57 protein-coding genes (2 of these 57 cut by a window edge) are annotated in these 53,788 nt (G+C 70.2%); 21 read left to right on the forward strand and 36 right to left on the reverse strand.

Annotated elements, in window-relative coordinates:
- The 6 genes from paaC to ACE37J_RS10540 form a co-directional block, all read left to right on the forward strand.
- A protein-coding gene (gene paaC / locus ACE37J_RS10515; RefSeq protein WP_409711078.1) for a 1,2-phenylacetyl-CoA epoxidase subunit PaaC crosses the window boundary here: on the forward strand, positions 1–482 show its 3' portion. 277 nt of this gene lie to the left of the window's left edge; the window shows 482 of its 759 coding nt (coding positions 278–759); the start codon falls outside the window, past its left edge; its stop codon occupies positions 480–482.
- Positions 476–967 carry a 1,2-phenylacetyl-CoA epoxidase subunit PaaD gene (paaD, locus tag ACE37J_RS10520; RefSeq protein WP_409711080.1) on the forward strand — a complete coding sequence of 164 codons (492 nt, stop codon included), beginning with the start codon at positions 476–478 and terminating at the stop codon, positions 965–967. The genes paaC and paaD overlap by 7 nt, the downstream gene beginning before the upstream one ends.
- A gap of 7 nt (positions 968–974) precedes the next feature.
- Positions 975–2,045: a 2Fe-2S iron-sulfur cluster-binding protein gene (locus ACE37J_RS10525; protein WP_409711082.1), complete on the forward strand. Its 1,071-nt coding sequence runs from the start codon at positions 975–977 to the stop codon at positions 2,043–2,045.
- Positions 2,046–2,272: 227 nt separating this feature from the next.
- Positions 2,273–3,313, forward strand: coding sequence for a TRAP transporter substrate-binding protein (locus ACE37J_RS10530; protein WP_409711084.1), 1,041 nt, complete (start codon positions 2,273–2,275; stop codon positions 3,311–3,313).
- A 93-nt stretch (positions 3,314–3,406) separates the two neighbouring features.
- Positions 3,407–4,084, forward strand: a complete 678-nt coding sequence (locus ACE37J_RS10535; RefSeq protein WP_409711086.1) for a TRAP transporter small permease subunit — start codon at positions 3,407–3,409, stop codon at positions 4,082–4,084.
- Positions 4,085–4,087: 3 nt separating this feature from the next.
- Positions 4,088–5,707, forward strand: coding sequence for a TRAP transporter large permease subunit (locus ACE37J_RS10540; RefSeq protein ID WP_409711088.1), 1,620 nt, complete (start codon positions 4,088–4,090; stop codon positions 5,705–5,707).
- A gap of 4 nt (positions 5,708–5,711) precedes the next feature.
- Here the strand turns inward: ACE37J_RS10540 and ACE37J_RS10545 are convergent, their stop codons facing one another.
- From ACE37J_RS10545 to cysQ, 25 genes are all read right to left on the reverse strand, one after another.
- Positions 5,712–6,086 carry a RidA family protein gene (locus ACE37J_RS10545; RefSeq protein ID WP_409711090.1) on the reverse strand — a complete coding sequence of 125 codons (375 nt, stop codon included), beginning with the start codon at positions 6,084–6,086 and terminating at the stop codon, positions 5,712–5,714.
- Positions 6,087–6,092: 6 nt separating this feature from the next.
- Positions 6,093–6,692, reverse strand: a complete 600-nt coding sequence (locus ACE37J_RS10550) for a pentapeptide repeat-containing protein (protein ID WP_409711092.1) — start codon at positions 6,690–6,692, stop codon at positions 6,093–6,095.
- Positions 6,689–7,156: a flavodoxin domain-containing protein gene (locus ACE37J_RS10555; RefSeq protein ID WP_409711094.1), complete on the reverse strand. Its 468-nt coding sequence runs from the start codon at positions 7,154–7,156 to the stop codon at positions 6,689–6,691. The genes ACE37J_RS10550 and ACE37J_RS10555 overlap by 4 nt, the downstream gene beginning before the upstream one ends.
- Positions 7,153–8,355 (reverse strand): FAD-dependent oxidoreductase, encoded by a 1,203-nt coding sequence (locus ACE37J_RS10560; protein WP_409711096.1) that lies wholly within the window; start codon positions 8,353–8,355, stop codon positions 7,153–7,155. Before ACE37J_RS10560 ends, ACE37J_RS10555 begins: the two co-directional genes overlap by 4 nt.
- Positions 8,340–9,833, reverse strand: a complete 1,494-nt coding sequence (locus ACE37J_RS10565) for an aldehyde dehydrogenase (protein ID WP_409711098.1) — start codon at positions 9,831–9,833, stop codon at positions 8,340–8,342. Before ACE37J_RS10565 ends, ACE37J_RS10560 begins: the two co-directional genes overlap by 16 nt.
- Complete coding sequence (locus ACE37J_RS10570; protein WP_409711100.1) at positions 9,830–10,603, reverse strand: aspartate dehydrogenase; 774 nt, start codon at positions 10,601–10,603, stop codon at positions 9,830–9,832. The genes ACE37J_RS10565 and ACE37J_RS10570 overlap by 4 nt, the downstream gene beginning before the upstream one ends.
- Positions 10,604–10,608: 5 nt before the next feature.
- On the reverse strand, positions 10,609–12,294 hold the full coding sequence (locus ACE37J_RS10575) for a thiamine pyrophosphate-binding protein (protein WP_409711102.1): 1,686 nt from the start codon (positions 12,292–12,294) through the stop codon (positions 10,609–10,611).
- Positions 12,295–12,304: 10 nt separating this feature from the next.
- The gene (locus ACE37J_RS10580) at positions 12,305–13,093 is read right to left on the reverse strand and encodes an SDR family oxidoreductase (RefSeq protein ID WP_409711104.1); all 789 of its coding nucleotides are present in this window, start codon (positions 13,091–13,093) and stop codon (positions 12,305–12,307) included.
- Positions 13,093–14,028: a VOC family protein gene (locus ACE37J_RS10585; RefSeq protein WP_409711106.1), complete on the reverse strand. Its 936-nt coding sequence runs from the start codon at positions 14,026–14,028 to the stop codon at positions 13,093–13,095. Before ACE37J_RS10585 ends, ACE37J_RS10580 begins: the two co-directional genes overlap by 1 nt.
- A complete protein-coding gene (locus ACE37J_RS10590) occupies positions 14,025–14,819 on the reverse strand; it encodes an alpha/beta fold hydrolase (protein WP_409711108.1) in 795 nt (264 codons plus the stop codon). The genes ACE37J_RS10585 and ACE37J_RS10590 overlap by 4 nt, the downstream gene beginning before the upstream one ends.
- A 2-nt stretch (positions 14,820–14,821) precedes the next feature.
- Complete coding sequence (locus ACE37J_RS10595) at positions 14,822–15,574, reverse strand: SDR family oxidoreductase (protein WP_409711110.1); 753 nt, start codon at positions 15,572–15,574, stop codon at positions 14,822–14,824.
- Positions 15,574–16,617, reverse strand: coding sequence for a Rieske 2Fe-2S domain-containing protein (locus ACE37J_RS10600; RefSeq protein ID WP_409711112.1), 1,044 nt, complete (start codon positions 16,615–16,617; stop codon positions 15,574–15,576). The genes ACE37J_RS10595 and ACE37J_RS10600 overlap by 1 nt, the downstream gene beginning before the upstream one ends.
- 55 nt (positions 16,618–16,672) lie before the next feature.
- Positions 16,673–17,227, reverse strand: a complete 555-nt coding sequence (locus ACE37J_RS10605; RefSeq protein WP_409711114.1) for a cupin domain-containing protein — start codon at positions 17,225–17,227, stop codon at positions 16,673–16,675.
- 21 nt (positions 17,228–17,248) lie between these two features.
- Positions 17,249–18,016 (reverse strand): ABC transporter permease, encoded by a 768-nt coding sequence (locus ACE37J_RS10610; protein ID WP_409711117.1) that lies wholly within the window; start codon positions 18,014–18,016, stop codon positions 17,249–17,251.
- A 68-nt stretch (positions 18,017–18,084) separates the two neighbouring features.
- The gene (locus ACE37J_RS10615; protein ID WP_409711119.1) at positions 18,085–19,059 is read right to left on the reverse strand and encodes an ABC transporter substrate-binding protein; all 975 of its coding nucleotides are present in this window, start codon (positions 19,057–19,059) and stop codon (positions 18,085–18,087) included.
- 23 nt (positions 19,060–19,082) lie between these two features.
- Positions 19,083–19,838 carry an ABC transporter ATP-binding protein gene (locus ACE37J_RS10620; protein WP_409711121.1) on the reverse strand — a complete coding sequence of 252 codons (756 nt, stop codon included), beginning with the start codon at positions 19,836–19,838 and terminating at the stop codon, positions 19,083–19,085.
- Complete coding sequence (locus ACE37J_RS10625) at positions 19,828–20,130, reverse strand: recombinase-like helix-turn-helix domain-containing protein (protein WP_409711123.1); 303 nt, start codon at positions 20,128–20,130, stop codon at positions 19,828–19,830. Before ACE37J_RS10625 ends, ACE37J_RS10620 begins: the two co-directional genes overlap by 11 nt.
- A 114-nt stretch (positions 20,131–20,244) precedes the next feature.
- Positions 20,245–21,585: a hypothetical protein gene (locus tag ACE37J_RS10630; protein WP_409711125.1), complete on the reverse strand. Its 1,341-nt coding sequence runs from the start codon at positions 21,583–21,585 to the stop codon at positions 20,245–20,247.
- Entirely contained in the window at positions 21,582–23,171 is a 1,590-nt protein-coding gene (locus tag ACE37J_RS10635; protein WP_409711248.1) for a beta-1,6-N-acetylglucosaminyltransferase, read from the reverse strand. Before ACE37J_RS10635 ends, ACE37J_RS10630 begins: the two co-directional genes overlap by 4 nt.
- Complete coding sequence (locus tag ACE37J_RS10640; protein ID WP_409711127.1) at positions 23,054–24,058, reverse strand: glycosyltransferase family 2 protein; 1,005 nt, start codon at positions 24,056–24,058, stop codon at positions 23,054–23,056. Before ACE37J_RS10640 ends, ACE37J_RS10635 begins: the two co-directional genes overlap by 118 nt.
- A 292-nt stretch (positions 24,059–24,350) precedes the next feature.
- On the reverse strand, positions 24,351–25,445 hold the full coding sequence (locus tag ACE37J_RS10645) for a glycosyltransferase (RefSeq protein ID WP_409711129.1): 1,095 nt from the start codon (positions 25,443–25,445) through the stop codon (positions 24,351–24,353).
- On the reverse strand, positions 25,442–26,419 hold the full coding sequence (gene galE / locus ACE37J_RS10650) for a UDP-glucose 4-epimerase GalE (protein ID WP_409711131.1): 978 nt from the start codon (positions 26,417–26,419) through the stop codon (positions 25,442–25,444). Before galE ends, ACE37J_RS10645 begins: the two co-directional genes overlap by 4 nt.
- 22 nt (positions 26,420–26,441) lie before the next feature.
- The gene (locus ACE37J_RS10655; RefSeq protein WP_409711133.1) at positions 26,442–27,863 is read right to left on the reverse strand and encodes a glycosyltransferase family 2 protein; all 1,422 of its coding nucleotides are present in this window, start codon (positions 27,861–27,863) and stop codon (positions 26,442–26,444) included.
- On the reverse strand, positions 27,860–28,657 hold the full coding sequence (locus ACE37J_RS10660) for a 3-deoxy-manno-octulosonate cytidylyltransferase (RefSeq protein ID WP_409711135.1): 798 nt from the start codon (positions 28,655–28,657) through the stop codon (positions 27,860–27,862). Before ACE37J_RS10660 ends, ACE37J_RS10655 begins: the two co-directional genes overlap by 4 nt.
- Positions 28,657–29,448: a 3'(2'),5'-bisphosphate nucleotidase CysQ gene (cysQ, locus tag ACE37J_RS10665; RefSeq protein WP_409711137.1), complete on the reverse strand. Its 792-nt coding sequence runs from the start codon at positions 29,446–29,448 to the stop codon at positions 28,657–28,659. Before cysQ ends, ACE37J_RS10660 begins: the two co-directional genes overlap by 1 nt.
- An 86-nt stretch (positions 29,449–29,534) precedes the next feature.
- Here cysQ and ACE37J_RS10670 point away from each other — a divergent pair, with 86 nt between their 5' ends.
- Complete coding sequence (locus ACE37J_RS10670; RefSeq protein WP_409711139.1) at positions 29,535–30,353, forward strand: ABC transporter permease; 819 nt, start codon at positions 29,535–29,537, stop codon at positions 30,351–30,353.
- A gap of 59 nt (positions 30,354–30,412) precedes the next feature.
- Here ACE37J_RS10670 and ACE37J_RS10675 read toward each other — a convergent pair whose 3' ends face one another.
- Both ACE37J_RS10675 and ACE37J_RS10680 read right to left on the reverse strand, forming a co-directional pair.
- Positions 30,413–31,042, reverse strand: a complete 630-nt coding sequence (locus ACE37J_RS10675; RefSeq protein WP_409711141.1) for a glutathione S-transferase family protein — start codon at positions 31,040–31,042, stop codon at positions 30,413–30,415.
- Positions 31,042–31,665 carry a LysE family translocator gene (locus ACE37J_RS10680; RefSeq protein WP_409711143.1) on the reverse strand — a complete coding sequence of 208 codons (624 nt, stop codon included), beginning with the start codon at positions 31,663–31,665 and terminating at the stop codon, positions 31,042–31,044. Before ACE37J_RS10680 ends, ACE37J_RS10675 begins: the two co-directional genes overlap by 1 nt.
- A 359-nt stretch (positions 31,666–32,024) precedes the next feature.
- Here ACE37J_RS10680 and ACE37J_RS10685 point away from each other — a divergent pair, with 359 nt between their 5' ends.
- From ACE37J_RS10685 to kynA, 7 genes are all read left to right on the forward strand, one after another.
- The gene (locus tag ACE37J_RS10685) at positions 32,025–32,396 is read left to right on the forward strand and encodes a hypothetical protein (RefSeq protein WP_409711145.1); all 372 of its coding nucleotides are present in this window, start codon (positions 32,025–32,027) and stop codon (positions 32,394–32,396) included.
- Positions 32,389–33,663 (forward strand): hypothetical protein, encoded by a 1,275-nt coding sequence (locus ACE37J_RS10690; RefSeq protein WP_409711147.1) that lies wholly within the window; start codon positions 32,389–32,391, stop codon positions 33,661–33,663. Before ACE37J_RS10685 ends, ACE37J_RS10690 begins: the two co-directional genes overlap by 8 nt.
- 377 nt (positions 33,664–34,040) lie before the next feature.
- Positions 34,041–35,036, forward strand: coding sequence for an SMP-30/gluconolactonase/LRE family protein (locus ACE37J_RS10695; protein ID WP_409711149.1), 996 nt, complete (start codon positions 34,041–34,043; stop codon positions 35,034–35,036).
- Entirely contained in the window at positions 35,033–36,124 is a 1,092-nt protein-coding gene (locus tag ACE37J_RS10700; RefSeq protein ID WP_409711151.1) for an isocitrate/isopropylmalate dehydrogenase family protein, read from the forward strand. Before ACE37J_RS10695 ends, ACE37J_RS10700 begins: the two co-directional genes overlap by 4 nt.
- Complete coding sequence (locus ACE37J_RS10705; protein ID WP_409711153.1) at positions 36,121–37,122, forward strand: Gfo/Idh/MocA family protein; 1,002 nt, start codon at positions 36,121–36,123, stop codon at positions 37,120–37,122. Before ACE37J_RS10700 ends, ACE37J_RS10705 begins: the two co-directional genes overlap by 4 nt.
- The gene (gene kynU / locus ACE37J_RS10710) at positions 37,119–38,354 is read left to right on the forward strand and encodes a kynureninase (RefSeq protein ID WP_409711155.1); all 1,236 of its coding nucleotides are present in this window, start codon (positions 37,119–37,121) and stop codon (positions 38,352–38,354) included. Before ACE37J_RS10705 ends, kynU begins: the two co-directional genes overlap by 4 nt.
- Positions 38,312–39,181, forward strand: a complete 870-nt coding sequence (gene kynA, locus ACE37J_RS10715) for a tryptophan 2,3-dioxygenase (protein WP_409711157.1) — start codon at positions 38,312–38,314, stop codon at positions 39,179–39,181. Before kynU ends, kynA begins: the two co-directional genes overlap by 43 nt.
- 130 nt (positions 39,182–39,311) lie before the next feature.
- Here kynA and ACE37J_RS10720 read toward each other — a convergent pair whose 3' ends face one another.
- Together ACE37J_RS10720 and ACE37J_RS10725 are read right to left on the reverse strand one after the other, a co-directional pair.
- Positions 39,312–40,820, reverse strand: coding sequence for a phosphomannomutase/phosphoglucomutase (locus ACE37J_RS10720; RefSeq protein ID WP_409711159.1), 1,509 nt, complete (start codon positions 40,818–40,820; stop codon positions 39,312–39,314).
- Positions 40,807–42,222, reverse strand: coding sequence for a mannose-1-phosphate guanylyltransferase/mannose-6-phosphate isomerase (locus ACE37J_RS10725; RefSeq protein ID WP_409711161.1), 1,416 nt, complete (start codon positions 42,220–42,222; stop codon positions 40,807–40,809). The genes ACE37J_RS10720 and ACE37J_RS10725 overlap by 14 nt, the downstream gene beginning before the upstream one ends.
- Positions 42,223–42,344: 122 nt before the next feature.
- Here ACE37J_RS10725 and ACE37J_RS10730 point away from each other — a divergent pair, with 122 nt between their 5' ends.
- The 4 genes from ACE37J_RS10730 to ACE37J_RS10745 all read left to right on the forward strand — a co-directional run bounded on the left by ACE37J_RS10730 (position 42,345) and on the right by ACE37J_RS10745 (position 43,852).
- A complete protein-coding gene (locus ACE37J_RS10730) occupies positions 42,345–42,797 on the forward strand; it encodes a UDP-N-acetylglucosamine--LPS N-acetylglucosamine transferase (protein ID WP_409711163.1) in 453 nt (150 codons plus the stop codon).
- A 7-nt stretch (positions 42,798–42,804) separates the two neighbouring features.
- Complete coding sequence (locus ACE37J_RS10735; protein ID WP_409711164.1) at positions 42,805–43,272, forward strand: glycosyltransferase; 468 nt, start codon at positions 42,805–42,807, stop codon at positions 43,270–43,272.
- Between the two features lie 61 nt (positions 43,273–43,333).
- On the forward strand, positions 43,334–43,513 hold the full coding sequence (locus ACE37J_RS10740) for a zinc-finger domain-containing protein (RefSeq protein ID WP_409711166.1): 180 nt from the start codon (positions 43,334–43,336) through the stop codon (positions 43,511–43,513).
- 168 nt (positions 43,514–43,681) lie between these two features.
- Positions 43,682–43,852 (forward strand): hypothetical protein, encoded by a 171-nt coding sequence (locus ACE37J_RS10745; protein ID WP_409711168.1) that lies wholly within the window; start codon positions 43,682–43,684, stop codon positions 43,850–43,852.
- A gap of 59 nt (positions 43,853–43,911) precedes the next feature.
- On the opposite strand, the gene ACE37J_RS10750 is transcribed toward ACE37J_RS10745, so the two are convergent.
- Both ACE37J_RS10750 and ACE37J_RS10755 read right to left on the reverse strand, forming a co-directional pair.
- Positions 43,912–45,447, reverse strand: a complete 1,536-nt coding sequence (locus ACE37J_RS10750) for an alanine/glycine:cation symporter family protein (protein WP_409711170.1) — start codon at positions 45,445–45,447, stop codon at positions 43,912–43,914.
- A gap of 10 nt (positions 45,448–45,457) precedes the next feature.
- Positions 45,458–45,895, reverse strand: a complete 438-nt coding sequence (locus ACE37J_RS10755) for a universal stress protein (RefSeq protein ID WP_409711172.1) — start codon at positions 45,893–45,895, stop codon at positions 45,458–45,460.
- Between the two features lie 181 nt (positions 45,896–46,076).
- Here ACE37J_RS10755 and ACE37J_RS10760 point away from each other — a divergent pair, with 181 nt between their 5' ends.
- Positions 46,077–46,685, forward strand: a complete 609-nt coding sequence (locus ACE37J_RS10760) for a CDP-alcohol phosphatidyltransferase family protein (protein ID WP_409711174.1) — start codon at positions 46,077–46,079, stop codon at positions 46,683–46,685.
- A gap of 49 nt (positions 46,686–46,734) precedes the next feature.
- On the forward strand, positions 46,735–49,560 hold the full coding sequence (gene polA, locus ACE37J_RS10765; protein ID WP_409711176.1) for a DNA polymerase I: 2,826 nt from the start codon (positions 46,735–46,737) through the stop codon (positions 49,558–49,560).
- Positions 49,561–49,585: 25 nt separating this feature from the next.
- Here polA and ACE37J_RS10770 read toward each other — a convergent pair whose 3' ends face one another.
- Positions 49,586–49,993 carry a cupin domain-containing protein gene (locus ACE37J_RS10770; RefSeq protein WP_409711178.1) on the reverse strand — a complete coding sequence of 136 codons (408 nt, stop codon included), beginning with the start codon at positions 49,991–49,993 and terminating at the stop codon, positions 49,586–49,588.
- A 74-nt stretch (positions 49,994–50,067) separates the two neighbouring features.
- Here ACE37J_RS10770 and ACE37J_RS10775 point away from each other — a divergent pair, with 74 nt between their 5' ends.
- The gene (locus ACE37J_RS10775) at positions 50,068–50,952 is read left to right on the forward strand and encodes a dihydrodipicolinate synthase family protein (RefSeq protein WP_409711180.1); all 885 of its coding nucleotides are present in this window, start codon (positions 50,068–50,070) and stop codon (positions 50,950–50,952) included.
- Position 50,953: 1 nt separating this feature from the next.
- Here ACE37J_RS10775 and ACE37J_RS10780 read toward each other — a convergent pair whose 3' ends face one another.
- The 4 genes in view from ACE37J_RS10780 to ACE37J_RS10795 are tightly spaced (each overlapping or abutting the next) and all read right to left on the reverse strand, a layout consistent with a single transcriptional unit that may run on beyond the window.
- Positions 50,954–52,024, reverse strand: coding sequence for an enolase C-terminal domain-like protein (locus ACE37J_RS10780; protein ID WP_409711182.1), 1,071 nt, complete (start codon positions 52,022–52,024; stop codon positions 50,954–50,956).
- Positions 52,021–52,725: an alpha/beta fold hydrolase gene (locus ACE37J_RS10785; protein ID WP_409711184.1), complete on the reverse strand. Its 705-nt coding sequence runs from the start codon at positions 52,723–52,725 to the stop codon at positions 52,021–52,023. The genes ACE37J_RS10780 and ACE37J_RS10785 overlap by 4 nt, the downstream gene beginning before the upstream one ends.
- Positions 52,722–53,759, reverse strand: coding sequence for an RluA family pseudouridine synthase (locus ACE37J_RS10790; RefSeq protein WP_409711186.1), 1,038 nt, complete (start codon positions 53,757–53,759; stop codon positions 52,722–52,724). The genes ACE37J_RS10785 and ACE37J_RS10790 overlap by 4 nt, the downstream gene beginning before the upstream one ends.
- Positions 53,756–53,788, reverse strand: the 3' portion of a protein-coding gene (locus ACE37J_RS10795) for a fluoride efflux transporter FluC (protein WP_409711188.1). 351 nt of this gene lie beyond the right edge of the window; the window shows 33 of its 384 coding nt (coding positions 352–384); its start codon lies beyond the right edge, outside the window; its stop codon occupies positions 53,756–53,758. The genes ACE37J_RS10790 and ACE37J_RS10795 overlap by 4 nt, the downstream gene beginning before the upstream one ends.

Here is a 53,788-nt window from a genome sequence, read left to right on the forward strand (position 1 = left end):
ACTTCGCGCAGACCATGCTGCGGCAGCTCTACTTCGCCGCCTTCATGAAGCCCTGGTGGGCCGCAGCCGCGCAGTCGGCGGACGCCGACCTCGCCGCCATCGCCGCGCGGGCGGAGAAGGAGGCGGCCTATCACCTCCGCCACGCCGCCGACTGGACGATCCGCCTCGGCGACGGCACGGAGGAGAGCGCGCGCCGGATGCGCGACGCCGTGGAGGAACTCCACCCCTACACCCCCGAACTCTTCGAGAGTGACGAGACGACCGAGGCGCTCGCCGCCGCCGGCCTCGCCCCCGATCCGGCCGCGCTCCGCCCCGAATGGGAGGCGACCATCGCCCGCGTCTTCGCGGAAGCGGGGCTCGCGGCGCCGGAAGTCCGCTATCCGCTCACTGGCGGGCGGCGCGGCCTCCATACCGAGGCGCTCGGCCATCTCCTCGCGCCGATGCAATATCTCCGCCGCGCGCATCCGGGCGCGACATGGTGAAAACGGCGGACCTCGCCGAAGCGAAGGCGTGGCAAGCCGCCGCCGCCACGCCGGATCCGGAGATTCCGCCCCTCACGGTCGCCGATCTCGGCATCCTCCGCAGCGTGACGGTGGAGGGCCGGCGGGCGACCGCCCGCGTCTCGCCAACCTATACCGGCTGTCCCGCCGTCCTCGCCATCGAGTTCGACATCGCGCGGCGGCTCCGCGAGGCGGGGTTCGAGCCGGTGATAGAACGCGCCCTAGCCCCCGCCTGGACGACGGACTGGATCACGCCCGAGGGCCGCGAAAAGCTCCGCGCCGCCGGCATCGCGCCCCCCACGGCCGCGGCCGGCAAGGCCGCGCTCCTCGGCGCCCCGCCGCCGGACTGCCCGCGCTGCGGCTCGGCGGAGACGGAACGGCTCTCCGAATTCGGCTCGACCGCCTGCAAGAGCCTCTGGCGCTGCATGTCGTGCCGCGAGCCCTTCGACCATTTCAAATGCCATTGAGGAGAGCATGGCCGCGCCCCGCTTCCACCGCCTGACGCTCGAAGCCGTCCGTCCCGAAACGGCGGAGGCGGTCGCGCTCCGCTTCGCGGTGCCCGATGCGCTGCGGGAGGCCTACGCCTTCACGCCGGGCCAGTATCTGACCCTCCGGGCCGATATCGGCGGGCGGGACGTGCGGCGCTCCTATTCCATCTCCTCCCCGCTCGGCGCGGCCTTCCTCGAGGTCGGCGTGAAGCGGATCGAGGGCGGCGCCTTCTCCGGCTTCGCGCAGGGCCTGAAGGCGGGCGACGCGCTCGACGTGATGACGCCGCAGGGCCGCTTCGTCGCCCCGGTCGGCGGGCGGCATGACTACCTTCTCCTCGCCGCCGGCTCCGGCGTGACGCCCATGGTCTCCATCGCCCGCTCCGTGCTGGAGGGCGAGCCGGAGAGCCGCGTGGCCCTCCTCTACGCCAACCGGGCGACCGACACGGTGATGTTCCGCGAAGCCTTCGAGGACCTGAAGGACCGGTTCCTCACCCGCTTCCGCATCACCCATGTGATGGACGAGGAGGCGCAGGATTTCGAGCTCTTCAACGGCAGGCTGGACGGGGAGAAGCTGGCGACGATGGCGACGCGCGGCCTGATCGACCCCGCCGCCTTCGACGCCGTCTTCGTCTGCGGCCCGCAGCCCATGATCCGCGCCGCGACGGAGGCGCTGCTCGCGCTCGGCGTCGAGGAGGCGCGCATCCGGCATGAGCTCTTCACCCCGGAAGGCGCGCCCCCCGTCGCCTCCGCCGCGGCGAAGCCCCGCGCCGCCGCCGCCGCGCGCATCGAGGTCGTGCTGGACGGGGCGCGCCGCGGCTTCGGCATCGATCCGGCGGCGGAGACGGTGCTGGAGGCCGCGCATCGGGCCGGGCTCGAACTGCCCTATTCCTGCGCAGGAGGCATGTGCTGCACCTGCCGCTGCAAGGTGGTGGAGGGGGACGCGGCGATGGACGTCAACTATTCCCTGGAGCCCTGGGAGATCGAGGCGGGCTACACGCTCGCCTGCCAGACCCGGCCCAAGGGCGCGCGTCTGGTGCTGGATTTCGACGCGGCCTGATTCGAAGACGTCGCCGCAAGCCTTTGCTGCATCGCAACATTCTGCCGTCCGGTCGGCGCGGCGCTTTCGAAATTCCGCCAAATTTCGCGATTTCTCGTCAAGCGCGGCGATCTTGATTGACAGGCCGCCGCCAAGGCCCCTTAACCTGACGTCACAAAATCAAGAGGGTGCGACGAAGCGCCCGGATCGATCAACACGGGAGCTGACGCATGACATTTTCTCTGTCCATGAAACTCGGGGCTGCGGCCGCCTTCACGGCGCTCGCCGTGTCCTTCGCGCCGGTCGAGGTCGACGCGCAGGAGCGCGTCCGCTGGCGCATGCACTCGGGCTACGGCACCAACCTCGCCGTGCTCGGCCGCGTGCCGGGCTACATCGCCGAACAGGTCGGCAGGATGTCCGGCGGCAAGTTCGACATCAAGGTGTTCGAGCCCGGCGCCCTCGTCGGCGCCAACGCGTATTATGACCCGGTCGGGCAGGGCGCGTTCGAAATGGCCTACGGGACGCCCGGCTATCACCAGGGCCGGAACTCCGTCTACAACCTCTTCTCGTCCTGGCCCTTCGGCCCCGGCGTCGGCCCCTATCTGGCCTGGTACAAGTATGGCGGCGGGCTCGAGCTGGCCCGTGAGCTCTACGCGAAGGACAACATCATGTTCTTCATGTGCGGGATGATCCCGCCGGAGACCTCGGGCTGGTTCCGCGAGCCGATCGAGAGCCTCGACCAGCTGAGGGGCCTGAAGATGCGCTTCTTCGGCATGGGCGCCCTCGTGATGCAGAAGTTCGGCGTCTCGACGCAGCTTCTCGCCGCCGGCGACATCTACCCGGCGCTCGAGCTCGGCACGATCGACGCGACGGAATTCTCCATGCCGGCCATCGACCGCTCGCTCGGCTTCTACCAGATCGCGAAGTACAACTACTTCCCCGGCTGGCACCAGCAGGCGACCACGAACGAAATCCTGATCAACATGGATGCGTGGAACTCCCTGCCGGACGAGTACAAGGCGATGTTCGAGACGGCCTGCCACGCCAACATCGCCATCGAGTTCGCCGACGGCGAGAACCTCCAGTATCAGGCGATGCTCGACAACGAGAAAGACGGCGTCACGAACATGACGTGGTCGCCGGAAGTCCTCGAAGCGCTGGAAGCGGCGTGGAACGAGGTCAACGCCGAGGAGATCGCCAAGAACCCGGAATACGCCCGGGTCTGGGAAAGCTGGTCCAAGTTCTACGAGGGCTACAAGGTCTGGGGCGAGCGCGGCTACCTGAAGTAACACCGCCGTCTTGTCATCAAGCGAGCGCCGGCGCGACCTGTCGCGCCGGCGTCTTGGCCTACCAGCACGGCCCTTGGCCGATAGGAACCTGAAATGAACGGTATGCTGAAGATCGCCGATGGGCTCGATTCTGTCGTCCGGCGGGTCGGGATGGGCTTCGCATGGCTCGTCGTGCCGCTGATCCTCATCATCGTCTTCGACGTGGTCACGCGAAAGATTGACTACACGAGGCTGATGTTCTCGGATTTCACGCAGCAATCGGGATATTCCGTCTCCACCATCCTTCAGGACATGCAATGGCACCTGCACGGGGCCATCCTCCTGATGAGCTTCGGTCTCGGCTACCTCGCCAATGCGCATGTGCGCGTCGACGTCTTCCGCGAGCTTACGCCGCGCAGGACCCAGGCGCGGATGGAGTTCTGGGGCCTTCTGCTGTTCGCGCTGCCGTCGCTGCTCATCCTGATCTGGTATTCCTTCGTGCTCTGGAGCATTTCCTACGCCGCCAACGAAGGGTCGGAGTCGATGACCGGCGTCAGCTACCGCTGGGTCATCAAGTTCTTTCTCCCGATCGGTTTCATCGTGCTTCTCTCGGCCGTCGCCGTCACCATGATACGCCTCTACGCCTATCTCCGAGGCAGCGATCAGGAGGCGCAGGACGCGCTGGACCGGCTCGAGATCTTTGCGGACGACAATGCGGCGCTGGAGGCGGCGCGCCTCGAGGCTGAACGGGCGCTTCAGGCCGAGGCCGAAGCGGCAAAGAAGGGGCGCTGAGACATGGAATTCCTCGCAGGGCTCTGGGAGCCGATCTACGACCATCTCTACGTCTATATCGGCGCCTACATGTTCGTCGCCCTGGCGCTGATGCTGTTCACCGGCTTCCCGGTGGCCTTCGCGCTCTGCGGCGTGGCGACAGGCTTCGCGCTCTGGTCGATCTATCTCGACATTCTTGACTGGCCGGTCTTCTACCAGGTCGTCCAGAAGGTCTGGGGGGACAGCGGGTCCGGCGCCGTACACAACTCCATCCTCGTCGCGATCCCGTGCTTCGTGTTCATGGGCACGATGCTGGAGAAGTCGCGCGTCGCGGAGGACCTTCTGCACATCCTCCAGGTGATGCTGCGCCGGATTCCGGGCGGGCTCGCCCTCTCCGTCACCCTCATGGGCACGATCATGGCGGCGACGACCGGCATCATCGGCGCCTCCGTCGTGATGATCACCCTGCTGGCCCTGCCGACGATGCTCGCGCGCGGCTATTCCCCGGCGCTCGCGACCGGCACCATCGCCGCATCCTCGACGCTCGGCATCCTCATCCCGCCCTCGATCATGCTCGTGCTGATGGCGAACCTGCTGGCCGTGTCGGTCGGCAACCTCTTCATCGGGGCGATCCTGCCCGGCCTGATGCTCTCCGGCCTCTACTTCGCCTACATCATGACCGTCGCGGCGCTGAAGCCGTCCATCGCGCCCGCGATCAAGCAGTCGGAAATCGACATGGCGCCGACGGGGCGGGGCAACCTCCTGCTCTTTCTCGGCATCTCGGCTCTCGCGATCTTCATCGCCTTCGAGGCGGAATTCCTGCACATCTACGATGCGTTCAACTGGCCGCTTCTCGCCTTCCTCGCCGTCTTCGTCGCGGCGATGCTGATCGGGAAGCGGGAGGGCAACACCCTCCTCGGCGGCATCCTGAAAGGGTTCGTGCCGCCGATCTTCCTGATCGTGATGGTTCTCGGCTCCATCTTCGCCGGCTGGGCGACGCCGACCGAGGCGGCGGGCGTCGGCGCCTTCGGCGCGATGATCCTCGCCTTCTTCAACGGGTCGCTGACCATGGAGGTCATGCGCGCGGTCGTCCACCGCACCGCGCTCACGACGGCGCTCATCTTCTTCATCTTCGTCGGCGCGACCGCCTTCGCCACCGTCTTCCGCAACGTCTATGGCGAGGATCTGATCATCGAGCTCATCGAGTGGCTGGACCTTGCGCCCTGGCCGCTCCTCTTCGTCCTGATGGGCGCGATCTTCCTCATGGGCTTCTTCTTCGACTTCCTGGAGATCACGCTGATCATTCTCCCGGTCTTCGCGCCGGTGATCAAACTGCTGGCGCCCGCCTTCGCCGGCCATCTCGGCTATGCGGACCCGACGAACGCGGCGCAACTGGCGGAAGTGCAAGCGCAAGTGATATACTGGTTTGCGATCCTCGTGGCCGTGAACCTGCAAACGAGCTTCCTCACACCGCCCTTCGGCTTCGCGCTCTTCTACATGAAGGGGGTGGCGCCAAAGACGGTGAAGATGCAGGAAATCTATGCGGGCATCATCCCGTTCGTGTTCCTGCAGCTGATCGGCCTCGCGCTGGTGCTCGAATTCCCGGCCCTTGCGCTCTGGCTGCCATCGCTCGTCTTCGAGTGACGGCTCAGCCGAGCGCGGCGGTCGCCTGCACCTCGATCCGCATGCCGGGCGCCACCAGCCCGGCGACGATCAGGGTCGCGCGGTTCGGCCAAGGCGGCGCGAAGACGCGCCGCCACGCCTCGTCCACCGGGGCCATGTCCGCAATGTCGAGGATATAGACCGTCGCCTGCACGACGCTCTCCGCCGTCCCGCCCGCCGCCTCGACCGCCCGGACGAGATTGGCGAGCGTAAGCGCCGCCTGCTCCCCGATCCCGGCCTGAAGGATCTTCCCCTCAGGCGTCACCGGCCCGTGCGTCGTGTAGAGCACCCCGCCCGCGCGGATCGCCCAGGAGAAGGGCTGGCCGAAATCCGGCAGCCCGCACGCGATCTCTTCCTTCATCGCCTTTCACCTCCAGACATGGCCGAAGACGAGCCCGAAGGCTCCCGGCGCGATGCGCGCGTTCCCCCGCCGCGCCCCGCGGAGCCAGAGCCGCCCGTGCACCTCCGCGCCCGCGAAATTCGCCTCCGCCGCGAGCGCCGCATCCTGAAGCCAGAGCCCGCCGAGCCATTCCGCGCCGGAGAAATCCGCCGCGCCCGCAAAAACCGCCGCCTCGAAGGAGACGTTGCCATAGGCGACGGAGCCCGCGAAGGACGAGGCCCCGCCGAACCGCGCCCGGTCGAACCGCCCGATGCCGCGGAACTCCGCCCCCGAAAAGTCCGCCCCGGCGGCGAACTCCGCATCCTCGAAGCGGGCGTCCACCATGAAGGCCGCGCCGGAAAAATCCGCCCCCGCCGCGAACCGCGCCCCGGCGAAGACCGAAACGCCGTCGAACCGCGCGCCCCGCGCCTTCACCGGCCCCGCGAAGACCGCGCCCGAAATGTCGAACCCCGTCAGCGCCAGCCCCGAAAGGTCCAGCGCCCCCTCGATCCGCGCGCCGCGAAGCTCCGCGCAGTCGCCATGCCGCCAGGGCCGGGCGAGCGCCTCGCGGAGCGCCTCCGGCGTCACGCCGCCGCCCCGAGCCTGCCTTCCGCGAGCGTGATCGCCTCCTCCGCCCAGGGGAAGGCGAGGTCCTCGGCGAGGTCGGGGCCGGAGGCGTCATGCGCCACCCGCTCGCCGATCTGCGCCGCGCCATGCGCGATCATCAGCGCGGCGAGCGTCTTGCCGCCGCCGTTGAACGTCTCGTGATACTCGCTGTCGCCAAGGCCGAAGATCGCGAAATGGATGCCCTTGAGGTCCGGCTTCTCCGCAGCCATCCGCGCCGCGAAGGGCTGCGCCGAGGCGGGAAGCTCGCCGTCGCCATAGGTCGAAGTGATGAGGAGATAGAGCGCGCCGGGCTCGAACTCCCCCGGCGCATGGTCCGAGAGGTTGCGGCAGGAGACGTCATGCGCCCCGCCGATCTCCGCCGCCACATCCTCGGCCAGCATCTCCGCGTTGCCCGTCTCCGTCCCGTAGAGAACGACGATCTTCATGGCGAAACCTCCTCTCCGGCCGCGAGCGCGCGCATCGCCCCCCGGTCCCCGATCTTCGCGCGGCAGCGCCCCAAAGGGGCCCCCGCGCGCTCCGCGGCGTCGATTCGCCGCCAGCCTTCATAGTCCACCGCGCCCGGCGGCGGCGGCGGCGCGGCGCGGCCCGGGCCGAGATCGGCGAGGATCAGCGCCGCGACCTCCTGCGCCTCCGCCCGGTTCTCCGGAATCGTGCCGCGCGGCCCCCGCCGAAACCAGCCCGCGGCGTAGAGCCCGGGCGCGATCCGCCCCCGCCCCGCATCCTCGGCCCCCGCGAGCAGCGCGTCGCGGCCGAGGTTATCCCCCGCCTCGAAGCCGATGGCCGTCACCACCGCATCGCAGCCGATGGCCTCGCCCGAAGCGAGCCTGAGGGCGGAGACGCGCCCCTCCCCCTCGATCGCGGCGGGAACGGCGCCGAACCGGAAAACGAGCCGCTTCGGCCCCGCCCCCCGCCCTGCTACCGCGCGAAGCGCCTCGGCCGCCGGCCCCTCGCCCTCCGCCTCCGCCTCGATCCGGAGGGCGGAAAGCCGCCCCAGCTCCTTCACCATCACCGCGTCGAACTTCGCCGCGGAGGCCTGGCCGCGGGCGAGGAGCGTGATCTCCTCCACGCCCCCCACCGCGATCCAGCCGGCGGCGCGGGCCGAAAGGTCCGAGCCCTCCAGCTCCTCCGGCCCCTTGGCCAGCAGCCGCACGATGTCGATGGCCACATTCCCCGCGCCGACCACCACAACCCGCCTCCCCAGCGGGCCCGGCTCCGAAGCGTCTGGATGATCGTTCAGGAACCGCGTCACCGCGCCCGACCCCATCACGCCCGGAAGGTCCTCCCCCGGAACGCCCAGCCGCCTGTCCTCCGAAAGCCCGGCGGTCAGCGCCACCACGTCATAGCGCGCCCGCAGCGCGTCCAGCCCGATATCCCGCCCGATCTCGACATCGCCGAAGAACCGCGCGCCCTGCCGCTCGAACAGCCGCTCGAACTGCCGGATGATCGCCTTCGTCCCCTGATGGTCCGCCGCCACGCCATAGCGGACGAGGCCATAGGGAACCGGCAGCCGGTCATAGAGATCGACGCAGAGATCGGGCCGCGCCTTCAGCAATGCCTGCGCGAGGAAACAGCCCGAAGGCCCCGCGCCGACGATGGCGACCGCGCCGCTCACAGCCGCGCCCATGGCAGGGGCGCGCCGGAAAGGTCGGCGTAGATCGCCTTCTGCGCCATATAGGCGAGCATCCCCGCCCGCCCCTTCTCCCGCCCCATGCCGCTCTCCTTCTCCCCGCCGAACGGGGTGGAGATGGAGAACTGCTTGTAGGTGTTGATCCAGACCGTCCCGGTCCGCAGCGCCCGCGCCACGCGCCAGGCCTTCGGGAAATCCCGCGTCCATATCCCGGCCGCGAGCCCGTATTCGTTGTCGTTCCCGAGGGAGACAACCTCCGCCTCGTCCTCGAAGGGCATCACGACGAGAACGGGGCCGAACACCTCCTCCCGGCAGATGCGCGCCTCGTTCGTCACGCCCGAAAGGATCGTTGGGAGGTAATAGGCCCCCGCCTCGAAATCCGACCCTTCCGGCGCCGCCCCGCCGCAAAGCAGCGTCGCGCCCTCCGCCAAGGCGGCGGAGACCATCGCGGCCACCCCGTCCCGATGCTCACGCCGCACCATCGGCGCGACCTGCGTCTCCGGGTCGAACGGATGGCCGACCTTCAGCCGCTTCGTCGCCTCCACCAGCCGCCCGACGAACTCGTCGAAGACCGAGCGCTGAACGAAGAGCCGCGCCCCCGCGATGCAGCTCTGCCCGGTGGAGGAAAAGACGCCGAACATCACTCCCGCCAGCGCCTGCTCCATGTCCGCATCCGCGAACACGATGGTGGGGGACTTGCCGCCAAGCTCGAGGCTCACCGGCATCAGCTTTTCCGCCGCCTTCCGCGCCAGCGCCCGCCCCGTCTCCGTGCCGCCGGTGAAGGAGACGCGGGCGATGTCCGGATGGGTCACCAGCAGGCCGCCGATCTCCCGCCCCGCGCCCGGGAGGACGGAGAAGAGCCCCTTCGGCAACCCCGCCGCCTCCACGATCCGCGCCAGCTCCAGGCTCACGAGCGGAGACCATGAGGCCGGCTTCAGCAGCACCGCATTCCCCGCCGCAAGCGCGGGCGCGACCTTCTGCGCGTCCGAGGCGATGGGCGAATTCCAGGGCGTGATCGCGGCGACGAGGCCGAGCGGCTCATGCACCGACATGGTCAGCGCCTCGCCCCGCTGCGCCGTCAGCGCCTCGTCCCATGTCTCCGCCACCGCCGCGAAATAGCGGAACGTGCCGGCGGCGGAGGCGGCGAGCGCCCGCGTCTCGGCCAGCGTCTTGCCCGTGTCCCGGCTCTGGATGAAGGCGATGCGCGCCGCGTTCGCCTCGATCCCGTCCGCGATGGCGTGGAGATGGCGCGCCCGCTGATGCGGCTTCAGCCCGCGCCAGGAAGGGTCCGCCTGCGCCGCCTTCGCCCGCGCAATCGCGCGGAGCCCGTCCTCGCGCGAGGCGCCGCGGAGCGCGCGGTTGAGGCTCCCGTCCGCCGGAAAGACGGAGCGGATCTCCGCCCCATTCCCCGCCTCCCATTCGCCGCCGACGAAGATCCGCCCGTCAGGCAGGTCGATGTCCTGATCGCGCTTCATAGCGAGACCGGCCCCATCTCGTTGCGGACGGCGCGGAATAGGCTCCCCACCGTCGCCGCGGAGGTCTTCGCATTCCCCGGCAGCGCCGCGTTCTCGATGGTGACGGAAAGCGTGGAGCCGCCGGAGCGCGCCGTGAAGGCGTGGCCGTTCCCCTTCGCCGCCGGGTCCGCGACGAGCCGCACCCGCGTCGCCTCGAACCCCGCGCCGGCCAGCGCCAGCGTCGCCGCCACGTTCGCGTTCTTCGGATAGGCGCGCGCCGCCTCCCGCGCCGTCCCCTTGAAGATCACCGTCGCCGCCTTCAGCGCCGGAAGGTCGAACGCCGCCTCCGCCGGCGTCCCGGCCCAGGCGAGCGGCGGCTTCGTCCCCGTATATTCGACCTCGACAGGCCCCGAAGCCGCCATCGCCGAAAGCGCGTCGAGCCCGCCCGCCGCGCCCGAAGGGAGAATGAGCCGCGCACCGCCCGCCTCCGCCGCCGCCCGAAGGTCCCGCTCCACGCCCGGGTCCGCCAGCGCGCCGACGGAGGCGAGGACGAGTGGAATCCCCGCGCCGAGGATCGTCGGCCCGTATTCCCGCGCCGCCCCCTGCCCCGCCGCCTCGACCACCAGCGTCGGCCGCGCCATCAGGAGGGCGGCGAGGGTGGTGACGCCCGCCGGCGCTTCCCGCACCCGCTCGATCCGCACCAGCGTCGCCACAGGCGCGGCGCCGATCCGCTCCAGCATCGGCAGGAGCGCGGAGCCGATGGCGCCGAAGCCGATGAGGCCGAGCCGCATCGCGCTCACCCCTTGCCCGCCGCGCCCGCCGGCGGGCCGGCGAAGCTCTCCGCGAAGGGGCCGATCGCCACCATGTCCACCTCGATCAGCTGCGGCCCCTCCGCCGCCAGCGCCTCGTCCAGCATCGCGCCGAAGGCCTCCACATCGGCGCAGCGCCGGTGCGGCATGCCGACGGAGGCGCAGAACCCCGCGAAATCCGGCACGGCGAGCTTCGACCAATGCCGCCGCCCGCCATATTGCGCGTCCTGGATGTTCTCGATCACGCCATAGGCCCGGTCGTTCATCAGCACATAGACGAGCGGCGCGGCCTCATCGACCGCCGTGATCATCTCCGCAAGGCCGAGCATCGCCCCGCCGTCGCCCACAAGCGTCACCGCCTTCGGCCCCGGCATCGCCAGCGCCGCGCCGATCCCCATGGCGAGCCCCTGCCCGATCCCGCCGCCAAGCGCATGGACGCCGAGCCGCGGGCCGGCGATCCGCACATGGCGGTTGCCGAAGGTGGAGTTGGAGATCGTCACGTCCCGCACCCACGGGTGCCCCCCCTTCGAGACGCGCTCCGCCAGCGCGTCCGCGATCACGGCGTAGGGGCCGAGAAGGGAGCGCATCCGCCCCTCGGAGCCGGCGCGGGCGCGGGCGATGTCGAAGGGCAGGTTCGGGTCTGTTTCCAGCCTTTCAGGAAGTTTCGAAAGCAGGCGCGAAAGCGCATCCGCCGCGTCGCCATGCGCGAAAATCTCCACCGGATAGTTCCGCCCGCCCTGCTCCGCCGCCGCGTCGATCTGCAGGAGCGGGCGCGGCAGCGGCATCTGGTTGTTGCGCGTCTCGTTGCCCCGGAGCCGGGAGCCGACGACGAGCATGAGGTCAGAGGTGCGGTAGAGCTCCGCCGCCTCCGGCGTCATGTTGAAGGCGCCGAGCGTCGCCGCCGCATCCTCGGGAACGACCGCGCGCCCATTGGTGGAGGTGACCACGCCGAAGCCCCGGCGCATCAGCTCGGTCGCCTCCGCCGCCGCGCCCCGCGCGCCGCCGCCGAGCCAGAGCAGCGGGCGCCGCGCGCCGCGTATCGCCTCCGCCATCGCGTCGAGCGCCGCCTCCGCCGCGAACGGCCGCATGGGCACGGGCGCGAAGACCCGCGGCTGCGGCGCCGCCGCCGCGCGCTGCACGTCCACCGGAATCTCGAGGCTCACGGGCCCCGTCGGCGCCGAGAGCGCGGCCGAGACGGCGGCGGTGAGCGCGCCCACCGCCCCATTCGCGTCCCACATCCGGATCACGGCCTTGGAGACGCCGCGCAGCATTTCCGGCTGCCGCGGCACGTCATGGATGGGCGCGCGGTCCCGGTCCGCGAAGGCGAGGTCCACCTGGCTCGTGATGTGGAGCACGGGCGAGCCCGCCGTCAGCGCCTCCGCCTGCGCCCCCGCGGCGTTGCCCGCCGCCGTGCCCGTCGAGGTCATGCAGACGCCAAGGCCGCCGGTCACCCGCGCATAGGCGTCCGCCATGTTCATCGCCCCCGCCTCGCCCCGCGCAGGCACGAAGCGGATGCGCCCCTGCCGCGCCACGGCGTCGAGGATCGGCATGTTGTGGATGGAGATGACGCCGAAGATCGTCGTCACGCCCACATCCGCCAGCCAGCGGGCGATGAAGTCGCCGACCGTTTCCGCCTGCTGCGCCGCCTCGGGCTCGATCGTCGCGGGTTTCATCGCAAGGTCCTCAGATATGGCGGGAAAGCCCGCCCGAAACTTCGAGCTGGGCGCCGGTGATGTAGCTGGCGGCGGGGGAGCCGAGGAAGGCGATGGCCGCCGCCGCCTCCTCCGGGTCGCCGAGGCGGCCAAGCGGAATGCCCTTCCGCGCCGCCAGCGCCGCATACCAGTCCTCCCGGCTCTGGCTCTTGTCCTCGCGCTCCGCGAAGCGGCGGGTCCACTGGCCGGAACCGACGAGCCCGAGCAGCACGGAATTCACCCGCACCGCCGGCGCTAGCTCGACAGACAGGGATTTCAGAAGATTCTGAACGCCCGCCCGCGCCGCCGAGGTGCAGACCATATGCGGCTCCGGCTGATAGGCGAGCAGCGAGTTGACCGCGATGATCGCGCCCCGCGCCTCCCTCAGCATCGGCAGGAACGCGCGAACCGGGCGGATCTGGCTGAAGAGCTTCAGCTCCAGCTCCGCCCGCCAGTCCGCATCCCCGGTATCCGCGAAGGTGGAGATGCGGCCCTGCCCGGCATTGTTCACGAGGAGGTCGCAGCCGCCGAAGGCCGCCGCGACCTCCACCGCGAAAGCCTCCACCGCCGCCTCGTCCAGCACGTCGAGCGCCGTCGCCAGCACCCGCTCCGCCCCGAAATCCCGCTTCAGCACGGCCGCCACATCCGCCAGCCGCCCCTCGTTCCGCGCGCAGAGCGCGACGCGGGCGCCGGAGCCGAGCAGCGTCCTCACCGTCGCGAGGCCGATGCCGGAGGAGCCGCCGGTGACGACAGCGACGCGGCCCTGATAGCCGTAATCCATCACCGCGCCCCCTGCGCCCTGAGCTCGGGGAAGCCCGGGTCGGGACGCCCCTGCATGATCGCGCGCTGCGCCGGGGTCGGCGGGCCCGCCGTCATCCAGCGGTCCATCGATTCCGGGTCGTCGCGAGACCAGACCTTGGCCCGGTGCGTCGCCTCGTCGATCTGCTGCAATTCCGAGGTGAACTCGATCACGAAGCCGGAGGGCGAGCAGAAATAGGCGAAGGGATTGTTCCCCGGCCCGTGCCGCCCCGGCCCCCAGGTCGGGTGATGCCCCTTCTGCTTCATCCGCCCGATCCCGCGCATGAACTCGTCCAGCGTCGGCATCTCGAAGGCGACATGGTTGACGCTGGCGTAGGCGCCCCGCACCAGCGCGATGGAGTGGTGGTCCGTCGCGCAGCGGAGGAACACCATCTGGTCCGCCGAATAGTCGGAGACCCGAAAGCCCAGAACTTCCTCGAAGAATCTCTGCCGCGCCTCCATGTCCGGCGTGTTGAGCACGACATGGGAGACCTTGCGCGGCTTCGCCCATTCCGGCTCTTCGTTCAGCCTCAAACCATCATGCCGGAAACGGATGCGGCGATTGTCCGGATCCAGAATTTCGAAGCCGGTTCCGCCGATATGGTCCGCCATCGGCGCAGGGACGGAAAGCACGGCGCCGCCATGCGCCGGCGCGCGGGCGGAGACCTGCGCATGAAGCGCCGCCAGCGCCTCCGCGCTTTCCACCCGGAACTCGATATGGTCGATCCCGAAGACCGGCGCATCGCGAAGGCCATAGAGGAACGGCTCCTCCCCCGTGCCCCGCAGCCAGGCCGCGCCCGGCTCCGCATGGGCGAGCCGCAGCCCCCACATGTCCTCATAAAAGGGCAAGGTCGCCGTCAGGCCCGGCCCTCGCATCACAATGCCGGAAAGGGAGCCGACGCGCACCGTGTCGCTCATGCCGTTTCTCCTTGAACCATCAGCGCGCGGAGCGCGGCGGCGAAGGCCTCGGGCGCCTCCGTGGCAAGCGCATGCCCCGTCTCGGGAACAAGCGTCAGCGCGCCCGCGCGCGGCAGCGCCGCGAAGAGCCGCCGCGCGCCCTCGGGCGGCGTCACCATATCCTCCGCCCCACAGATCACATCCGCCGGCGCCCCGATCCGCGCGGCGTCCGCCAGAAGGTCGCCGGAGGCGAGCATCCGCGCCGCCTGCGCATAGCCGGGGAGCTTCACCGCCGCCATCATCGCCCGCACCGCCTCCAGCGCCGCCGGCTCGCCCCGGTGCAGGAGCCGCGCCGCCCGCGCCGCGGCGAAGGCCTCCGCCCCCTCCGCCTCCAGCGCCGCGATCCGCGAAGCCGCCTCCGGCGAGAGGTCCCCCGCCGCCCGCCCATGCCCGAGCGCCGGAGAGGCGAGGAGAAGCCCGGAGACGCGCGCAGGCCGCGACGCCGCGAAGGCCCCGGCGATCAGCGCGCCGAGCGAATGCCCGGCGAGCGCCGCCCGCGCGATCCCGAGCCGGTCAATCAACCCCGCCAGCGCATCGGCATAGTCTTCCGCCAGCGGCCAATCCGCCTTCAGCGGCTTCGAGCCGGCATAGCCCGGCGCCTCCCAGGCGATCACGCGCCAGTCCCGCGGCAGCCGTTCGACCACGGGCTCGAAGCTCCGCGCCGCCGAGCCGATCCCGTGCAGGAGGATCAGCACAGGCCCCGCCCCGTCCCGCTCCCGGAACTCGACCGCGCCGGACCTGTGCCGCCGCATGCTCATGCGAAGACGAAGCCGTTGTTGACGGGCAGCACCTGCCCCGTCACCGGCAGCGCCCCTTCCGACAACAGGAAGGCGACCGTCGGCGCGATCTCCTCCGGCCCCATCGCGCCGCCCGGCCGCCCGCCGGGCGCGGCGCGCCCCTCGGCATAGAGCCGGTGCCGCGCCTCGGGCACATACTCCGTGCTCTCGGTCGCGAGGATGCCCGGCGCCACCGCCGCCACCCCGACGCCCCGCGGCCCCAGCTCCCGCGCGAGGCTCCGCGTCATCGAGATCACCGCGCCCTTGGAGGCGACATAGGAAAGAAGCCGCGGCGCGCCCCAGAGCGCGGTGTCCGAGGCGAGGTTGACGATCCGCCCCGAGCCCGAGGCGGCGAGCAGCGGCGCGCAGGCCCGCGTCATCAGCCATGTCCCGCGCACGTTCACGCGCATCACCCGGTCCCAGGTCTCTAGGTCGATCTCTTCGAACCCGATCCCGCCGATCCCCGTCGCGATGGCGCCATTATTGAGCAGCCCGTGGAGCCGCCCCCCCGTCTCCGCCGCCGCCCAGGCCCCGAGCGCGGCGATGGAGGCGGGCTCGCCGAGATCGACCGGGTGGAAGGCCGCGCCGAGCGAAGCGGCCGTCTCCCGCCCCTCATCCTCCAGGATGTCGGCGAGCAACAGGCGCGCCCCCCGCCCCGCGAGGTCGCGGGCGAGAACGGCGCCGAGGCCGCGCGCGGCCCCGGTCACGAGTATGGCGCGCCCCTCCAGCATCACTCGGCGGCCTCGCGCGCCGCCAGTTCCGCCTCGATCTGGCTCTTCGCCGCCCGCGTCAGGATCTGCCGGATGCGGGAGACGCCGAGATCATGCTGATAGAGCATCTCGCGCCGCCGCGCGTCGTCGGGCATGCCTTCGAGCATCACCCGGTCCTGCTCCAGCACGCGCCAGTGGTTCTCCTCCAGCTTCGCGCGATAGAGGAAGCGGAAGCTTTCGCGCGCAAGGCCCGTCACCTGCCGCATCCGCCAGAAGAAGACCTTGCAGGTCCGCTCGTCCACCGGCGTCGTGAAGCCGATGATGCGGAACACGCCCCCCGGCCCCGCCGCGGGCGGATAGGGAATGTCGAGGAAGCAGAACATCGCGCCCGGATGAACCTCGAATTCCGTCCAGTCGAAATTCGCGCCGACCTGCCCGACCCGCTCGATGCGGAAGCCGCGGTCGGTCCTGTCGAGCTTCATCAGGTCCTGCTTGGAGCCGAAGGCGAGCGTGAAGCTCTCCGAATGGAGATAGCAGCCGTGCATCGGGTCCGCGAGATTGTCGAGCGCGTAGCGGTAGTTCGTCTCCCAGAGCGAGGTGCAGAGGAACCCGGTCCAGTCCGGGTCCGTCAGCTCCTTCGGCAGCATCAGCTCCGGCGGCTCCGGCCGCTCGACCGAGGGGAAATAGACGAAGACGGCGTCATGCGCCTCCCTTACATGGAAGCTCTCCAGGGCCTTCCGCCCCTCCAGCGCGCATTCCGGCATGGCGGGCACGCGCTGCACCACGCCCTCGCCGTCCACGATCACCCCGTGATAGCGGCAGCCGATATTCCCCTCGTGAATCTCGCCATAGGAGAGCGGCGCCCCGCGATGCGGGCAGAAATCCTCGAGGCAGCGGATTTTCCCCGCCCCGTCGCGCCAGAGCACCAGCTTCCGGCCGAGCGCCTTCACGCCGTGCGGCCGCGTCCCCTTGATCTCGACCGATTTCGCGACCGGATGCCAACAGCCGAGGAGGCCCGTATTCACCCGCTCCTCGATCAGGCTCTTCATGTCATGCGCGCTCATCTCGCTCTCCGCTGGCTTTGGTCCGGGCGGCCGGAAAGCCGCCCGGCGCGCTCGGTCACTTCTTCGGGCGCTTGATCTGCGCGACCGGGTGATCCTCCGGATAGGTCGGGGTCACCGGCTTCGGGTTGCCGATCATGACGCACATCAGCGCCTCCTCGATTCCCTCGTTGCGGAGCCCGCGATAGACGCCCGGCGGCACGGAGATGAGGTCCCGCTCCGTCAGCACCGTCTCCGTCATCTCGCCCTTGTGCTCGATGAAGAGCCGGATCCTGTGGCCCTTGAGGATGAAGAACACCTCTTCCGCGTCGCGGTGGATATGGAGCGGCCCCTCGCAGCCCGCCGGCAGCACCATGGTGGAGAAGGTGAAATGCTCCGCCGGCACGACGTTCTCGTCGTCCGAGACGCCGGTCGCCCCGGTGCCGACATAGCGCATCTGCGCGCGGCGGTATTTCGGGTCGAAATCCGCCTGGAACTTCAGCGCGTCCCAGTCGAGCGTCCGCGTCTCGTAGCGGGCGACGCGGCTCTCCATCCAGCTCGCGAGGGTCATGCCCTCGGGGATCGTCACGTCATCGGGTTCGATCGAGGGGAATTTCATCGGGGCGACGTTCATCGGAAGTCTCCGTTGTTTATGTCAGTGTTGGGCCTTGGGAAGGTAGTGGAGCACCCGCGCCTCGACCCTGGCGAGCGCGCTGTAGAGCAAGAAGCCGATCACGGTGAGGAGCACGATGGCGTTGAACACCATCGCCGCGTTCGCCTGCCCCCCGCCATAGGAGATGAGGAAGCCGAGCCCGGTATTCCCCCCCACCAGCTCCCCCACCGTCACGCCGATCACCGCGAGCGTGGAGGCGATGCGCAGCCCCGCCATCAGGTTCGGCACGGTCGAGGGCGCCTCCACCTTGAGGAAGATCTGCCAGCGGGAGAGGTTGTAGGCGCGGGCGAGGTTCACGAGGTCCCGGTCCACCGTCCGCATCGCCTGCAGCACGTTCACGAGGACGGGGAAGAAGACGATCAGCACCGTCACCAGCAGCTTCGGCATCGCGTTGTAGCCGAACCACATGATGAAGAGCGGCGCGAAGGCGACCTTCGGCGCGATCTGCAGCGCGAGGATATAGGGGGAGAGCACCTTCTCCCAGAAGGCCGACATGCCGAGCGCATAGCCGAGCGCGGCGCCGAGCGCGGAGCCGATGGCGAAGCCGAGCACGGTGTAGAGCGCGGTCGAAAGCGTATGGCCGACGAGCCCCTCCACCCGCCACATCCGCGCGAATTCCGCGAGGCAGTCCGAGAAGGTCGGGATGATGAAGACCGGCACGCCGAAGGCCGGCGGCAGGAACTCCCAGGCGAGGAGCACGAGGCCAAGGAGGCCGAGGCTGGCGAAGAGCGCCTTCCGTTCGGAGGTCATGCCGGCGCTCCTCTTGGCCGCAGCGGCCGCCGAAACGGCCTTGTCGGTCGGTTCGGCGGCCGCGACGCTCATTGCACGAATTCGTTCGTGAAGGTGTCGGAGACGGGAACGGCGCGGGCCACGATGTTGTTCTTCACGTAGAATTCCTGCACCGCGGCGACCCGCGCCTCGTCGAAGGCGCCGCGCGGCAGCCCCTCGGCGGCCGGATAGACCTTCGCCACATAGTCCCGCATGATCGCCTCGATCATCGCCTCCTTGCCCTCGTGCTGCTTGACGAAGGAGACGTATTCGGCGGCGGCCTTCGCCGGGTCCGCCTCGATCTCGTCGATGGCCTTCAGCACCGCCTGCACGAAGCCGCGCACCACTTCGGGCCGCTCCGCGATGGTCTCTTCGGAGGCGATGATCGCCTGCGCCATGGCGGGGAACACGCTGTCCACCGGCATCTCGCCCATCGCGATCCCGGCGCCGCGGACGGCGGCGATCCATTCCGGCACGCCGGACATGGCGTGGAGGTTCCCGGCGATGGAAAGCTGGATGATCCCGCCCGGGCCGACCGCCTGAATGTCCGCATCCGCCTTCGTCAGGCCCGCGGAGGCCAGCACGCCGAGGAGGTTGTAATAGGTCGTGTCCTGGAAGGAGAGGACGCCGATGGACTTGCCCTTGAGGTCCGCCGCGCTCTTGATCCCGCTGTCCTCGCGCCAGGCGATCTGCGTCAGCCCCCGCCCGCCGAGGAGGGCGACGCCCTTCACCCCGAGCCCGTTGGCGCGAACGATGATCGGCGTGTCGCCGATCCCGCCGCCCATGTCCGCGTTGCCGACCGCGACCTGCGTCGCGACGTCCGCGCCGCCCTTGCCGACGCGGAACTCCACTTCAAGGCCCGCATCCGCGAAATAGCCCTTGTGGAGCGCGAGCTGGAACGGCGCGAAGGCCGGCAGGAAGTCCGGCGCGGGGAAGAGATAGGTGACCTTCTCCGCCGCGGCGGCGAGCCCGGCGGAAAGGCTGATCGCCGCTGCGGCGACGAGGCTGAGGACGCGATGCTTCATGGATTTCCCTGTCAGTTGCTTGTTCAGGCGGCTTTTTCTTCGAGCTTCAGGTGCCGGAAGAGCTCGGCGGCGTAGCCGGAAACCTCCGGCATCATCCGCCGCTTCAGCGGCTCGTCCCGGTGCGGCAGGTCCACCGCGATCTCCGCGACGATGGTCCCCGGCCGCTCGGAAAGGACGAGGATGCGGTCCGACATCAGCACCGCCTCCGCGAGGTCATGCGTGATGAGCAGCGTCGTCTTCCGCTCCGCCGCGATGGTCCTGGCGAAGCTGTTCTGGAGGATCAGCTTCGTCTGCGCGTCGAGCGCGGAGAAGGGCTCGTCCAGCAGGATGATCTCGGGGTCGATGGCCAGCGTCCGCGCCAGCGCCGCGCGCTGCCGCATGCCGCCCGAAAGCTGATAGGGATAATGATCCTCGAACCCGGCGAGCTTGCACCGCCGCAGCTCCGCCTCCGCCCGCGCCCGCCTGTCTGCCCGGCCCGCGCCCCGCGCCTCCAGCCCGAACTCGACATTGGCGCGGATCGTCCGCCAGGGCAGCAGCAGGTCCTTCTGCAGCATGAAGCCGACATGCGCGTTCGGCCCCCGCACCGCCTCGCCGGAGACGAGCACCTCGCCCCGCGTCGGCTGATAGAGCCCCGCCGTCATGGAAAGAATGGTGGACTTGCCGCAGCCCGATGGCCCGACGACGGAGACGAACTCGCCCTCCCGCACCTCGAAGGAGATGTCGCGCACCGCAATCAGCGCGCCGAACTCCTTCGCGACGTTGCGGAATTCAAGCGCCATAGCCGCGCTCCGCATAGGCCGCGTCGAAATCGGCGTTGAGCGCGGAAAGCTCCTCCGCGAGCAGCGCCTCGGACCAGTCGGTCCGGCCCGAGACGGGCGCAGCGACGCCGCGCGCTTCGAGCGCGGCGGCGACCTTGCCGAAATCGTGCTCGCCCGTCCCGTAGATCTGCATCAGCGCCGTCGCCAGCGCGTCCTCCGCCTCGGTCAGCGGCCGGCCCCGGCTCTGATGGGCGAGGTCCGCCCGCCCGGTATCGGCGGCGCGCTGCGAGAGGCGGTCCTTGAAGGCGTCCATGCGCGGCTCCCGTCGGCTTCTCGTTCGTCAAGTCTTGTGTTCATATTTGAACTATATGTTCAAATAAAGATGCGGCGATTCTGCGCGCCTGTCAACGGATTTGTCATGAAGCCGTCAGCGCCTTGGCGGCGGATAGCCGAGCCGCAGGAAGTCCCGGCGATAGAGGGCGAAGATGCGCGCCGCCTGCGCCGGGCCGGGCCGCTTCGTGCGGCCGAGGCGGCGGCGGAACCGTCCCTCCGCCCCCGGCAGGTCGCGCCCGAGCCGGGCGAGAAGCGCGCCCGGTCCCTCCTCCGCCCGCCCGAAATGGGAAAGGGGCGCAGCCTCCGCCGCCGCGGCGAGGAGCGCGGTTTGCGGCGCGAAGGCGGGCGCCGGCGCGGCGGCGGAGAGCGCCTCCTCCGCGAGGTCGAGGAAGGCGTCGAACGCCGCATCCTCCTCCGGACCATCCTCGCCGAACCGCCGCGCCAGCGCCGCCTGCGCCTCCGGCAGCGCGCGCCCCGCCCGCATCTCCGCGAACAGGGCGGAGAGCCGGGCGGCGGGATGCCGCGCGAAGGCGAAGAGGAGCCCGCCCCGCCGCAGCCGTCGCTCCACCATCGCCGCGCTCGCCGGCGCCGCCGGCGGCGCCGGCGCATGGCCCTCCGCCGCCTCGATCTCCGCTGCGAGCCCGCGCACGGAGGCCTCCCCCGCGCCCGGCATGACGCACCAGACGAGGTCGAGCGCCCGGCTCGCCTCCATCAGCGCGAAGCCGCCCTCCGCCGGCGCCGGCGGGCGCGAAGGGGCCGCGCCCTCCGGCAGGTCCTCCGGATTCTCCACCTTGTCCGAGACGGGCCCCGGATTCTGCCGCAGGATCGCCGGCGCCCGCGTCACCGCCGCGCCCGTCGCCCCGGCATGCCGCGCCGCGCCGTCAAGCGCGGCCGGGTCCGTCAGGTCGGCATAGTCGAGTTCGAGCCACGGCGCCCCCGCCGCCCGCATCGCCGCGCGGAGCCCGTCGTAATGCGCCGCCCGCCGCGCGGCGAAGGCGGCGTAGGCCGCCGGGTCAAACCGCACCTTGGCGCGTTTCCGGTCCTCCTCCCGCCCGAGCATCCATTGCCCCGTCTCCTCCGCGATGAGGAGGGAGAGATGCGCCTCCAGCGGGTCGCGGGTCAGGAGGATTCGCGCCGCCGCCGGGTCCGCCGCCGCGCGGGCGATCATCCTCGCATCGTGCCCGTCGAAAAGCCGGAAGCCCGGTGTGCGCCCCGGATGCGCCGCGATCACCGCGTCGAGAAAGGCCTCCGGCGCCCGGCTCCGCGCCGCGATGTCGAAGCCCCAGCCGAAGCGATGGCCGGGCGCCCCGATGAAGCCGGGGTTGAACAGCTCCCCGAGCCCGACGAGCCCCGGATAGCGCGAGAGCGAAGTCTCCAGCAGGTTCGAGCCCGTCCGCATCGCGCCGAAGATCACGAAATAGCGCGGCCGGCTCATGCCCTGAGCCCCTCCGCCGCCCGGAGGATCAGCGCCGCCGCCGCCGCCTCGTCATCGGCCAGAAGCGCGCGCGGCGCGATCTCCAGCGCCGCGCCGCCGCGCCGGATCTCCGCGAGGAAGGCCCGCTCGCCCGCCGCCGCCTCTTCGCGCCGCCCGCCCCGGAACCAGAGCACATGCGCGCCGGGGTCCGCGGCGACCATCGCGCCGATCGCCGCCCGGTCCTCCAGCGGCAGGCAGAAGGCCATGACCGCGCCCGAAGCCGCCGCGCCGCGCGCGAGATTGATGAGGAACTGCTCCGGCCAGAGGTCCCGCGCCGCGCGGGAGGCGGGAACGCCCCCCGCCGCCACCGGAGCCCCGCTTGCGAATTCGGGCCCCTCCGGCCCGAAGAGCCGCGCGTGGCAGATCAGCCCCGCCCCCGTAAGCCGCGCCGAAAGCCGCGCCGCCATGTCAGCCTCCACCCCGCCGATGGCGAGATAGGGCGCGGGCGAGCCGGGCGTCTCCCACCAGGCCCGCGCCTTCAGCCGGGCCGGGGAGATCAGCGCCTCCCGCCCCCTTGTCCGGCTCTCCCGCGCCGCGCGGAACGCCGCCTCCGGCGCCCGCCCCTCGAACCCGGCGCGCGCCGCCGCCCCGCCCGCGCGGGCGAGGAGCCGGGCGCGCAATCCCTCCGCCGCGCCATGAACCTTCCGCACGAAGAAATGGTCCGCCCCGTCCAGCAGCGCCGCATGATCGTCATGGAAGACGTAAGGAACCCCCGCCTCATCGAACCGCGCCAGCGTCAGCGAAAGCGGCGAGACGCGCCGCGCATGCCGCAGCGCGAGGCTCTGGAAGAAGCTCTCGTCCGGTATCCACGCGCTCCGGAAGAACCGCTCCAGCGCCGGCAGAGCAGGGTCCGCCATGATCCGCTCCAGCGTCCCGCGCGAGAGCGTCCACCATTGCGAACCGATGGCCAATTCGAGCGCGGTGGGAACGCGCCGCTTCACGCCGAGCCGGCGCTGAACCTCCACCGAAGCGTCGAAGAGCCGCTTCCGCCGCCGCCAGGGAAACGGATGGAAGAGCGTGAACCGCTCCCGCTCCAGCCCCTCCGCCGCCCGCTCCGCCCCGCCGACTTGCCGCGCCTCCAGATGGTCCGTCTCCGGCGCGGCGGCGAGGAAGGCGTCCAGCTCCGCCAGCGGCCGGAGCGGCAGGCATGCGCCGCTCACGAGCTGCACATGGCTGAACGGGGCCCCCGAGGCGAGGAGCGCCCGCGCGCCTTCGAGCACGGGCGCGACAAGCCCGAACGTCCCCCATTCCGCCCGGCGCCGCTCCAGCAGCCGGACCCCCGCCCCCGCCGCCTCGACGAACCCCTCCGCGCCCCCCGCCCGCACGTCGAGATGCGCCAGCACCGGCCGCCCCCCCGCCGAAAGCGCCCGCGCCAGCCGCCCGGCGAGCGGCAGCGCCTCATGCGCCAGGAGGATGAACGCCGCCCCGCTCAGAGCCAGCCCCCCCGCGCCATGAGCCCGAGCCGCTCCAGTTGCCGCCAGTCCTCGTAGGCGACCGAATCCGCCGTCATCAGGCTCTCGTCCGCCGCCGCCGCATAGGCGCGATATTCCCGGCTCCCGCCGAAATGCTGCCGCCGCGCCAGCTCCTCCTCCGCCTTCGCCTTTAGCCCCGCGATGAACTTCGCATGAAGCAGAACCCCGGTCAGCCGCTCCCCCTCCCCCTCGTCATAGGTGAGGTTCAGCCCCCGCGGCAGCAGCGCATGGGTGGAGGAGACATAGGCGAAGCCCCGCTCCCACCGCACCAGCGGGATCTTGTTGAGCGCGGGCGCCCGCCCCGGATCGTCGGCGAAGAAGGCGCGGAGCCGCGGCCCGCCCTGGATCCACAGGTTCCGATAGCGCTCGTCCCGCCGGAAGAAATAGCTCGCCGCGTCGAAATAGGGCGCCGCCGCCACCGGGTCCGCCCCCGACGCGCATTGCGTCTCCAGCCCCGGACCGGCCCCGTAGAGATCGAGCAAGAGCGCGCCGAAGGCCCGGCGCCGGTGCGCGGAAAGATGATCGGTCAGCGCCCGGAGCCCCCGCGCGTCGCAATGCGGATAGACGAGGAACTCGTCCGGGTCGAGCGTCAGCAGCCAGTGCCCTACGGCATGCAAGCGCGCGAGCCGGTTCACCCAGTGCATCCCGAAATTCGCCCGCCGGTAGCTCGCCTCCGTCCGCCAGAGCGAAACGTCCTCCGCCCCTTCTAGGAGCGCGGGGCCCCCGTCCGTCGAGCCGTTGTCCACAATCAGGAAATGATCGACCCCGAGCCGCCGGTGATGGTCGAGCCAGAAGGCGAGCCGCGGTCCCTCGTTCCGGATCACCGCGGCGCAGAGGATCGCTCCCGGCCGGATCGCCCGCGTCCGGTCCCGCACCGCCCGAAGGTCGCACCCGCGCAGCGCGGCGGAAAGGAGCCGCCGCTTCCGCTCATAGCGTCTTGAATACGCAGACAGAAGCCTCATCCGCCCTCCGCAGCGCGAGCATCGCAGAGCGGGCGCGGCTTTACCAGAGCGGGAACAGGTCGAGAGGCGAGGCCGGCCCCGGCCGGAGCGACGCGCGAAGGGCCGCGGCCTTCCTCGGGAGGACGCCTCGCAACAGATTGTCCCCGCGGTTTATGGCGCCACGAACTCTGACGGCTGCACATCTTGGAACGTCGCGATGCGGCCTCCCGGGGGGAGGGAGGCCGCGGCCCGGGCTGGTCGCCCGGGCCGACGCGCATGGGTAAGCGCCGCGCCTCCGCCCGGCCGGGCCACCCTAAAGCGCCGCCTCCGCCGCCCGGAAATGCGCCTCCCATGTCGGCGCCGCGAAGGCCGGGCGCGGCGGCGGGGCGGCGATGGCGGCGCGGATCGCCGCCTCCCAGGCCGCCGCATCCTCCGCCGGCAGATAGACAGCCGCCGCCCCGCCCGTCTCCCGCAGCGCCGGCAGGTCGGAGGCGAAGGCCGGAACGCCCGTCGCCAGCGCCTCCGCCAGCGGCAGGCCATAGCCCTCCGCCAGCGAGGGAAAGAGCAGCGCCCGCGCCCCGGAGAGGAGCCGCCCCGCCGCCTCGTCGTCGAGCGCCCCGTGCTCGATCACGCCCGCTTGCCGCGCGTCGAGCCGGGCGAAGACCGCCTCGTTCATCCAGCCCCGCCGCCCGACGATGTGGAGCGCCGGCGCCCCCGGCCCGAGCCGCGCCCAGATGTCGAGCAGCATCGCATGATTCTTCCGCGGCTCGATCGTGCCGAGAACGACAAAGCCGCCATGACCCGCCCCCTCCCGCCGCCGCGCCGTCACGCCGAGCGGCGCGACCGTGATCGGCGGGGGCGCCGCCAGCCGGCTCCGCAGCCGCGCCGCCGTATCCGCCGAATTGACGAGGATCGCATCCGCCGCCGCCGCCGCCGCGAGCCGCGCCCGCATCCGCTCCGCCCCGCCAGGCCGCGCGAGGTCGGGCCGCTCCAGCGGGATGAGATCGTGGATCATCACGACCGCCCGCGCCGCCCCCGCCGCCCGCGCCGCCGCCACATGCCCCGGCGTGAGGTCCGAATGGCCGAGATTGAGCCAGGTCGACCCCTCCGGAAACCGCGCCGCCCCCCGCCGGAACGCGGCGTAAAGCCGGGCGGGCAACGCCGGCGCCCGGGAAAGGCGTGCGCGAAGGTCGGGCGCAGGCGCCGGGCCGGCGCCGTCGATCGCGGGCAGAAGCGCGCGCATCGCCTCCGCGTCGAGCGCGCGGCCCCGGCGGGAGAAGGCGGCGGGGCCGAACCGCCCGGCGAGCGCCGCCTCGATCCAGGCGCGCTCCACCCGGTCGATCCCCGTCGCCGGCCCGGCGCCGGCGCGGGAAAGCGTGCGCGCCACGTCGATGACGACCCCGCTCACGCCCCGCCGAAGCCCCGCCCCCGCCAGCGCCAGGCGTCCTCGATCATCTCCCGCAATCCCCGTTCCGGCCGCCAGCCCAGCATCGCCTCCGCCAGCGCGGAGCCCGAGACGAGGCGCGGCGGATCCCCCGGCCGCCGCGGGCCGACGCGCCAGGGCGCGGGCCGCCCCGTCGCCGCCTCCGCCGCCCCGATCACCTCCCGCACCGAATAGCCGCGCCCGGTGCCGAGGTTGAGCACCGCGCCCCCGTCCCCCGCCATCAGCCGCCGGAGCCCCGCGACATGCGCCCCGGCGAGGTCCATCACATGGAGATAGTCGCGGATGCAGGAGCCGTCCGGCGTCGGGTAATCGTCCCCGTTCATCACGATCTCGGGCCGGTCGCCCGCAATCGCGTCGAGGATGAGGGGGACGAGATGCGTCTCCGGCACATGCCGCTCCCCGATCTCGGCCTCCGGGTCCGCCCCCGCGACGTTGAAATAGCGGAAAACGAAAGCCTCCAGCCCGTGCCGCGCATAATCCGCGATCATCCGCTCCACGGCGAGCTTCGACTGGCCATAGGGGTTGATCGGCGCCTGGCCGCTCTCCTCCGTCAGCGGCGCGTCGGAGGCGCCATAGGTCGCGCAGGTGGAGGAGAAGACGAGCCTGAGGCAGCCCGCCTCCCGCATCGCGTCGAGCAGGTTGAGCGAGCCCGCGACGTTGTTGCGCCAGTAGAGCTCGGGCCGCTCCACGCTCTCCCCCACATTGGAGAGGGCGGCGAAATGCATCACCGCCGCGGGCCGCGCCTCGGCGAAGGCGGCGGCGAGCGCCGCGCGGTCCAGCAGGTCGCCCTCGATCAGCGGGCCGAAGCGGCAGGCCTCGCGCCAGCCGGTCCTGAGATTGTCGAAGACGACCGGCCGCCAGCCCGCCGCCGCCAGCAGCTTGCAGGCATGGCTGCCGATATAGCCGGCGCCGCCCGTCACCAGAACCGTCTCGCCCATCGTTACCCCTTCGACGGCGATCCTACGCCTCGGCTCCGGCCGCTTCCAGCGCCGCAAGCGCCGCAGCCTCCGCGCCCGCCCGAAGCGGCTCCGCGACATAGCCGGCGAAGACGCCGCGGAGCGGCGCCGGTCGCAGGAGGCCGACCCGCCAGGCCGCGCCCTGCGGGCGGATCACCGCGTCGAACTGCCGGCGGGGCGAGACGCGCCCGATCTCCCGCGCGGCGCGCGCGGCGCGGCCGAGCGGCGGGGCCGGCGCGTCGAAGGACTCGCGCCCGAGCGCTCCGCCCGCATGGGTCCAGATCGCGCCGTCGAAGGCGACGGAAAGCCGCCCGAACGGCGCCGTGAAGTCGACCAGAGTCACCTCCGCCCCCGCGGCGGCGAGCCGGCGGGCCGCGCCGAGCGCGCGGCGGCGCGAGAGGCGCCCGGCGAGGACGGCGTAGCGCGGCCTGACGGGCGGGTCGGGCTCGATGAACGGCCCGTCCGCCGGCCTGCAGGGCGGCGCCGCGCGGCGCGGCGCGCGCGGCCAGGGCCGGCCCTCCGTCGCCGCGGCCCGCGCCTCCCCGTCCGCCAGCCCCGCCTCCATCCGCTCGAGGATGCGCGCGGCGTGGCGGCGGGAGAGGCGGCCGAGCTGCACATATTTCTTCAGCCGCTCCGCCTGCTCCTCCCGGAACCGCGCGAGATGCCGGTCGAACCAGGCCGGGTCCCCGTGCATCCGCCCGAAATAGACATGGCTCGCCGCGATCTCGAAGAGGTCGCGCGGCGCCCGGTTCGCGAAGCGCTCGGGGGAAGCGGAATAGGCGTGGTGCACCTCCGCCGCCGGAACCAGCACGGTGCGCCATCCGGCGGCGGCGAGCCGGAGGCAGAGGTCGCTCTCGTCGAGGAAATAGCGATAATTCTCGTCGAAGCCGCCCGCCGCCTCCAGCGCCTCGCGGCGAAAGGCGCTGTTGCAGCCGAGCGTGGAGACGAAGGTCTCCGCTCCGTCCGCCCCGTGGTCCGAGCGGGCGAGGTCCCCGTCACCGAGCGGGCGGTGCGCGCCATACCGGTCCACCAGCGCCCCCCGCCACTGGAAGGCGACGCCGTTCCGCCCGCGCACGAACCCGCCCGCCGCGCCCACATCCGGCGCCGCGAAGGCGGGCAGCAGCCGCTCCAGCCAGTCCGGCTCCGGCGCCGCGTCGTCGTCGATGAAGGCGACGATCCGGCCCCGCGCATGGGCGAGGCCGTAATTGCGGCTCATGGAGATGTTCTCGGGCCCGCAGCTGATATAGGCGAGCCGCCGCGCCAGCGCCGCCGGCGCGCCATGCGCCTCGGCGGAGCCGAGCGCGCCGACGACGATCAGCTCGAAATCCCGGAACCGCTGCTGCGCCAGCGCCCGGAGCGCGAGGGCGAATTCGCGCGGCCTGTCCCGCGTCAGCACGATGACGGAAACCTCCGGCGCCCCGCTCAAGCGAGCCCGCGCGCCGCCAGCGCCGCTTCGAGGCGCGGCGCGTCCGAAGGGTTGTTCAGCTCCCAGAACACGGCGCCCCGCGCCTCGACCTCGACGCAGAGGATCTCCGCCCCGTTTTCGAGGAACCGCAACTGCTCCAGCCCCTCCCGCCGCTCCAGCGGCCCTTCCGGCCAGCCGGTATAGGCGCGGAGCCCGGCCGGGCGATAGGCGTAGGCCCCGACATGATGCCAGACCTCGGGCGCCTCCCCCTCCCAGCCGCCGGGCGTGTAGGGCAGCACCTCCTTGGAGAAATAGAGAGCCCGCCGGTCCGGCCGCATCACCGCCGTCGTGCCGCCGACCCGCCCCGCCGCCCTGTCCGCCTGAAAGCCGCGCAAAGCCTCCGCGTCGCAGCGGAGCACCGGCGTCGCCATCAGCGTCTCCGCCGGCGCCGCCTTCATCGCCGCGACCAGCGCCTCGATGAACCAGGGGGGCGTCAGCGGCGCGTCGCCCTGAAGGTTGACGATCACATCCCCCTCCGCCGCGCCCGCAGCCGCCTCGGCGACCCGCTCCGTCCCGTTCCGCGCTGAGGAGGAGGTCATCGCCACCGCCGCGCCGAAGCCCCGCGCATGCTCCGCGATCCGCTCGTCATCCGTCGCGACGAAGACCTCGTCCACGCCGGAAACGGCCATCGCCGCCTCCCATGACCGCCGGACGAGGCTCTTCTCCTCCCCGCCGGCGCCGCGCAGCGGCACGAGCGGCTTGCCCGGATAGCGGGAGGAGGCGTAGCGCGCGGGGATGTAGAGGCGAACCGCCATCAGAGCAGCTCCACCCCCGGCGCATAGGCGATGAAATGCGGGTTGTCGTCCCCCGCCTTGCCATAGGTCAGGGCCTTGCCCGGATCGGCGGCGAGGACGACGCGGCCCCCCGCCGCGGCGAGCACGGCATGGCCCGCCGCCGTGTCCCACTCCATCGTCCGCCCGAGCCGCGGATAGAGATCCGCCTCCCCCGTCGCGACAAGGCAGAACTTGAGCGAGGAGCCCGCGGGCCGGAAGGCCGCGACCCTGTAGCGCGAAATCCACTCGTCCGTCGCCGCGTCGCGATGCGAGGCGGAGGCGACGACGCGCAGCGCCGCATTGTCCGGGCGGGCGACGGAAAGCGCCCGCCGCGCCCCCGGCTCCGGCCCGAACGCGCCCGTCTCCTCCACCGCCCCGCCCGTCTCCAGCGTCTGGAAGAGCCGTCCCTTCGCCGGGGCGAAGACGACGCCGGCCACCGGCGCGCCCCCCTCGATCAGCGCGATGTTCACCGTGAAATCGCCGCCCCGCTTCACGAATTCCCGCGTCCCGTCGAGCGGGTCGACGAGGATGAACTGCTCCGCCCGCGCCCCGCCATGCGTCGCCGCCCGCTCCTCCGTCACCAGCTGGATGTCGGGGAAGGCCGCCATGAGCCCCTCATGGATCACCCGGTCCGCGGCGAGGTCCGCCCGCGTCACCGGGCTCTCGTCCGCCTTGCTCTCGACGCCGAGATCGCCCCCCTCGTAGATCCGCATGATCTCGGCCCCCGCTTCGAGGGCGAGGCGGCGGAAGACGGCGTCCATGCTTTCGGCCATGACGGCTCCTTTCTTCATTCGGGCGCGTTATATCGGGATTGCGGCCATGTTAAAGCGGAGATGGAACGGGGCGCAGGCGCGGAAGAATGGCTCAGAGACCTTACCAGAACCCGCAGGCCACGCTCTTCAACGGGCTTCTCAACTACGGCTTCCTGATCTGGGCGCTGACGGTGCGGGGCCTTCGCGAGGCGGCGGGCGGGGCCGCGATGGGCTTCCTGAAGGGCGTGCTCATGGCGCTCGCCTTCTGCCTCATCTTCTACTTCGTCGTCACCTTCTTCGGCCTCGGGCGGCTGACGGTGCGCGGCGACCTCATGGTCTTCATCCTGATCGGCGCGGGCTTCTTCTTCGCCATGAAGTTCACCATGGCCGCCGCGATGCAGGCCATGCGGTCGAGCTGGAAGATGGCCGCGCACCCGCATCTCTCCCCCGTCCTCTTCGTCTACGCCGACTGCCTCGGCGTGCTCTACAACTGGACGCTGGCGATCGTGCTCATCTTCATCGGCAACGGCCTCGTGACGGGGGAGATGGCGCTGGAGAAGCCGCTGATGTTCTTCCCGATCTGGATCATCACCTGGCTGACGGGGATGGGCCTCGGCATGGTCCTCGGCTTCCTCCTCACCTATTTCTCCTGGGCGATCCTCTTCAAGCGCATCCTCTTCAAGCTGATGTTCTTCACCTCCGGCAAGTTCACCAACGCGAACCTGATCCCGGGGGAGATGCTGCCGATATTCCTCTGGAACCCGCTCTTCCACCTGATCGACCAGATGCGGGACGCGGCCTTTATCAACTACACCGCGCAGAAGACGAACATGGTCTACCCGACGATCTTCTGCATCGTCCTCCTCCTCGCCGGGCACATGCTCCACGATTACATGCTGCGGCGGCGGAACGTGATGTCGGATTAAGCCGCGCTCCCCCCCGCAACCCTTGGCCCGGGCGACCAGCCCGCGCCGTTCCCGCCCCGTCACGCGAGGGCGGAGGGCCGCGCCTTCATCCGCTCATGCCATTCCGCCAGCGCCTCGCAGCCCTCCGGCGCCCCCCGCCGCAGCACCCGCATGAAGTCGAGCGCGACCCAGGCCGTGATGTCCGCGATGCTGAACCGCTCCCCCGCGACGAAGGCGCTCTCCCGCAGCCGCGCGTCGAGCCCCTTCAGCGCCTCCTCCATCCGCGGGATGCAGGCCCGCCCCCATTCCGGAACCTGCTCATGCTCCAGCGCCTGCATGGCCGGGATCGTGTGGCGCGCGACGAAGGCGACGTTCAGGAGCACGGAAAACTCCATCCGCCGCTGCCACATCTCGATCACCGCCGCCTCCTTCGCATCCCGCCCCATCAGGTTCGGCTCCGGATGCAGCGCCTCGACATAGCGGCAGATCGCGACCGTCTCGGTCAGGAACGTCCCGTCCGAAAGCTCCGCCACCGGCACATGATGCGTCCCCGCCTTCGCCCGATGCCCGTCGCGGAAATGCTCGCCCCCCATGATGTCGACCTCGACGCGCTCCACCTCCACGCCCTTTTCCGCGAGGAAGATGGAGACGCGCCGCGGGTTCGGCGCCCGGCGCGATTCATAGAGGCGGAGGAGCGAGGGCAGGCTCATCACGCCCTCCGCGCCATGATCGTGGCGAGCCCCATCGCCATCAGCGCCGCGCCCCCGCCCCGGTTCATCCAGCGCATGACGGCGGGGCGGCGGATGCGCTCCCGCAGCGTCCCCGCCGCCAGCGCGTATATCAGCGCGTTGAGCGCGCCGAGCAGCGTGAACGTCGCCACCATGGCCAGCATCTGCGGCGCCGCCGGCGCATCGTGGGAGACGAATTGCGGCAGGAACGCGATGAAGAAGACGATGCTCTTCGGGTTCGTCGCCGTCACCGCGAAGGCGTGGAGGCACATGGCCGGCCCCGACTTCCCCGTCCGCTTCGCATCGAGCGCCCCGCCCTCAACCGGCGCGCGGAGGAGCTTCCACCCGAGCCAGAGCAGATAGAGCCCGCCCGCGATCTTGAGCATCGTGAAAAGCGTGGCCGAAGCCATCAGCACCGCCCCGAGCCCCAGAACCGCCAGGCTGATCGCCAGCAGATCGCCCAGAAACACCCCGAGCGTCATCCACAGCGCCACCCGCCGCCCCGCGCCGAGCGCATAGGCCGTGACGAGCAGGATCGTCGGCCCGGGTATGGCGAGCAGGATCGCGGAGGCGGCGGCGAAGGCGAGCCAGAGGTCGAGCGGCATGGGCGGGGCTCCGGTTGGACGGGAACAGGAAGCGCCGGAGGGCGGGGCGGGTCAAGGGCGGTTCCGCTAGTTGGGGGGCGAGGTTCGGGGTGCGATGCGGCGAAGGTCGGCGTTGGGCGGAAAGCGGTCGTTCGCTGCGATAATGAGAAGCAGCGCTGTCTAAAAAAGAGCGGACATAGCTCCACGGCGTTCACTGCCGCTACCGGACAGATGTTGCTTGGACGATTGCGATCCAATAGGCTTTGGCTGTGCGTTGCCTTCAATGCCCTTAGCTGGTCAAGTTTGGATTGGAGATCGCTTTGCCTTCGGATACGCCGCTTCGAATAGAGTTGATCACATGGGGTAACGCCCCAGAAAAATTGGACATTTCCGAACTCGAAAAGGACATCAGGTTCTACCTTGAAGACGCCACAGCGGGCAAAGAGCCGCCACCGGAGATAGAAGAGTACCGGAAAGGAGCCCCAGAAGGCACAATGGGTGCCGACTTATTGATCGGCTGGGCGATTAATGTACTCTCGGACCCCGCAATGTACCCATACTACATTGCGGCTTTCTATCGGTTAAACCAGGCCCTCATTTCTAGGGGCTTAAAACCTCGTGATAACCCCACGGATGAACCAGACAAAGACACTCCGGCCGTCATCATAAAGCGGGAGGGTAAGAGGATTTCGCTACCGCTTTCTGTCAGTGTCCTGAAGAAAGTCGTCGAAGAGTTCTTCGAGAATGGCTAGGCGTGCATTGATTGTGGGCCAATGGCCCATCGGCGGCGTTCTCGGTCCAAAGTCTCAAACGGTACAAGCGCTCCTAAGACGGTGGGATACGGCGACGAGTGCCGGCGGAGTTTTCCCCTGCCTCGGCGTCGACGGCACTGCGGAGGGGGACCGCACTTTTGAAAACATAAGCTGGGTGGAGTTCGTCCAACTTATTGAAGACGCGCCGCATAGACGGAACGACGAGGAATTTCTGTTCTTTTATTTCTTCGGTCACGCACTGCCTGGAAAGGTTGGGGAGGCCAATCTCGAATTCAAAGGCCGGGCGGAGAAGAGCGCGAGCTACCGCAGCAGCGCAGAGGTCATCCGCGAGATCGAGCGCCTCGAGTTTGAGCGCGTAATAGTCGTAATTGACTCGTGTCACGCCGGCCGAACTCGGCCTGCTTTCGCCGATCCTACGGTATCGCACTTCTTCTGTTCGTCTACAGGCACGCGGTACACGCAAAATGCGGAGTTCACAGAGACATTTCTCACTGAGCTCGAGAGGCCGATACGGCGCAACGACTTCAGGATCGACTTTGACGAGGGTGGGATCACGATCGGAAAGCTCGTCGGGCGCTGCAAAGTGCAGCTCAGAAGACGGGGGGTGCAGGACACTGACCTCCCTAGGACTAGTGGCGATCTTACAAACACAGTAGTACGGCAAGTCTCGGGAACAGTCTCTTCACAGTTCAATCCGCTCGCAGCAACGAGTTCAGTTTACGGCAGGACCCACTCGTTGATCGAGTTCATTTCCGAGAACGACCTCAGGGAGGAACAGCTATTCGCTAGATTGGGAAATTTGCAAGGTTTTAGGATCAGAAAAGGGCGCGGCGAGGGAGCCGAGGACGAATTCGTAGGAAGAGAACGAATAACCGAGTACCTCAATTTCCTAGAAGCCCTCGGCTGGATCACGCGCAGTGCCGGCCGCTTGAGTTGCAGTGAACGCGGCCGGGAAGCAGCCGAAAAGGAGATGTTCAACGACTGCCTTCTGAAAGACATTGAGCGATCTCTATTGGCACCGGAGATAACGCTGCAACGGCTCAAGGCATGTGTGCTTGAGCTCACTTCAAATTCGATTTCGGCATCACCCAGCAACATCAGAGAATACCTGGAGGAGAATGGCACGATACTCGAGCTCTCCACAAACTTGAGGATTGCTTTGAACTTACTCCGGTCCTCGGGACTGTTCCTAAGTGGCGGCGCTGACGCGCTCTATCCCTCGCCACTACAACTTGAAGTAGCTTAGCGCAACACCAACGTCTTGTTTGACGGACCGCACCGCGGCGCAACTTGCGTTGGGCCAATGTCGGTATAGGGCCGGACCCAGCCGCATGGCTATCCTGCATCATCCATGAAAAATCATATATCAGCCGTGGGAGTGCGCGACCTCCCTGCAGAACATCGCATCGCCCACCATTGCCCCAAGGCCGAAGATCGCCCCATCCCTCCCACTACGACGACCGCCCCCACCCACCTCCCCAACCCCCAAAAATTTCGAAATTTTCTATTCCCAAGCAAATTCAACCCCTTGACCTCGATGTCCATGGAAATCCCCCCGAAACCGCCCTCCCGGACCCCCGTTTCCGCCCCCTTTCCCCCCGCCGCGCCGCCTCCTCTCCCCCGATGGTCCCCCTCGCCGCCCTCTCCTTCCTCGGCTCCGGCCTCCAGCGCCCGGAATGCGCGCTCGCCCACTCCTCCGGCCTCCTCTTCGCGCCGGACTGGGCGGGGAACGGCGGAATCGCCGTCATCGCCCCCTCGGGGCGGGTGACGAAGATCGAAGCCCGCTGGCCCGAGCCCCTCCGCCCCAACGGAATCGCGCTGGAGCCGGGCGGGGCCTTCCTCCTCGCCCATCTCGGGGCGGAGCGGGGCGGGCTCTTCCGGATGGACTGCGAGGGGAACGTGGAGCCCGTCCTCACCGAACTCGAAGGCCGCCCCCTCCCCCCCTCCAACTTCCCGCTGCTGGACTTGGAGGGGCGGATCTGGCTCACCATCTCTACCACCCTCATCCCCCGCGCCGCCGACTACCGGAAGGGCGCGAAGACCGGCTTCATCGTCCTCATCGAGCGGGGCCGCGCCCGCATCGTCGCCGATGGCCTCGGCTACGCCAACGAATGCGCAGTGACGGAGGGCGGCGCCCTCCTCGTCAACGAAACCTTCGCCCGCCGCACCGCCGCCTTCGACCTCGCGAAGGGCGGCCTGACGAACCGCCGCACAATCGCCGCCTACGGGCCGGGAACCTACCCCGACGGCCTCGCGCTGGATGCGGAGGGCGGCTTCGCCATCACCTCCATCGTCTCCAACCGCGTCATCCGCGTCGCCCCCTCCGGCGAACAGGAGACATGGCTGGAGGATGCCGACCCCGAACACGTCGCCTGGGCGGAAGCCGCGTGGGAGGCTGACGCGCTCGGCCGCCCCCATCTCGACAAGGCGGCGGGAAGGCTCCTCCGCAACGTCTCCAACCTCGCCTTCGCGGGGGAGGGGCTGGACAAGGCCGTGCTCGGCTGTCTCCTTGGCGACCGGCTGGCGACGTTCGAAAGCCCGGTTCCGGGCCTCGCGCCGGCGCATTGGCGCGCGGAGCTCGGCCCGCTCGCGCGCTTCCTGGGAGGGGAAGGGACATGAGAAACGACTTCGAGATCGGCGTCTTCGCCGGGGACGGGATCGGCCACGAGGTGACGCCGGCCGCCGAGGCGGTGCTGGAGGCGGCTTCCGCGAAGGCCGGCTTCGCCCTCCGCTGGACCCCGCTCCGCTGCGGCGCCGACTGCTGGAAGGACACTGGCCACGAGATCGAGCCCGAGGACCTGAAGCGCGCCGGCAAGGTCGACGCGATCTTCCTCGCCGCCGCCGGCGACCCGGCCGTGCGCCAGGCCGACGGGCGGGAGATCATGCCCCAGGTCACGATGCGCTTCCATTTCGGCCTCTACGCCGGCGTCCGCCCGGTCCGCCCCATTCCGGGCGTGAAGCGGGTTCTGGCCGACCCGGCGACGGCGAACATGGATTACGTCATCATCCGCGAAAGCACGGAGGGCCTCTTCGCCCCCTCCGAGAAAGGCACGCTCTCCGCCGAAGAGGCGCGGGAGACGCTGCTCATCACCCGCCAGACCTCCGAAAAGCTCTTCGACTTCGCCTTCCGCCTCGCCGAGAGCCGCAAGGCGCAGGGGCGCCCCGGCAAGGTCACCTGCGTCGACAAGGCGAACGTCTTCGCCGCCTTCTGGTTCTTCCGGGAGATCTTCAAGGAACGGGCGAAAGCCTTCCCCCACATCGCCGCCGACGCCGCCTATGTCGACGCCTTCGCCATGACGATGGCGCAGAAGCCCCTCTCCATCGACGTCGCGGTGACGGAGAACATGTTCGGCGACATCCTCTCCGATCTCGGCGCCGCGCTGATGGGCGGCATGGGCTACGCCCCCTCGGCGGATGTCGGGGACGAGCACGCGGTCTTCCAGCCCTGCCACGGCACCGCGCCGGACATTGCGGGCATGGGCCTCGCCAACCCCACCGCGATGATGCTCTCGGGCGCGATGATGCTCGAATGGCTGGCGGAGACGAAGGGCGCGCCGGAGGCTGCGAAGGCCGCAGCCCTCGTCCGCCGCGCGGTGGACGCCGCCTTCGCCCCCGGCGCGCTCGTCACCTGCGAACTAGGCGGCAAGGCGGGAACGGAGGCGGTGAAGGCCGCAGTTCTGGCGGAGCTCGCCCGGCTCGACGCATGAGGGTCGCCCTCGTCGGCGCCGGCTTCTTCGGGCGGCTCCACGCGGAGGCCTGGAGCCGCGCCGAGGGGGCGGAGCTCGTGGCTATCCTCGACCAAGACCCGGGCAAGGCGGAGGGCCTCGGCGCCCCCGTCTTTTCCGACCTCAAAACGATGATGCGTGAGGCGCGGCCCGACATCGTCGATATCGCCGCGCCCCCCGCCGCCCATTTCGCGCTGATCCGCGCCCTCGCCCCGCTCTGCCCCCGGCTGATCTGCCAGAAACCCTTTTGCACGTCTCTCGAAGAGGCGGAGGCGGCGCTGGCGCTCGTGGAGGCGGTGGGCGGCCGGCTCATCATCCATGAGAACATCCGCAACCAGCCCTGGTATTCGGAGGCCGGCCGCCTCGTCGCCGCAGGCGCGCTCGGCGCCCCCTTCGCCGCCAGCTTCAGGCTTCGCCCGGGAGACGGGCGCGGGCCGGACGCCTATCTCTCTCGCCAGCCCTATTTCCAGCGGATGCCGCGCTTCCTCGTCCATGAGACGGCAGTTCACTGGATCGACCTTTTCCGCGCCCTCTTCGGGGAGCCGGCGGGAGTATACGCAGACCTTCGCCGCCTCAACCCGGCCATCGCCGGGGAGGACGCCGGCTTCCTCCTCCTCGACTGGCTGGACGGCCGCCGCGCCCTCTTCGACGGCAACCGCCTGATGGACCACGCCGCGACCAACCAGCGCCGCACGATGGGCGAAATGCTGATCGAAGGCGATAGGGCAGCGCTCCGGATCGACGGAGAAGGCCGCATCTTCCTCCGCGATTTCAGGAGCGTGGAGGAGCGGGAGCACGCCTTCCCCTGGGAAGATCGCGGCTTCGGCGGCGACTGTGTTTATATTTCATGCATAAAATATCTTGACAGCCTCCAGTCCGGCGCCCCATGCGGAACAGAGGCGGCAACATGGCTCGGCAATCTCCGGATCGAGGAGGCGGCCTATCGGAGCGCGGCGGAAGGGCGGAGGATCGCGCTATGAGCGAAGCGTCGGATATCGAGGCTCTCGACGCGGAAGACCCGCTGGCGAGCCGCCGCGCGGAATTCCTGATCCCCGCAGGCGTGATCTATCTCGACGGGAATTCGCTCGGCCCCCTCACCGCGCGGGCGCGGGATCGCATTGCGCGCGCCGTGACGGATGAATGGGGCGCGATGCTCATCCGCGGCTGGAACGAGGCCGGCTGGTTCCACGCGCCGCAGCGTGTTGGGGACAGGATCGGGCGGCTCATCGGCGCGCCCGCCGGTTCCGTCACGGTGGCGGACAACACCTCCACCAATGTCTTCAAGTGCCTCTCCGCGGCGCTCGCCATGCGGGCGAGCCGGAAGGTGATCCTATCGGACAGCGGCAACTTTCCGACCGACCTCTACATCGCCTCCGGCCTCGCGGACGGCCTCGCGCAGGGGCACGAGCTCCGCATCGTGGCGCCCGAGGCGGTCGAGGCGGCGATCGATGACAGCGTGGCTGTCATGATGCTGACCGAGGTCGATTATCGCACCGGCCGGCGGCACGACATGAAGCGGCTGACGGAGAAGGCGCACGAGGCGGGCGCGCTTGCGATGTGGGACCTAGCGCATTCCGCCGGCGCCTTCGAGGTGGATCTTGCCGGCGCGGGCGCGGATTTCGCAGTCGGCTGCGGCTACAAGTATCTGAACGGCGGGCCGGGGGCGCCGGCTTTCCTCTATGTCCGTCCCGAGCTTCAGGAGCATGTGCGCCCGCTGATCGCAGGCTGGATGGGCCACGCCGCGCCCTTCGCCTTCGATCTCGACTACAAGCCGCTCGAAGGCGTCGGGCGGATGCGGGTCGGGACGCCGCCGGTCCTCTCGCTCGCCGGGCTCGACGCCGCGCTCGATCTCTTCGACGGGGTGGAGATGGCGGCGATCCGGGCGAAATCCGTCTCCCTTTGCGAGACCTTCATCCGGGAGGTGGAGCGGCTCTGCGCCGGGCATGGGCTCCGCCTCGTCTCCCCGCGCGATCCTGGCATTCGCGGCTCCCAGGTCTCCTTCGCCCATCCGGAAGGCTATGCGGTGATGCAGGCGCTGATCGCCCGCGGGGTGATCGGGGATTTCCGGGCGCCGGACGTGATGCGCTTCGGCTTTGCGCCGCTCTACCTTTCGCATCGGGATGTCGCGGCGGCGGCGGCCGTGCTGGCGGAGATACTGGAGACGGGCTCATGGGACAGGCCGGAATTCCGGGCGCGGGCGGCGGTGACGTGAGCCACGAGGCGGAGAAGGAAGGGGCGCGCATGTCCTTCGCCGGGGCGATGGCCTATGGCGACTATCTGCGCCTCGATCCGGTGCTGACGGCGCAGGCCCCGCTCTCCCGCGCGCATGACGAGATGCTGTTCATCATCCAGCATCAGACCTCGGAACTCTGGATGAAGCTGGCGCTGCACGAGATGGAGGCGGTGCGGCGGGCGATCATCGGCGGGGACATGCCGACGGCGCTGAAGATGATGGCCCGCGTCTCCCGCATAATGCAGCACTTGAACGACGCGTGGGACATTCTCAGGACCATGACGCCGAGCGAGTATACGCGGTTCAGGGACGATCTCGGGCAATCCTCCGGCTTCCAGTCCTGGCAATACCGGGCCATCGAGTTCATCGCCGGCAACAAGTCCGCCGCCATGCTGAAGCCGCACGCCCACCGGCCGGAGATCGCCGCCGATCTCGAACGGCGGCTCGCCGAGCCCTCGCTCTATGACGAGGCGATCCGCCTCCTCGCGCGGGAAGGGTTCGAGATCGCCCCCGCCGCGCTGGAGCGGGACTTCCGGGAGCCATACCGGGCGGACGAGAGTGTGGCGGCGGCCTGGGCGGCGGTCTATCGCGCGCCGGAGACGCATTGGGCGCTCTACGACCTTGCCGAGAAGCTGGTGGATTTCGAGGACTGGTTCCGCCGCTGGCGCTTCAACCACGTCACCACGGTGGAGCGGGTGATCGGCTTCAAGCGGGGGACGGGCGGCACCTCGGGCGTCGCCTATCTGAGGCGGATGCTGGAGGTCACGCTCTTCCCCGAACTCTGGTCGGTGCGGACGGCGCTCTGACCCGTGCACACAGTGTGCAAGGGGGTTATGATATTGATTTCATTTGATAATCAGAAATAGCGCGAAAAATCGCGTGCGCCGATCCTCGGGGCCCCGGCTCAGGGCCGGGGCAAGGCGATGTCGGCTCGGTTCAGAACGTCCGGTCGTAGTCCCCGACCTCTTCCTGCCGCCTCACCAAACTGTCGAGATCGGCGAGGATCGCGCGGAGCCGCGCCTCGCTTCCCATGCTTTCGCATACGATGACGAGGTTGGGCGTGTTGGAGGAGGCGCGGACGAGCGCCCAGTCCCCGCCTTCCAGCATCGCGCGCGCGCCGTCCACCGTCACGATCCGTTCGATCCGCCGACCGCCGAGGGCGCCGCCCGCCGCGGCCATCGCCTGAAGGTCAGCCACGATCCGCGCGAGAACCGCGCGCTTCTCCCCGTCCGGGCACGGGGGGGAGAGCGTGGGCGTCGCCCATGTGCGGGGCAGCGTCGCGGCGAGGGCGGAGAGGCTCATGCCCTCATGCCGGTCGAGCATGCGGAGGATTTCGACCGCCGCACTTAGCCCGCAATCATAGCCGCGGCCGAGCGGCGGGTCGAGGAAGAGATGGCCGGAGCGTTCGAATGCGGCGAGCGCGCCCGTCTCCACCATGCGGGCCTTCATGTGGCTGTGGCCGGTCTTCCAAAACTCGACGGCGGCGCCGGCGGCGAGAAGCTCCGGGTCCGAGGCGAAGAGGCCGGTCGATTTTACGTCCGCAAGGAAGCGGGCGCCGGGATGGGCCTTCGCCCAGTCCCGCGCGAGAAGAACGCCGATTCTGTCCGCGAAGATCGCATGGCCCGTCTCGTCCACCACGCCGCAGCGGTCCCCGTCCCCGTCGAAGCCGAGGGCGAGGTCGGCGCCCGCCTCGCGCACCGCGCGGCCCATGTCGCGCAGCATCTCCGGCGCTTCCGGGTCCGGATTATAGGCGGGGAATGCGTAGTCCGGCGTCGCATGGAGGGGGATGACCTCGGCCCCGAGCCGGGCGAGGAGGTCGGGCGCGAAGGCCCCCGCCGCGCCGTTCCCCGTGGCGCAGACAATGCGGAGCCGCCGTTTCAGCGGCCCGCGCGCGGCGAGGTCGTCGAGCCAGACGGCCCCGACGCCATGCTCGCGCACAACCCGCCCGCCGGGGCGCTCCATTCCCCCGCCGGAAAGCACGATCTCCCGCAACCGCACCATCTCCTCCGGCCCGTGCGTCAGCGGCGCGCGGAGGCCCATCTTCACACCGGTCCAGCCGTTCGGGTTGTGCGAGGCGGTGACCATGGCGACGGGGCCGACGCCGAGATGCGCCCGCGCGAAATAGGCGAGCGGCGTGACGGCGGGCCCGATATCCCGCACCGTCGCGCCGCCGCGCACGAGGCCGAGGATCAGCGCCGTTTTCACCGCCGCCGAGTACTCGCGATAATCGCAGCCGACGACGATATCCGGCCCCGCCCCCGCCTCGAACATCTGCGTCGCGAGGCCGAGGCCCAGCGCCTCGACCCCCGGCAGGTTGATCTGCTCCGGATAGAGCCAGCGCGCGTCATAGTCGCGGAAGCCCGCGGGCGCGATCATCGGGTCGCGGAGGAAGGCCCAGCTGTTGGGGACGACGGCGGCCAGCGGCTTCGGCTCACTTCCGCTCATAGGCGTCCTCATGTCGGATGATGTCGTCCTCGCCGAGATAGTCGCCCGTCCTCACCTCGATCAGGTACATGGGCAGCTTCCCGGGATTCTCCATCCGGTGCTTCGCGCCGAGCGGGATGTAGATCGATTCCGTCTCGCTCACGATCCGCTCCGCGCCGTCCACAATCACCTTCGCGGTTCCGGCGACGACGACCCAGTGCTCCGAGCGGTGAAGATGCGACTGGAGCGAGAGGACGCCGCCGGGCTTCACCATCACCCGCTTCACCTGGAAGCGCTCATCGAGGCAGAGCGTCTCGTACCAGCCCCAGGGGCGGTGAAAGCGGGGATAGTCCGTCGCCTGCGGCGCTCCCGCCGCCTTCAGCATCGCGACGAGGCCGCGCACCTCCTGCGCCCGGTCCTTCGCCGCGACGAGCACCGCATCCCGCATCGCGACGGCGACGACGCCCTCAAGCCCGAGGCCGACGAGCTGCATCGAGGGCTCCTCGGAGCGGAGCAGCGCATCCCGGCAGTCCACCGCGATCGCCGGGCCGGAGAGGGCGACCCCCGCCCCGTCCTTCGGCGCCGCCTCCCAGAGCGCGTCCCACGAGCCGAGATCGGACCATCCGGCTTCGAGCGGGACGGCGACGATCCCCTCCGCCTTCTCCATCACGGCGTAGTCGAAGGAGATCGCCTCCGCTCCGAGCCAGGCGGGGCCGAGCCGGAGGAAGCCGAGATCGCGCCCGGCGGCCGCGAGCGCGTCGCGGCAGGGCGCGAGCAGGCCGGGGGCGTGCGCCGCGAAGGCGGCGAGCGCGTCCCCCACCCGCATGAGGAATATCCCGGCGTTCCAGAGATGCCGGCCCGATTCCGCCATCGCGGCGGCGCGCGCGGCCTCCGGCTTCTCCACGAAGCGCGCGACGGCGGCGGCCTCGCCCGGCCGGGGCGGGCCATGGAGTTCGAGATAGCCGTATCCCGTCTCCGCCCGCGTCGGCCGGGCGCCGAAGGCGACGATCCGGCCCGCGCCCGCCGCGGCGGCGCCGAGGGCCAGAGCCGCGGCGAAGGCGGCTTCATCCGCGATCACATGATCCGAGGGCGCGACGAGCATCAGCGCCTCGGGCTCGTCCGCGAGGCGGAGCGCTGCGGCGAGAATCGCGGGGGCGGTGTTCCGCGGCGCGGGCTCGATCAGCACCTCGGCGTCCGCCAGGCCAAGCGCGGCGGCCTGCTCCGTCGCCAGAAACCGGAACTCCGCGGCGGTGAGGACGAGCGGCGCATGGAATTCCGGGCCGGAAAGGCGCCGAAGCGTCGCCTGATAAAGGCTTTCTTGACCGAGGAGCGGCGAGAACTGCTTCGGATAGGCCGCGCGGGAGGAAGGCCAGAGCCTTTCCCCCGCGCCGCCGCAGAGAATGACGGGATAGATGCGAGCCATGCGAGCCCCTGATCTGACGCCCCCGCCCCCCGCTACGGCGCCTGCATCGCTGCGGCAAGGCGAGGCGGCTTGACCGGCGGGAGCGTTGGAGCCGACAAGGTAGCGCGGAACGGAGGGCCGGCATGACCGAACGGCGGATTCTTGCAGTCGCCAGCGGCGGCGGGCACTGGCAGCAACTGATGTTGCTGCGCCCGGCCTTCGAGGGCGGCTCCGTCTTCTACGTCACCACGCTGAAGGGCCTGGCGGAGAGCCACGGGGCCGCGCCCGCCGGCTTCGCGCCCGATTGCAACCGCAACGAGCCGGTCGCCGTGGTGAAAACGGTCGCGGCGCTGCTCTGGCGCGTGCTCCGCTTCCGCCCGCATGTCGTCATCTCCACCGGCGCGCTTCCGGGCGTGATCGCGCTCGCCTGCGGGCGGCTGGTGGGCGCGCGGACGATCTGGGTCGATTCGGTCGCAAATGCGGAGGAGATGTCGATGTCGGGCCGGCTGGCGCGGCGCTTCGCCCATCTCTGGCTCAGCCAGTGGGAGCATGTGGCGAAGGCCGAGGGCGCGGATTACGCCGGCTCGGTGCTGTGAGGCGGCCATGATCTTCGTCACCGTCGGCACGCAACTCGCCTTCCCCCGCCTCATCGACGCGATGGACCGCATCGCCGCCGGGCTCGACGAGACGGTGGTCGCGCAGACCGGGCCGGGCGGCGGCGCATGGGCGCATCTCGACCATCGGCCGGGGATGCCCCCGGCGGAGTTCGCGGAGACATTCGCCGCGGCGCGGATCGTCGTCGCCCATGCGGGGATCGGGACGATCCTCTCGGCCCGCGGGGCGAGAAAGCCGCTCGTCATCATGCCGCGCCGCGCCGCGCTCGGCGAGCACCGGAACGACCACCAGATGGCCACGGCGCGGCAGGTCGCCTCAATGACGGGCGTGCATGTGGCGGAGGACGAGGCCGCCATCGCCGCGCTCGTCAGGGCGGAAGGGCTGGAGGCGGCGGAGGAGACGCCGGGGCCGGGGCGGGCGCGGCTCATCGCGCGGATAAGGGAATTCGTCGGATGAGCGTTGCGCGCGCGCGGCGGCTCCCCTACATGCTTGGCGCTGAAGGAAGCGGAAAACAGACATGGCCATAGACGCGCCCGAAACCGTCGAAGTCGAAACACGCCGCGTCGCCTGCGACGGGGGGGAAGGCGCGCTGGGCCATCCGCGCGTCTGGCTCTCCGTAGATCCGGCCAGGGGCTGGGTCGAATGCCCCTATTGCGACCGCCGCTTCGTGCTGAAGGAAGGCGCCGGGAGCCATTGAGAGCGCTCGCCTTGGGCGAATACTCACGGCCTTCTGGCAATCATGACATGAAAACGAACCTTCTGTGAAGGTTGTCACCCTATCTTCGCCTTTATTCGAGTATCATGCTGGCGTTGGGCGCCAGTGTGACCTGGTAGCGCGCCCGATCTGTGAAAGGAGTGTGGGGCCATGAACGACCGTAACGACGCTTCCGGCATGCCGGAGGCGCAGAGGCAGCAGCAATCCGAGATACCGCAGCAGGGCGCAGGGCCAGCCCGCCGCATCGACCTCGCCAGCGACATCTTCCCGGCCTCGCAGTGGCCGCGTGAAGAGGTCGGGCCGGGCCAGCAGCAGGGCTGAGGCGCCCGACCCCTGCATGATGGGCCGCCGGCGAACCGGCGGCCCTTTCGTGCTGGCTCTCAGGGCTTGAAGCGCTTGATCTGGCCTGAGCGGAGGCGGGAGAGGTAGCTGTCCAGCTCCCGCTTCACGATCGGCATCAGCAGATAGAGCGCGATGATGTTGACGACGGCCATGGCGAAGATCGCCGCGTCCGAGAAGTCGATCACCGGGCCGAGGCTCGCCGCCGCGCCGATCACGATGAAGACGCAGAAGATGACCTTGAAGGTCAGCTCCTGCGCCTTTCCCTCTCCGAACATGTAGGTCCAGGCCTTCAGCCCGTAATAGGACCAGGAGATCATGGTCGAGAAGGCGAAGAGCACGACCGCGACGACCAGGAGATAGGGGAACCACGTGAAGACCGAGCCGAAGGCCGCCGAGGTGAGCCCCACGCCCGTCGCCCCCGTCGCCGTCACCACCCGCCCGTCATCGCCGATCAGGTAGAGCCCGGTCGCCGGGTCCGTCATCAGCTGGCCGGTGATGATGATGACGAGCGCCGTCATCGTGCAGATCACCACCGTGTCGATGAAGGGTTCGAGCAGGGAGACGAAGCCCTCCGTGATCGGCTCCTTGGTCTTCACCGCCGAGTGCGCGATGGCGGCGGAGCCGACGCCGGCCTCGTTGGAGAAGGCCGCGCGGCGGAAACCCTGGATCAGCGCGCCGATCGCGCCGCCGACGATGCCGTTGCCGGTGAAGGCGCCGTCGATGATCTGGCCGAAGGCGGTTCCCACCATGTCCAGATTCATCAGGATGATGACGAGCGCGACGCTGCAATAGAGAATGCCCATGAAGGGCACCACCTTCTCCGTCACGCGGGCGATGGACTTGATGCCGCCGACGATGACGATGAAGACGATGGCGGCGAAGATCACGCCTGTGATCCAGCCGGGATACTCCCCCACCACGCCCGAAATCTGCTGGTGCGCCTGGTTGGCCTGGAACATGTTCCCGCCGCCGAGCGCGCCGAGGACGCAGAAGATCGAGAACAGGATGGCGAGGATCTTGCCCCCCGGCAGCCCGCGCTCCGCGAAGCCCTTGGTGATGTAGTACATCGGGCCGCCGGAAACCGTGCCGTCCGGATATTCGTTCCGGTACTTCACGCCGAGCGTGCATTCCGTGAACTTCGAGGCCATGCCAAGCAGCCCGGCGAGGATCATCCAGAACGTCGCGCCCGCGCCGCCGATGGAGACGGCGACGGCGACGCCTGCGATGTTGCCGAGCCCCACGGTGCCGGAAAGCGCTGTCGCCAGCGCCTGGAAATGGCTGACCTCGCCGGCGTCTTTCGGGTCGGAATACTTTCCGCTCACCAAGGCGAGCGAATGGCCGATGACGCGGAACTGGATGAAGCCGAAATAGAGGGTGAAGACCGTCGCGCCGATCACGAGCCAGGCGACGATCCAGGAAAACGACGTGCCGGGAATCGGCGCGAAGATGAAATTGACGAACCATCCGGTCGAGGCGGCGAAGATCTCGTTCACGGCGGCGTCGATGCCCCCCTCCTGCGCGCGCGCGGGGAGAGCGAGAAGCGCCGCGAGGGCGGCGACAAGGAACTGTCTCATGGGTCTCTCCTCAGCCGACCACGGTGACGGGAACGGCGGCCGTCATCACCAGGCTCGCGGTGACGGAGCCGAAGACACGGGCGGCGAAGCCGCCGTCGGAAGAACGGGCGACGACGATCTGGTCCGCCCCTTCCTCCACCGCGATGTCGTTCAGGCAATCTGCGACATTGCCGTGGCGGACGACGCCGCGCGCGGCAAAGCCGGCCTGCCGCAGCGTCTCGAGCGCCGGCTCGACGATCCGCGCCTTGGCGGCGGAGATCTCCTCCTCCCGCCGCTTGTGGCGGACGGCGTTCTCCTCCGCCGAATGGAAGCTGAAGGGCGACCATTCGATCACGAAGGCGACGACGATCTCGCAGTCTCCGATCAGTTTTGCCAGTTTCCGGGCATGGGCGAGGGCGCGGTTGCCGGTTCCCCCGCCGTCGATACCGACGACAAGCGTGGCTGTCATGGAGGTGTTCCCCTTCCTGTTGTCATTGCGCCCAGACGGAGCCGGGCGAAGCTGCGCCTCTTCGACGCGGCTGTCACAATTCGTTCATGCTCGCGGCGCGCGAGTCAAATCTTTAGGCGACGCCTGACGGGCGAGGAACGGCGCCCTTGCCGCCGCGCGCGGCGCGCCGCATATCGCGCCCATGTTCGACGCCGCGCTCCGCCGCCTGATCGATCCGCCGCTGAACCGGGCGGGAAAGCGCCTCGCGGGCTGGGGCGTCGGCGCCAACGCCGCGACGCTGGCGGGGCTCGGCCTCGGCCTTCTCGCAGCGCTCCTGATCGCGCTCGGGGAACCGCTCCTCGCACTCGCCCCGCTTCTCCTCGGCCGCGTGGCGGACGGGCTCGACGGCGCCATCGCCCGTGCGACCGCGCCGACCGCCTTCGGCGGGTTCCTCGACATCCTCTCGGATTTCGTCGTCTACGGCGCGGTTCCGCTCGCCTTCGTGCTGGCGGATGTGGAGGCGAACGGCGCGGCGGGGGCCTTCCTCCTCGCCGCCTTCTACGCCAACGGCGCGAGCTTCCTCGCCTTCGCCGTGCTGGCGGAGAAGCGGGGGATGGAGACGAAGGCGCAGGGGGTGAAGACGCTCTACTACTCCGCCGGCCTGCTGGAAGGGGGCGAGACCATCGCGTTCTTCATCCTCCTCTGCCTCCTGCCGGCATGGTTCGCCCCGCTCGCCTGGGCCTTCGGCGCGCTCTGCCTCGTCACCTGCGCGGCGCGGGCCGTTCTGGCCTGGCGGGTGTTCGGCGCTTGAGCCGCCCCGCCGCTTCGGCGATGCTCCGCCGAGCCTGAAGGAGCCCCCCATGCCGCCCACGAAAGACGATCACCTCTATCTCGTGGACGGGTCGGGCTTCATTTTTCGCGCCTATCACGCCCTCCCGCCGCTCACGCGGAAATCGGACGGCGCGCCCGTCGGCGCCGTTTCCGGCTTCTGCAACATGCTCCACAAGATGCTGGAAGGGCTGAAGGGGGAGGAGGCGCCGACGCACCTGGCCGTGATCTTCGACTATTCCTCGAAGAGCTTCCGCAACGAGTTCTACCCCGAATACAAGGCGCACCGCCCCGAGCCGCCGGAGGACCTCAGGCCGCAATTCGCGATGATCCGGGAGGCGACGCGCGCCTTCAACCTCCCCTGCATCGAGATCGAGGGGTACGAGGCGGATGACGTGATCGCCACCTACGCCCGTCAGGCGGCTGCGGCGGGCGCCGACGTCACCATCGTCTCCTCCGACAAGGACCTGATGCAGCTCGTCGCGCCGCGCATCCGGCTCCTGAAGCCCGGCCTCGCCGGGAAACCGGACGAGGTGATCGACCGGGACGGGGTGATCGAGAAGTTCGGCGTGCCCCCGGAGAAGGTGGTGGATGTGCAGGCGCTGGCGGGGGACAGCGTGGACAATGTGCCCGGGGCGCCGGGCATCGGCGTCAAGACGGCGGCGCAACTCATTGCCGAATACGGCGACGTTGAAACGCTCCTAGCCCGCGCGGAGGAGATCAAGCAGCCGAAGCGGCGGGAGACGCTGCTGACCCATGCCGAGCAGGTCCGCATCTCGAAGCGGCTCGTCACGCTCGACGACGATGCGAAGGGCCTCCCGGCCTATGAGGAGCTTGCGCGGCGCGACCCTGAGGAAGGGCCGCTGATGGGCTTTCTCCGCTCCATGGAGTTCACCACGCTCACCCGCCGCATCGCAGAGGCGAACGGCATGGCGGCGCCCGCCCCCGCCAGTCTCTCCGCCGAGGCGCCGCCCGAGCCCGGCGCCCCGGCGCCGGAGCCCGAGGCCCCGTTCGACCATGCGGCCTATGAAATCGTGCGGGACGAGGCGGCGCTTCTCCGCTGGATCGAGGCGGCGCGGGAGCGGGGCGAGGTCGCCTTCGACACGGAGACGACCTCGCTCGACGAGATGCAGGCGGACCTCGTGGGCGTCTCCCTCGCCGTCGCGCCGGGGCGTGCCTGCTACATCCCGCTCGGTCACATGACGGGGGACGGGGACCTTCTTGGCGCCGCCGAGCGCGCGCCGGGGCAGATGGATTTCGACCGCGCGCTTGAACTCCTGAAGCCGCTGCTGGAGGACCCGTCCGTTCTCAAGATCGCGCAGAACATGAAATACGACTACAAGGTGATGCTCCGCTGCGGCGTGCGCGTGGCCCCCTTCGACGACACGCTCCTCCTCTCCTACGCGCAGGAGGCCGGGATGGGCGGGCACGGGATGGACGCGCTTTCCGCCCGGCATCTCGGGCATGAGCCGATCCCGATCAAGGCGCTGATCGGCTCGGGCAAGGGGCAGATCACCTTCGACAAGGTGGAGATCGAGAAGGCCGCGCCCTATGCGGCGGAGGATGCTGACGTCACCTTCCGGCTCTGGCGGAAGCTGAAGCCCGGCCTCGTGAAGCACCGCGTCACCCGCGTCTACGAGACGATGGAGCGCCCGCTCGTGCCCGTCCTCGCCGAGATGGAGCGCGCCGGCGTGAAGGTGGACCGGGATGCGCTCTCCCGGCTCTCCAACACGTTCAGCCAGAAGATGGCGCAGCTTGAGGACGAGATTCACGAGCTGGCCGGGGAGCGCTTCAATGTCGGCTCGCCCAAGCAGCTGGGGGAGATCCTGTTCGACAAGATGGGGCTCGAAGGCGGCAAGAAGGGCAAGACTGGGGCCTACGCCACCGGCGCCGACGTGCTGGAGACGCTGGCGGCGGAGGGGCACGACCTGCCGGCGCGGGTGCTGGACTGGCGGCAGCTCTCGAAGCTGAAGGGCACCTATACCGACGCCCTGCAGGGCCACATCAACCCGGAGACGGGGCGCGTCCACACCTCCTATTCCATCGCCGGCGCCTCCACGGGGCGCCTCGCCTCGACCGACCCGAACCTCCAGAACATCCCCGTCCGGTCGGAGGAGGGGCGGCGCATCCGGGAGGCGTTCATCGCGCCCGAGGGGCATCTGCTGCTCTCGCTCGACTACAGCCAGATCGAATTGCGCCTCCTCGCCCATATCGGCGATATCGGCGCGATGAAGCAGGCCTTCGCGGACGGGCTCGACATCCACGCCGCCACGGCCTCGGAGATGTTCGGCGTGCCCCTCGAAGGCATGGACCCGATGATCCGCCGGCAGGCCAAGGCGATCAATTTCGGGGTGATCTACGGCATCTCCGCCTTCGGCCTCGCCAACAATCTCCGCATCCCGCGCGAGGAGGCGAAGAAGTTCATCGACGCCTATTTCGTCAAGTTCCCCGGCATCCGCGCCTATATGGACGCGACGGTGGAGACGGCGAAGCGACAGGGCTATGTCGAGACCGTCTTCGGCCGGCGCATCCACACGCCGGAGATCAACGCGAAAGGGCCGATGGCGGGGTTCCAGGCCCGCGCGGCGATCAACGCGCCGATCCAGGGCTCGGCGGCGGACGTGATCCGCCGGGCGATGATCCGCATTCCGGGCGCGCTCGCGGCGGCGAGGCTGAAGGGCCGGATGCTCCTCCAGGTGCATGACGAACTGATCTTCGAGGTTCCGGAGGCCGAGGCGGAGGAGACGGCGACGGTCGTGCGCGAGGTGATGGAGCGCGCGAACCTGCCCGCGGTGGCGCTGACCACTCCGCTCGTCGTCGATGCGGGGAAGGGGCGGAACTGGGCGGAGGCGCACTGAGCCGCCGCCCGGCCCGGCGGCAGGCTCAACCCTCGGGCGGGAGCGCGTAATCCTCGTCGCTCACGGGCTCCAGCCAGGTCGCGGTCATCCCGTCCTGCGCCTCCTGAAGCGCGAGATGGACCATGCCCGTCTCCGGCCCGGCGCCGTGCCAGTGCTCCTCCCCCGGCGGGATCCAGATCGTGTCCCCCGGCAGGATTCGCCGCACCGGCCCGCCGCGCAGGCCGAAGAGCCCGGCGCCCTGCGTCACATGGAGCGTCTGCCCGTAGGGATGATGGTGCCAGTTGGTCCGCGCCCCGGGCTCGAAGGCGACGCGGAAGAGCCGCGCGCGGGCCGGCGCCGGTTGTTCCGCGAGCACGTCCTGCCACACCGCGCCTGTGAAATGCGAAGCGGGCGCCCGCTTCGACGGCCGCGAACCGGCCTTTGTGAACTCCATCCCGTCCTCCCTCATTCTCCGCTGGACGAGTCGCCCGGCGCGGCGTCACTCTAGGAGAAAATCAGGGGGAAACCATGCTCGACAATCTCGCAGGCGTCGTCGCGCCGTTCACCACGCCCTTCCGCGCCGACGACCGGATCGACTTCGCCGCCGTGAAGCCGCAGCTCGACTGGCTGATCGAGAACGGCGTCCACGGCGTCGCCGCCGGCGGCTCGACGGGGGAGGGCCATGCGCTTGACCGCTCGGAATATAAGGAGCTGATCCACGCGACGGTGGAGGCCGCGGCGGGGCGCGTTCCCGTTGTCGCCGGGATCGTCGCGAACTCGACGGGGGAGGTCGCGGCGCGGGGCGATCTCGTGAAGGGGCTCGGCGTCGTCGCGCTCCAGGTCACGCCGCCGCATTACCTCTTCCGGCCGGATGATGACGCGATGGTCGGGCATTTCCGGGAGATTCACGCGGCCTCGGGCCTGCCGATCCTGATCTACAACGTCGTGCCCTGGTGCTATCTCTCCCCCGACCTGCTGCTCCGGATCATGGACGAGGTTCCGGGCGTCGCCGGCGTCAAGCAGAGCGCGGGGGACATGAAGCTCTTCGCAGACCTGATGCGGCGGGCGAAGCCGCGGAACCGCATCTTCTCCGCCGTCGACGCGCTGCTCTACCCCTCCTACATGCTCGGCGCGGTCGGGAGCATCGCAGCGATCCTCACCGCCGCGCCGGGGCCTTCGGTGAAGCTCTGGAACGCCGCGAAGGCGGGCGACCATGAGACGGCGCGGGACCTGCACGAGCGGCTCATGCCGGTCTGGGATGCGGTGGGGAAGCCGAACATGCCGAGCCTCGTGAAGTACGCGCAAGGCTTGCAGGGCGTGCCCGCCGGCCTCGCGCGGAAGCCGACTTCCCCGGCCACGGAGGCCGAGAAGGCGGAGGTGCGCGCCGCGCTCGAAGGGCTCGGGCTGCTCTGAATCAGACGGCGTAGCGGGCGACCGCCGCCTCGTTCCACTCTATCCCGGCGCCGGGGCGGGCGGGCGGCGCTGCGGAGCCCGCCTCGACGGAGAGCCCTTCGGCGAGGATCGGCTCCGCCCAGTCCACGACCTCGAGCCAGTCCGCCGTCGGCGCGGCGGCGAGGAGGTGGACGGAGATTTCCGGGTATAGGTGGCTCGACATCGGGATGCCCGCCGCATGGCAAAGCGCGGCGGCCTCCAGCCAGCCGCTGACGCCCCAGATCTTGCCCGCATCCGGCATCAGGAGGTCGGCCGCCCCGGCTTCGATGAGGCGCGCGATATCGGGCGGGCCGAAGGCGTTTTCCCCGGTCTGGATCAGCGTCCCGGCGGAGGCTCGCACCTGAGCATGGCCCGCCGCATCGTCCGCCCGCACCGGCTCCTCGATCCAGTAGACGCTGTCCCCGATGGCGGCGGCGCGGCGCGCGGCCTCGGCGGGGAGGAGGGACTGGTTGTAGTCGCTCATCAGCGTGACATCCGGCCCCAAAGCCTCCCGGCAGGTCCGGATCGCCGCAAGGTCCTCCTCCAGCGTCCTGTAGCCGATGCGGAGCTTCACCGCGCCGAAGCCTTCGGCCAGTTCCCGCGCCTCCGCGCCGAGGTCGGGCGCGCCTACGCCTAGGCCGTTCGAGTTGTAGGCCCTGACGCGCTTCGCCCCGGCCCCGAGCGCCGCGAAGAGCGGGAGGCCGAGCCCCTTCGCGAACGCGTCCCAGAAGGCCATGTCGAGCCCGGAGAGCGCCTGCCCTATCGGCCCCGTCGCGCCGACGAAGCGGAGCCTCGCGCGCATCTCGTCGTAGAGCGCGCGGGGCGCGAGCGGACGGCCGATCAGCGTCGAGCCGAGCCCCTCCACCGCCGCGAGCAGCGCCTTCAGCGCGAAGGGCTGATAGGCGAAGACATAGGCGCGGCCCGTCACGCCGCCGGCGACCTCCACGTCGATCAGGGCCAGCGGAACCTCGCTCACCGCGCCGCCGCCCGTAACCAGCGGGCGGCGCATGGGGACGAGCACGCCGCGGGCCGTCACCTTCCTGATCTCGTTCATTCCGCCTCCAGCATGTCGGCCAGCGCCGCCGGCGCCGTCACCATCGCGTCATGGCCGGTTGCGATTTCCGGCATCGGCCAACCGAGCGCCTGCGCCCGCTCCCGCGCCGTCGAAAGCGGGCCGTAGACGGGATCGCGGCAGACGATGTAGCGGGCGGGCAGGCCGGCCCCCGGAGGGCCGGAAATCTCCAGCTTCGTCTCGAATGTGCGGAGCGGATGCGGCGTCATCTTGCCTTCGAGCCACGCCGCATCCGCCGCCCCGGTCACGCCGAAGGCGGCGGCGGGCGGCGGCGGGAGGGAGAGGCCCCCCGAAAAGTCCTGCGCAATCTGCCGGCGAAGCGCCACGACGTCCGGCGGGTTCGACTCGAAGGGCGCCTCCCCGCCGAAGACGAGCGTCGCGTCGAGATAGACGAGCCTGGCGATGCGGGCGGCGGACCGCTCCGCGACGTAGGAGAGCGCGGAGCCGGCGAAGGAATGGCCGACGAGCACGACGTCCGAAAGGTCCTCGTAATCGAGATGGAGCCGCAGATCCTCCCCGAAGGTCGTCAGGGTCACCGCGTCTGTCAGAAGATGCCGCCGCTCGCCGAGCCCTGTCTGCGTCGGCGTCGTCACCCGGTGGCCGCGGGCGCGAAGAATGTCCGCGACGCGGGCCCAGCACCAGCCGCCATGCCAGGCGCCGTGGAGGAGCACGAAGGTCGTCATGCCTCCTCGTCCTCGAACGGGTCCTCCGGCGCGTCCGCCTCGCGCCAGCCGAACATGTCCCAGGTGCGGGTCATGTGCTCGGGGAGCGGCGCCGTCAGCACAAGGCGCCCGCGCTCCAGCGGATGGTCGAATGCGAGGCTGCGGGCGTGGAGATGGAGCTTGCGGCTCACCGCGCCGCCGAGCTGCGCGCCCCAGCCGTCCCCCTCGTTGGTCGTCGAATTGCCGGCGTACTTCCCGTCCCCGACGATCGGATTGCCGATCTCCGCCATATGCGCGCGGAGCTGGTGCGTGCGCCCGGTGACGGGCCGGAGCGCGACCCAGGCGGCGCGCTGCGCCATCTGATCGATCACCGCGTAGTCGGTGACGGCGCGTTTCGCGCCCTCCGTCTCCTTCACCGCGTCGGGGTGGATGCAGCGCATCTTCTCCGCCCCGGCGCCGCCCATCTTCACGAGGCCGTAGCGGATCGTGGCCCGGCGCGGCTTCGGCGCCCCGGCGACGGCGGCCCAGTAGACCTTTTCCGTCTCCCGGCTCTGGAACGCCTTCGCCAGCGCCGCGGCGGCGCGGCCCGTGCGGGCGAGAAGGATGACGCCGGACGTGTCCCTGTCCAGCCGGTGGACAAGCCGCGGCGGCTCCTCCCGCTCGAAGGTCAGCGCGTCCGCCAGCATGGCGAGGTGCACGTCCTGCCCCGTGCCGCCCTGCGTGGCGAGGCCGGGCGGCTTGTTGAGCGCTATGAGGTGCTGGTCCTTGTAGATCACGCAATCGCGGATCATCTCGGCCTGCGCGTCGGTGATCCGGCGCTTCGGCGCCTCGTCCCGCTCCTGTCCCTCGGCCGGAATTGGCGGAACGCGGACGACCTGCCCCGGCTCGACATGGGTGGAGGCCTTCGCGCGCGCCCCGTCCACCCGCAACTCGCCCTTGCGGCACATCTTCTCGATGCGCCCCTGCTGGAGATGCGGGAAATGGCGACGGAGGAACCGGTCCAGCCGCTGGTCCGCCTCGTCCGGGCCGACCGTGAGATGCCGCACGCCGCTCATGCTGCGGCCCGCCCGAGCGCGAGGCCTGC

The sequence above is a fragment of the Pikeienuella sp. genome (genome assembly GCF_046290545.1).
Taxonomy (GTDB): Bacteria; Pseudomonadota; Alphaproteobacteria; order Rhodobacterales; family Rhodobacteraceae; genus Pikeienuella.

What these genes read in the sequence shown, in the direction of transcription:
- paaD (WP_409711080.1), top strand. Translation starts at nt 476, where the DNA reads ATGGTGAAAACGGCGGACCTCGCCGAAGCGAAGGCGTGGCAAGCCGCC.
- ACE37J_RS10525 (WP_409711082.1), top strand. Translation starts at nt 975, where the DNA reads ATGGCCGCGCCCCGCTTCCACCGCCTGACGCTCGAAGCCGTCCGTCCC.
- ACE37J_RS10530 (WP_409711084.1), top strand. Translation starts at nt 2,273, where the DNA reads ATGAAACTCGGGGCTGCGGCCGCCTTCACGGCGCTCGCCGTGTCCTTC.
- ACE37J_RS10535 (WP_409711086.1), top strand. Translation starts at nt 3,407, where the DNA reads ATGAACGGTATGCTGAAGATCGCCGATGGGCTCGATTCTGTCGTCCGG.
- ACE37J_RS10540 (WP_409711088.1), top strand. Translation starts at nt 4,088, where the DNA reads ATGGAATTCCTCGCAGGGCTCTGGGAGCCGATCTACGACCATCTCTAC.
- ACE37J_RS10545 (WP_409711090.1), bottom strand. Translation starts at nt 6,086, where the DNA reads ATGAAGGAAGAGATCGCGTGCGGGCTGCCGGATTTCGGCCAGCCCTTC.
- ACE37J_RS10555 (WP_409711094.1), bottom strand. Translation starts at nt 7,156, where the DNA reads ATGAAGATCGTCGTTCTCTACGGGACGGAGACGGGCAACGCGGAGATG.
- ACE37J_RS10560 (WP_409711096.1), bottom strand. Translation starts at nt 8,355, where the DNA reads ATGGGCGCGGCTGTGAGCGGCGCGGTCGCCATCGTCGGCGCGGGGCCT.
- ACE37J_RS10565 (WP_409711098.1), bottom strand. Translation starts at nt 9,833, where the DNA reads ATGAAGCGCGATCAGGACATCGACCTGCCTGACGGGCGGATCTTCGTC.
- ACE37J_RS10570 (WP_409711100.1), bottom strand. Translation starts at nt 10,603, where the DNA reads ATGCGGCTCGGCCTCATCGGCTTCGGCGCCATCGGCTCCGCGCTCCTG.
- ACE37J_RS10575 (WP_409711102.1), bottom strand. Translation starts at nt 12,294, where the DNA reads ATGAAACCCGCGACGATCGAGCCCGAGGCGGCGCAGCAGGCGGAAACG.
- ACE37J_RS10580 (WP_409711104.1), bottom strand. Translation starts at nt 13,093, where the DNA reads ATGGATTACGGCTATCAGGGCCGCGTCGCTGTCGTCACCGGCGGCTCC.
- ACE37J_RS10585 (WP_409711106.1), bottom strand. Translation starts at nt 14,028, where the DNA reads ATGAGCGACACGGTGCGCGTCGGCTCCCTTTCCGGCATTGTGATGCGA.
- ACE37J_RS10590 (WP_409711108.1), bottom strand. Translation starts at nt 14,819, where the DNA reads ATGCGGCGGCACAGGTCCGGCGCGGTCGAGTTCCGGGAGCGGGACGGG.
- ACE37J_RS10595 (WP_409711110.1), bottom strand. Translation starts at nt 15,574, where the DNA reads ATGCTGGAGGGGCGCGCCATACTCGTGACCGGGGCCGCGCGCGGCCTC.
- ACE37J_RS10600 (WP_409711112.1), bottom strand. Translation starts at nt 16,617, where the DNA reads ATGAGCGCGCATGACATGAAGAGCCTGATCGAGGAGCGGGTGAATACG.
- ACE37J_RS10605 (WP_409711114.1), bottom strand. Translation starts at nt 17,227, where the DNA reads ATGAACGTCGCCCCGATGAAATTCCCCTCGATCGAACCCGATGACGTG.
- ACE37J_RS10610 (WP_409711117.1), bottom strand. Translation starts at nt 18,016, where the DNA reads ATGACCTCCGAACGGAAGGCGCTCTTCGCCAGCCTCGGCCTCCTTGGC.
- ACE37J_RS10615 (WP_409711119.1), bottom strand. Translation starts at nt 19,059, where the DNA reads ATGAAGCATCGCGTCCTCAGCCTCGTCGCCGCAGCGGCGATCAGCCTT.
- ACE37J_RS10620 (WP_409711121.1), bottom strand. Translation starts at nt 19,838, where the DNA reads ATGGCGCTTGAATTCCGCAACGTCGCGAAGGAGTTCGGCGCGCTGATT.
- ACE37J_RS10625 (WP_409711123.1), bottom strand. Translation starts at nt 20,130, where the DNA reads ATGGACGCCTTCAAGGACCGCCTCTCGCAGCGCGCCGCCGATACCGGG.
- ACE37J_RS10630 (WP_409711125.1), bottom strand. Translation starts at nt 21,585, where the DNA reads ATGAGCCGGCCGCGCTATTTCGTGATCTTCGGCGCGATGCGGACGGGC.
- ACE37J_RS10640 (WP_409711127.1), bottom strand. Translation starts at nt 24,058, where the DNA reads ATGAGGCTTCTGTCTGCGTATTCAAGACGCTATGAGCGGAAGCGGCGG.
- galE (WP_409711131.1), bottom strand. Translation starts at nt 26,419, where the DNA reads ATGGGCGAGACGGTTCTGGTGACGGGCGGCGCCGGCTATATCGGCAGC.
- ACE37J_RS10660 (WP_409711135.1), bottom strand. Translation starts at nt 28,657, where the DNA reads ATGGCGGTTCGCCTCTACATCCCCGCGCGCTACGCCTCCTCCCGCTAT.
- cysQ (WP_409711137.1), bottom strand. Translation starts at nt 29,448, where the DNA reads ATGGCCGAAAGCATGGACGCCGTCTTCCGCCGCCTCGCCCTCGAAGCG.
- ACE37J_RS10670 (WP_409711139.1), top strand. Translation starts at nt 29,535, where the DNA reads ATGGCTCAGAGACCTTACCAGAACCCGCAGGCCACGCTCTTCAACGGG.
- ACE37J_RS10675 (WP_409711141.1), bottom strand. Translation starts at nt 31,042, where the DNA reads ATGAGCCTGCCCTCGCTCCTCCGCCTCTATGAATCGCGCCGGGCGCCG.
- ACE37J_RS10680 (WP_409711143.1), bottom strand. Translation starts at nt 31,665, where the DNA reads ATGCCGCTCGACCTCTGGCTCGCCTTCGCCGCCGCCTCCGCGATCCTG.
- ACE37J_RS10690 (WP_409711147.1), top strand. Translation starts at nt 32,389, where the DNA reads ATGGCTAGGCGTGCATTGATTGTGGGCCAATGGCCCATCGGCGGCGTT.
- ACE37J_RS10695 (WP_409711149.1), top strand. Translation starts at nt 34,041, where the DNA reads ATGGTCCCCCTCGCCGCCCTCTCCTTCCTCGGCTCCGGCCTCCAGCGC.
- ACE37J_RS10700 (WP_409711151.1), top strand. Translation starts at nt 35,033, where the DNA reads ATGAGAAACGACTTCGAGATCGGCGTCTTCGCCGGGGACGGGATCGGC.
- ACE37J_RS10705 (WP_409711153.1), top strand. Translation starts at nt 36,121, where the DNA reads ATGAGGGTCGCCCTCGTCGGCGCCGGCTTCTTCGGGCGGCTCCACGCG.
- kynU (WP_409711155.1), top strand. Translation starts at nt 37,119, where the DNA reads ATGAGCGAAGCGTCGGATATCGAGGCTCTCGACGCGGAAGACCCGCTG.
- kynA (WP_409711157.1), top strand. Translation starts at nt 38,312, where the DNA reads ATGGGACAGGCCGGAATTCCGGGCGCGGGCGGCGGTGACGTGAGCCAC.
- ACE37J_RS10720 (WP_409711159.1), bottom strand. Translation starts at nt 40,820, where the DNA reads ATGAGCGGAAGTGAGCCGAAGCCGCTGGCCGCCGTCGTCCCCAACAGC.
- ACE37J_RS10725 (WP_409711161.1), bottom strand. Translation starts at nt 42,222, where the DNA reads ATGGCTCGCATCTATCCCGTCATTCTCTGCGGCGGCGCGGGGGAAAGG.
- ACE37J_RS10730 (WP_409711163.1), top strand. Translation starts at nt 42,345, where the DNA reads ATGACCGAACGGCGGATTCTTGCAGTCGCCAGCGGCGGCGGGCACTGG.
- ACE37J_RS10735 (WP_409711164.1), top strand. Translation starts at nt 42,805, where the DNA reads ATGATCTTCGTCACCGTCGGCACGCAACTCGCCTTCCCCCGCCTCATC.
- ACE37J_RS10740 (WP_409711166.1), top strand. Translation starts at nt 43,334, where the DNA reads ATGGCCATAGACGCGCCCGAAACCGTCGAAGTCGAAACACGCCGCGTC.
- ACE37J_RS10745 (WP_409711168.1), top strand. Translation starts at nt 43,682, where the DNA reads ATGAACGACCGTAACGACGCTTCCGGCATGCCGGAGGCGCAGAGGCAG.
- ACE37J_RS10750 (WP_409711170.1), bottom strand. Translation starts at nt 45,447, where the DNA reads ATGAGACAGTTCCTTGTCGCCGCCCTCGCGGCGCTTCTCGCTCTCCCC.
- ACE37J_RS10755 (WP_409711172.1), bottom strand. Translation starts at nt 45,895, where the DNA reads ATGACAGCCACGCTTGTCGTCGGTATCGACGGCGGGGGAACCGGCAAC.
- ACE37J_RS10760 (WP_409711174.1), top strand. Translation starts at nt 46,077, where the DNA reads ATGTTCGACGCCGCGCTCCGCCGCCTGATCGATCCGCCGCTGAACCGG.
- polA (WP_409711176.1), top strand. Translation starts at nt 46,735, where the DNA reads ATGCCGCCCACGAAAGACGATCACCTCTATCTCGTGGACGGGTCGGGC.
- ACE37J_RS10770 (WP_409711178.1), bottom strand. Translation starts at nt 49,993, where the DNA reads ATGGAGTTCACAAAGGCCGGTTCGCGGCCGTCGAAGCGGGCGCCCGCT.
- ACE37J_RS10775 (WP_409711180.1), top strand. Translation starts at nt 50,068, where the DNA reads ATGCTCGACAATCTCGCAGGCGTCGTCGCGCCGTTCACCACGCCCTTC.
- ACE37J_RS10780 (WP_409711182.1), bottom strand. Translation starts at nt 52,024, where the DNA reads ATGAACGAGATCAGGAAGGTGACGGCCCGCGGCGTGCTCGTCCCCATG.
- ACE37J_RS10785 (WP_409711184.1), bottom strand. Translation starts at nt 52,725, where the DNA reads ATGACGACCTTCGTGCTCCTCCACGGCGCCTGGCATGGCGGCTGGTGC.
- ACE37J_RS10790 (WP_409711186.1), bottom strand. Translation starts at nt 53,759, where the DNA reads ATGAGCGGCGTGCGGCATCTCACGGTCGGCCCGGACGAGGCGGACCAG.